The sequence below is a fragment of the Streptomyces sp. NPDC033845 genome, assembly GCF_055576225.1.
The window spans coordinates 564,258-619,963 of sequence record NZ_JBVIRI010000001.1 but is presented as its reverse complement, the minus strand read 5'-3'; the positions used below and the strand labels follow the sequence as shown (position 1 = coordinate 619,963).

Here is a 55,706-nt window from a genome sequence, read left to right as displayed (position 1 = left end):
CCGGCACGGCCGTCCCCTCGGGAGCGGCCCCGGCGCCGCCGTCCGGGCCGGCGCCGCCGTCCGGGCCGGCCGCACCGGACGGGCCGGCGTTCAGCCGGGCCAGGTCGGTGCGCAGCGCCAGCACCTCCGCCCGGAGTTCCCGGATCGCGGCCAGCTGCTCGCGCTCCACCCGGTCGTCGCGTTCGAACCGGGAGATGAACCAGGCCGCGATGTTCGCGGTGACCACACCCAGCAGGGCGATCCCGGACAGCATCAGCCCCACCGCCAGCACCCGGCCCAGGCCGGTGGTCGGCGAGTGGTCCCCGTACCCCACCGTGGTCATCGTGGTGAAGGACCACCACACCGCGTCGCCCAGGTTCTTGATGTTGCCGTCCGGGGCGTCCCGCTCCACGCTCAGCACGGCCAGCGAGCCGAACATCATCAGCCCGACCACCGCACCCGCCACATAGGTGGTCAGCTGGATCTGCGGAGCCATCCGGGCCCGCCGGCCGATCAGCACCAGCGTGGACACCAGCCGCAGCAGCCGCAGCGGCCTGAGCAGCGGCAGCAGCACCGCCGCCAGGTCCAGCCAGTGCGTCCGGACGAACAGCCGCCGGTCACGGGCCAGCCCCAGCCGCACGCAGTAGTCCGCGGCGAAGGCCCCCCACACCGCCCACTCCACCCACAGACAGGCGCGGTGGACGGCGGGACGGGCGTCGGGGGCCACGATCGGCACGGCGTAGGCGGCGGCGAACGCCACGGCGAGCACCAGCAGCACCGGCTGGCCGCGGCGTTCCCAGCGCACCTGGGGGGAGAGTTCCTTCACCCGCGCATCGTACGGAGTACGACGGAGCGGGCCCCGGCCGCGCCGGGACCCGCTCCGTCACCGCGTGGGGAACCGCTACGCGTCGCCGCCCGCCGCACCCGGGTCGGCCGCCGCCACGTCCAGCAGCCGGTACCGGTCGATGGCCTGCTTCAGCGCGGAACGGTCGATCCGGCCCTCCTTGGCGAGCTCGGTGAGCACCGCCAGCACCACCGACTGCGCGTCGATGTGGAAGAACCGGCGGGCCGCGCCCCGGGTGTCGGCGAAGCCGAACCCGTCCGCGCCCAGCGAGGTGTAGGTGCCCGGCACCCAGCGGGAGATCTGGTCGGGCACGGACCGCATCCAGTCCGAGACCGCCACGAACGGGCCCTGGGCCGAGGACAGCTTCCGGGTGACGTACGGCACCCGCTGCTCCTCCTCCGGGTGGAGCAGGTTGTGCTCCTCCACGGCCACGGCCTCCCGGCGCAGCTCGTTCCAGGAGGTCGCCGACCACACGTCCGCCCGGACGTCCCACTCCTCGGCGAGGATCCGCTGGGCCTCCAGGGCCCACGGCACGGCCACGCCGGAGGCCATGATCTGGGCCGGGACGCTGCCCGAGCTCCCCTCGGACACCCGGTGGATGCCCTTGAGGATGCCGTCCACGTCCACGCCGGCGGGCTCCGCCGGGTGCTGGATCGGCTCGTTGTAGACGGTCAGGTAGTAGAAGACGTCCTCACCGGGGCCGCCCTCCTCGGTGGGGCCGTACATCCGCCGCAGACCGTCCTGGACGATGTGCGCGATCTCGTAGCCGTACGCCGGGTCGTAGGCCACGCAGCCCGGGTTGGTGGACGCCAGCAGCTGGGAGTGACCGTCGGCGTGCTGGAGGCCTTCACCCGTCAGGGTGGTCCGGCCGGCGGTGGCGCCGAGGACGAAACCGCGGGACAGCTGGTCCGCCATCTGCCAGAACTGGTCACCCGTTCGCTGGAACCCGAACATCGAGTAGAAGACGTAGACGGGGATCAGCGGCTCGCCGTGCGTGGCGTAGGCCGAGCCGGCGGCGATCAGCGAGGCCGTGCAGCCCGCCTCCGAGATGCCGTCGTGCAGCATCTGGCCGGTCGGCGACTCCTTGTACGCGAGCAGCAGCTCGCGGTCCACCGCCTCGTACTGCTGGCCCAGCGGGTTGTAGATCTTGGCGCTCGGGAAGAAGGCGTCCATGCCGAAGGTGCGGTACTCGTCGGGCGCGATCAGCACGAACCGCTTGCCGATCTCCTTGTCCCGCATCAGGTCCTTCAGGATCCGGACGAAGGCCATGGTGGTGGCGATCGACTGCTGACCGGAGCCCTTCTTGGCGGCCGCGTACGCCGTGTCGCCCGGCAGCTGCAGCGGCTCGGCGCGCACCACCCGGGTCGGCACGTAGCCGCCCAGCGCGCTGCGCCGGTCGTGCATGTACTGGATCTCCTCGGAGTCCCGGCCGGGGTGGTAGTACGGCGGGAGCCCGGAGTCCAGCTGGGCGTCCGTGATCGGGATGTGCAGCCGGTCCCGGAAGCCCTTGAGGTCGTCGACCGTCAGCTTCTTCATCTGGTGGGTCGCGTTGCGGCCCTCGAAGTTCGGGCCCAGCGTCCAGCCCTTGATGGTGTGCGCCAGGATCACCGTCGGCTGGCCCTTGTGGGCCTTGGCCGCCGCATAGGCCGCGTAGATCTTCTTGTGGTCGTGGCCGCCGCGGCCCAGGTGCAGCAGCTGGTCGTCGGTCATGCCCTCGGCCATCGCCCGCAGCCGGTGGTCCCCGCCGAAGAAGTGGTCCCGGATGTAGGAGCCGGTCTCCGTGGCGTACGTCTGGAACTGGCCGTCCGGGGTGGTGTTCATCTTGTTGACCAGGATGCCGTCCCGGTCCTGGGCCAGCAGAGGGTCCCAGGAGCGGTCCCAGATGAGCTTGATGACGTTCCAGCCGGCCCCGCGGAACTGGGACTCCAGCTCCTGGATGATCTTGCCGTTGCCGCGCACCGGGCCGTCGAGCCGCTGGAGGTTGCAGTTGACCACGAAGGTCAGGTTGTCCAGGCCCTCACGGGCGGCCAGGGACAGCTGGCCGAGCGACTCCGGCTCGTCCATCTCGCCGTCGCCGAGATACGCCCAGACGTGTGACTTGGAGGTGTCCGCGATCCCGCGCGCCTCCATGTACCGGTTCATCCGGGCCTGGTAGATCGCACCGATCGGACCGAGGCCCATCGAGACGGTCGGGAACTCCCAGAAGTCCGGCATCAGCCGCGGGTGCGGATAGCTGGACAGGCCGTACGGGGCCTTCGACTTCTCCTGCCGGAACGCGTCGAGCTGCTGCTCGGAGAGCCGGTCCAGGAGGTAGGCGCGGGCGTACACACCGGGGGAGGCATGGCCCTGGAAGAAGATCTGGTCCCCGCCGTCCCCCTCGTCCTTGCCCCGGAAGAAGTGGTTGAAACCCACGTCGTAGAGGGAGGCGGAGGAGGCGAAGGTGGCGATGTGGCCGCCGACCCCGATGCCCGGACGCTGCGCCCGGGAGACCATCACGGCCGCGTTCCAGCGGGTGGCGTTCAGGACCTTCCGCTCGATCTCCTCGTTGCCGGGGAAGAACGGCTCGTCCTTGGTGGCGATGGTGTTGACGTAGTCCGTGCTGCGCATCTCCGGCACGGCCACGCGCTTCTCGCGGGCCCGCTCGATCAGCCGCAGCATCAGGTACCGGGCCCGCTCACGGCCCCGCTCGTCGACGGCCGCGTCCAGGGAGTCGAGCCACTCCCGGGTCTCTTCGGGATCGAAGTCCGGGACCTGGCTCGGCAGGCCGCCAATGATGATCGGGTTGCGATCGGATGCGGAAGCCACGCTGTTCCTTCGCTGTCGGGGGAGTCGTGCCTTGTGTCACACCGCCTCCCATCGTGTACCGCCAGGCCGCAATCGTCACCTTTACCGCTAGGTAACCCCTGGAACTTGGGGAGACTGGTCCTGGTGCGGGGGACACTGGGGGCGATCGCAACCTTACGCCCCAGGCATTCCCCGGGTCCGTAAGGCCGTTCGTCCCTCAAACAGGTAGGAAAGTCCTCATCTTGTGCCGAATACGCTCCAATGGTGTGGGATGAGTCACCAGAGTGCGTCGAGACGGCCGTAATCGTCACCGTTTCGACGGTCTCGACCGCCGGGTACTTGCGCGATCCGCCGAGCCCGTGTGGACTACGCCCAATGCTGCGCGTACGCGCGGCCCGAAAGACATTCACCGAACATGAGCAGGAGGCACCCCGTGAGCGCGACCGCGGACCACGCGGAGAACCTGGCCGCCCGGCTGGGTTTCCAGTCCGAACAGGTGGTCCAGGAGATCGGCTACGACGACGACGTCGATCAGGATTTCCGTGACGTCGTCGAGGAGTTCGTCGAGGAGCTCGTCGACGAGGACTACGACGACGTCGCCGACGCGGTGCTGCTGTGGTTCCGGGAGGACGACGGCGACCTGACGGACACCTTGGTCGACGCCACCGAGCTCGTCGAGGACGACGCCCTGATCCTGCTGGTCACCCCGAAGACCGGCAAGCCCGGCTTCGTCGAGGTCAGCGACATCAGCGAGGCGGCCGAGACCGCGGGCCTCTCGCTGGCCAAGGGTCTCCCCATCGGCAAGGAGTGGACGGCCACCAAGCTGGCCACCCCCAAGGTGGCCAAGTCCAAGCGCTGAGCCGCGCCCCGCACGCATGCGGAACCACGCCCCGCCCCGGAGGATCCGGTCGGCGGGGCGTTGCGTTCCCGCTCCCGCGGGCGGCACCCCTAAGGTGGGGTGCACCCGAACAGCCCAACGCGGGGATGCGGGAACGAAGGGATGCGAGAGATGGCGGTCCAGGTCGGCGAAAAGGCCCCTGACTTCGAGCTCAAGGACAACCACGGCGCCACGGTCCGGCTCTCGGACTTCCGCGGCGAGAAGAACGTGGTCCTGCTCTTCTACCCGTTCGCGTTCACCGGCGTCTGCACCGGGGAGCTCTGCGAGCTCCGCGACCAGCTGCCGCGCTTCCAGAACGACGAGGTCCAGCTCCTCGCCGTGTCCAACGACTCGGTGCCCACCCTGCGCGTCTTCGGCGAGCAGGAGGGCCTGGAGTACCCGCTGCTGTCCGACTTCTGGCCGCACGGCGCGACCTCCCGGGCCTACGGGGTCTTCGACGAGGACAAGGGCTGCGCGGTCCGCGGCACCTTCGTCATCGACAAGGAGGGCGTGGTGCGCTGGAGCGTGGTCAACGGCCTGCCCGACGCCCGCGACCTGAACGACTACGCCAAGGCCCTCGAAGCGCTCTGAGGCGCTTTCCGGCACTTCCGGCACAAAGGGTGCCCCCGACGGGAACCCGTCACTAGGATCCAAGCGTTGATCCGGTAGCAACCGCACGACGGGGCCCCGCCCCACACCAACCCTATGGAGGACCCGTGGGAGTCAGCCTCAGCAAGGGCGGCAACGTCTCGCTGACCAAGGCCGCCCCCAACCTGACGGCGATCATCGTCGGTCTGGGCTGGGACGCTCGCACCACCACCGGCACCGAGTTCGACCTCGACGCCAGCGCGCTGCTCACCAACGACCAGGGCAAGGTCGCCCTGGACGGAAACTTCGTCTTCTTCAACAACCTGAAGAGCCCCGACGGCTCCGTGGAGCACACCGGTGACAACATCACCGGTGAGGGCGAGGGCGACGACGAGCAGATCAAGGTCAACCTGGCCGGTGTGCCCGCCGATGTGCACCGCATCGTCTTCCCGGTCTCGATCTACGACGCCGAGACCCGCCAGCAGAGCTTCGGCCAGGTCCGCAACGCGTTCATCCGCGTGGTGAACCAGGCCGACAACACCGAGCTCGCCCGCTACGACCTCTCCGAGGACGCCTCCACCGAGACCGCCATGGTCTTCGGCGAGCTGTACCGCAACGGGGCGGAGTGGAAGTTCCGCGCCATCGGCCAGGGGTACGCCTCGGGCCTGCGCGGTATCGCCCAGGACTTCGGCGTCAACGTCTGAGCGGCGCCAGCCACCCCTGCTTCACCCGTCCGGCGCCGCGCACCTCACCCGTGCGCGGCGCCGGACGGCGTTGCCACATCACCACCTCGACCGGGGAGGACACATCATGGGCGTCACACTCGCCAAGGGGGGCAATGTCTCCCTCTCCAAGGCCGCACCGAACCTGACCCGGGTGCTGGTGGGCCTCGGCTGGGACGCGCGCTCGACCACGGGGGCGGACTTCGACCTCGACGCCAGCGCGCTGCTGTGCAACGGCGGCCGGGTGCTGGGCGACCAGTACTTCGTCTTCTACAACAACCTGAAGAGCCCCGAGGGGTCGGTGGAGCACACCGGGGACAACCTGACCGGTGAGGGCGACGGCGACGACGAGTCGCTGATCATCGACCTGACCCGGGTGCCGGCCGAGGTCGACAAGATCGTCTTCCCGGTCTCGATCCATGACGCCGACAACCGGGGGCAGACCTTCGGGCAGGTCACCAATGCCTTCATCCGCGTGGTGAACGAGGCGGACGGCCAGGAACTCGCGCGCTACGACCTCTCCGAGGACGCCTCCAGCGAAACCGCGATGATCTTCGGCGAGGTCTACCGGTACGGCGGCGAATGGAAGTTCCGGGCGGTAGGGCAGGGGTACGCGTCGGGCCTTCGGGGCATCGCTCTAGACTTCGGGGTCAACGTTTCGTAAAGCCGTACAAGAGCATGGGGTGCCAGTGGTTCTGAAAACCTTCGGCTGGTCGTTCGCCGTCACGGCGCTCGGCCTCGCCTTCGCCGCCTGGCAGTGGGGGTGGGAGGCGTTCGGGATCGTACTGATCCTGTCGATCCTCGAAATCTCGCTGTCCTTCGACAACGCGGTCGTCAACGCCGGAATCCTGAAGAAGATGAATGCCTTCTGGCAGAAGATCTTCCTCACCATCGGCATCCTCATCGCCGTGTTCGGTATGCGTCTGGTCTTCCCGGTGGCCATCGTCGCGATCAGCGCCAAGGTCGGGCCCATCGAAGCCGTCCAGCTGGCCCTGGACGAGCCCGCCCGGTACGAGGCGCTGGTCACCGACGCCCACCCGGCCATCGCCGCCTTCGGTGGCATGTTCCTTCTGATGATCTTCCTCGACTTCATCTTCGAGGACCGTGACCACAAGTGGCTGGCCTGGCTGGAGCGGCCGCTGGCCAAGCTCGGCAAGGTCGACATGCTGTCGGTCTGCATCGCCCTGATCGCCCTGCTGGTCACCGCGATGACCTTCGCGACCGAGGCGCACACCAGCACCGGCCACGCGGACAAGTCCGGCACCGTGCTGCTGGCCGGGGTCGCCGGTCTGATCACCTATCTGATCGTCGGCGGTCTCTCCGCCTACTTCGAGGACAAACTCGAAGAGGAGGAGGAGCGCGAGCACGAGGAGGAGGAGAAGGCCAAGGCGGCGGGCAAGCCCGTCTCCGCGGTCGGCCTGGCCGGCAAGGCGGCGTTCTTCCTCTTCCTGTACCTGGAAGTCCTGGACGCCTCCTTCTCCTTCGACGGGGTCATCGGCGCGTTCGCCATCACCAACCACATCTTCTGGATGGCCCTCGGCCTCGGTATCGGCGCCATGTACGTCCGGTCCCTCACGGTCTACCTGGTCCGCGAGGGCACCCTGGACGACTACGTCTACCTGGAGCACGGCGCGCACTACGCGATCGGCGCGCTCGCGGTCATCCTGCTGATCACCATCCAGCACGAGATCACCGAGATCATCACCGGCTCCATCGGCATCCTGCTGATCGCCGCCTCGTTCTGGTCCTCGGTTCGCCGCAACAAGCGGCTGGAACTGGAGGAGGCGGCCGGCGCCAAGGCATGAGCCGGCCGCTGATGCGGAACCATTGACAGGGGCGGCCCTCCGGCCGCCCCTGTCGTGGTCTTCCGACCAGTGGGGGGTAGGGCATGGGGTTCTTCGACGGACTCAGGGGCGGCCGGGCCGCGCAGTTCCAGTCGGGCAGTGCCGGGTCGAACGCGATCGAGCTGACCCGGCGGCACCCGTCGGTCTCCCTGACCAAACAGGGCGCGGTCACCGGAAACCTCCGGGTCAACCTGTCCTGGCGGATGCGGACCTCCGACTTCGACAGCGGATCCGGCCGGAACGGGCAGTTCTTCCGCCATCCGTTCAAACTCTTCAAACCCGACATGGTCCAGGCCCACACCCAGGGCATGGTCAACGTCGACCTGGACCTCGGCTGCCTGTACGAGCTGGCCGACGGCAGCCGGGGCGTGGTCCAGCCGCTCGGCGACTTCCTCGGGGACATCAACGATCCGCCGTACGTGAAGCTCAGCGGCGACGACCGCTTCGGCTCCGGCTCCGGCGAGACCCTCTACGTGAACCTGGACCACGCCGAGGAGATCAAACGGCTGCTGGTCTTCGTCTACATCTACGACCAGACCCCGGCCTTCGACCGGACCCACGCCATGGTGACCCTCTACCCGGGCACCGGCCCGCGGATCGAGGTGGCCCTGGACGAGCGGGCCCCCGAGGCCCGCTCCTGCGCGGTGGTCTCCCTGGAGAACGTCAAGGGCGAACTGATCGTCCGGCGCGAGGTGCGCTTCGTCTACGGCTTCCAGGCCGAGCTGGACCGCCTCTACGGCTGGGGCCTCCAGTGGGGCCGGGGCTACAAGACCGCCAAGAAGTAGCCCCGCCGCCGGGGCGGCCGGGGCCGCCCCGGCCCCGGGTGCGCCGCCCGGCTACCGGCGGAGGAACTGGGGGCCCTGCAGCGGCAGCCGGAAGGACGGGTCGCCGCCCGGCCCCGGGACCGGCACGGGGGCCGGGGACACCGGCTGCGGGTAGCCGTACGCGGGCTGTGCGGCCGGCGGGGCCTGGGTGGGGGGCGCCGGCGGCACCGGGGGCGCGGCGGGCGTGCCCGGGCCGGGGGTGGGCGGCCGCATGGCCGTGGTGGCCTCGGCGGCCCCCGGGCCGCCCGCCCCCTCGCCGCCGTCCTCGGCCTGCTCGTCCACCGAGATGCCGTGGTCGGTGGCCAGGCCCACCAGCCCGTTGGAGTAGCCCTCGCCGAGCGCCCGGAACTTCCACCCCTCGCCCCGCCGGTACAGCTCCCCGCAGATCAGCGCGGTCTCGGCGCCGGTCTCGGGCCGCACGTCGAAGTAGGCCAGCGGCTCGGAGCCGCCGGTGCCGGTGGCGTCGTACAGCAGGATGCGCAGATCACGGACCTGCTCGAAGGGCACGTCCTCGGCCGAGGCGACCACCAGGATCCGGTCCACCACCGGGGTGACCGCCGGCAGGTCGGCCTGCACCGCGTCGGTGACCGCCTCGCCGATCTGCTTCTTGCCCAGCCGCCACACCGCGCCCGAGGGGTGCCGGGGCTGGTTGTAGAAGACGAAGTCCTCGTCCGAACGCACCCGGCCGTCCGCGCCCACCAGGAGCGCCGAGGCGTCGACGTCGGGCACCTCCGGGCCGCCGGTCCAGCGCAACACCGCCCGGACCGCCGAGGCGGTCACCGGAATGTTGGAGCCCTTCTGCATCGCGTGCGTCATGCCCGTCATCCTGCCCTCCCGGGGCGGAGCGGGACAATGCGGCCCCCCGTAGCGGCCCGTGGCGACCGCATTTCGGACGGCCCGTCCGCGCCCCGCTTGCCGGGCGGCCGGGGTCCGTGCATGGTGCAGAGGGGTTACCTGGATTTCATGTGCTCGGGGAACTCTGGATTCTCATTCATACGTACTATTACCGGCCATGCCAGTAGGGCCGCCGCCGAAGCAGTACGGGGGAAGCACATGCGTCATTTCGGGCACATACCGCCCGCGGTCCGTCAGGGCCTCTTCCACCGGGAGCCCGGCGAGTTCACCGCGGCCTCCCCGGTGCGCACCCTCGCGGCCGCGCTCGGAGCCACCCTGTACAGCCCGGCCACCCGCCCCCGGCTGGCCGCCGACATCCGCAAACAGGCGGCCCGCGGTGTCGTTTCCATGGTCCTCTGCCTGGAGGATTCCATCGGCGACGCCGAGGTGGAGGGCGGCGAGGAGAACCTGATCCGGCAGTTCGCCGAGCTCGACGCGACCGCCGGCGGCCTGCCGGACACCACCGCCGACGGCGCCGAGCTCCCCCTGCTCTTCATCCGGATCCGCACCCCCGAGCAGATCCCCGACCTGGTGGCCCGGCTCGGCGGGAGCGTCCGGCATCTGGCCGGATTCGTCCTTCCCAAATTCACCGAGGAGCGGGGCCTCGCCTTCCTGGACGCCGTCACCGCCGCCGAGGAGCTCTGCGGGCAGCGGCTCTACGCCATGCCGGTCCTCGAATCCCCGGAGCTGCTCCACCTGGAGACCCGGGTGGAGGCCCTCGCCGGCATCTCCCGCACGGTCAACCTGCACCGGGACCGGGTCCTCGCCCTGCGCCTCGGGGTCACCGACTTCTGCTCCGCCTACGGACTGCGCCGCACCCCCGACATGACCGCCTACGACGTCCAGATCGTGGCCGGGGTCATCGCCGACGTGGTGAACGTGCTGAGCCGGGCCGACGGCACCGGGTTCACCGTCACCGGCCCGGTCTGGGAGTACTTCCGGCACCAGGAGCGCATGTTCAAGCCCCAGCTGCGCCGCAGCCCCTTCCTGGAGGGGCAGGCCGAGGAGCTGCGCACCGCCCTGATCGAGCACGACCTGGACGGCCTGCTCCGCGAGATCGAGCTCGACCGGGCCAACGGACTGCTCGGCAAGACCTGCATCCACCCCTCGCACACCACCCCGGTGCACGCCCTCTCGGTGGTCTCCCACGAGGAGTACAGCGACGCCCAGGACATCCTGCGGCCGGAGCGGGGCGGCGGCGGGGTGCTGCGCTCCGCCTACACGAACAAGATGAACGAGGTGAAGCCCCACCGGGCCTGGGCCGAGCGCACCATGCTGCGCGCCGAGGTGTTCGGGGTGGCGCGGGAGGAGATCGGCTTCGTCGACCTCCTCACCGCCGGGCTCCAGTACTGATGAAGGGCAAGAAGATCGACGAGATCGACACGGTGTGGTCGGGTGCCTGGGTCGCGGAGCGGCTCGGCGTACGGCTGGAGGGCGCGGGCGACCGCCCCGGCGACTGTTCGGGCGACGGATCCGGCGACGGCTCCGCGGGAGAGCTGGCCGGGCTGCTCGGGCTGGCGCTGCGCCGCAACCCCAAGCGGGCCCATCTGCTGGTCTCCCGGGTGCTGGGCAAGCACGTGCCACAGTCCCCGTCGGTGGTCCGGGCCGCCGGGTACGGGCTCGGCGTACGGGTGCGGGAACTGCTCGGCGCGGACGCCGGGCGGGCCGTGGTCCTCGGCTACGCCGAGACCGCCACCGGCCTCGGCCACTGCGTGGCCGACGGCCTCGGGACGGCCCCCTATCTGCACTCCACCCGCCGCCCGGTGCCGGGGGTGACCCCGGCCGGCGGTTTCGAGGAGTCCCACTCCCACGCCACCTCGCACCTGCTGCTGCCCGAGGACCCCGGGCTGCTGGCCGGGACCGGACCGCTGGTCCTGGTGGACGACGAGTTCTCCACCGGCCAGACCGTCCTCAACACCATCCGCGACCTGCACTCCCGCCATCCGCGCGGGCACTACGTGGTGGTCGCCCTGGTCGACATGCGGTCCCCGGCCGACCGGGAGCGGCTGACCGGCTTCGCCGCCGAGCTCGGCGCCCGGGTCGATCTGATCGCCCTGGCCGGCGGCACCGTGCACCTCCCCGAGGGGATCCTGGAACGCGGCCAGGCCCTGGTCGCCGAGTACGAGGCCCGGGCGGCCGCCCGGCGCGACCGGCCACGGGAAGGGGCCGCTGCGGTGTCCGCCGGCCCCGCCGAGCGGATCGCCCTGGACTGGCCCGCCGGAGTCCCCGACGGCGGCCGGCACGGCTTCACCGCCGACCACCGCCGCCGCCTGGACGAGGCCCTGCCCCGGCTGGGCGCACAGCTCGCGGAGGCCCTGGCGGCGGACCCGGGCGGCGCCGGACGGGTGCTCGTGCTCGGCAACGAGGAGCTGATGTACGCGCCGCTGCGGCTGGCCGGCGCCCTGGAGGAGGCCGGCGCGGCCGAGGAGGTCCGGTTCTCCACCACCACCCGCTCGCCGGTGCTGGCCGTGGACGACCCCGGATACGCGATCCGCACCCGGCTGGAGTTCCCGGCCCACGACGCCCCGGCCGACGGCCCGGGCCCCCGCTTCGCCTACAACGTCGCCGGGGCCGGCTTCGACACCGTGGTCGCGGTGGTGGACTCGGCCGGCGACACCCCCGAGCTGCACACCGGCCTGCTGGAGCGGCTGCGCCCGCACACCGGCCGGGTGCTGCTCGCGGTGATCCCCTCGTACGTCCCCCTGCCCGACCCCGTTCCCGACGCGTCCGACCGGCAGGAGCCGACCATGCTGCCCGAGCCGCTGCGCGGCCCCGCCTTCTCCTCCTACGCCCCCGAGGACGTCGGCTGGCTGCTCCAGGACCTGTCCGAGGTACGGCTGGAGGCCCCCACCGAGGAGCGCGAGGAGGCCATCCAGGCCGGCGGCGCGCACTACGCCGAGTCGCTGCCCGTGGAGTACCAGCCCAGCGACCGGTACCAGGAGCTGTACCAGGCCGCGCTGACCGCCTCAGCGAGCCGGATCGCCCGCGCGGTCGGCACCGTCACCGAGACCGTGCTCGCCGAGCGCGGCCCGTCCCCGGTGCTGGTCTCGCTGGCCCGGGCCGGCACCCCGGTCGGGGTGCTGATGCGCCGCTGGGCCCGGTACCGGCACGGGCTGGACCTGCCGCACTACGCGGTGTCCATCGTCCGCGGCCGCGGCATCGACGCCAACGCGCTGCGCTGGCTGGCCGCCCACCACGACCCGGCCGACGTGGTCTTCGTCGACGGCTGGACCGGCAAGGGCGCCATCACCCGGGAACTCCGCGACGCCTTGGCCGCCCACCAGGAGGAGCACGGCGGGACCGCCTTCGACCCGCGGGTCGTGGTCCTCGCCGACCCGGGCGGCTGCGTGGCCACCTACGGCACCCGCGAGGACTTCCTGATCCCCTCCGCCTGCCTCAACTCCACCGTGTCCGGGCTGATATCCCGCACCGTGCTGCGCGCCGACCTGGTCGGACCGCAGGACTTCCACGGCGCCAAGTTCTACCGGGAGCTGGCCGGGGCCGATGTCTCGGTCGCCTTCGTCGACACGGTGGCCGCACGGTTCGCCGAGGTCGCCGAGGCGGTGGACGAGGAAGTGAAGGAACTCCTGGCCGCGGACCGGGCGCCCACCTGGGAGGGCTGGGCGGCGGTGGAACGCATCAGCGAGGAGTACGGCATCCACGACGTCAACCTGGTCAAGCCGGGCGTCGGCGAGACCACCCGGGTGCTGCTGCGCCGGGTGCCGTGGAAGATCCTGGCGCAGCGCGGCGCCGGAGCCGACCTGGACCACGTCCGGCTGCTCGCCGAGCAGCGCGGTGTCCCGGTCGAGGAGGTCGACGGACTGCCGTACACCTGTGTAGGACTCATCCACCCCCGCTTCACTCGCGGCGCCACCGGCGCCGACGGAAAGGCCGTGGCCAGCTCGTGACCGTCCTGATTGCAAGCGATCTCGACCGTACGCTCATCTACTCGGCGGCGGCCCTCGGGCTGACCATGCCGGACCCGGTGGCCCCCCGGCTGCTGTGCGTGGAGATCCACGAGGGGCGGCCGCTGTCGTTCATGACGGAGACCGCGGCCGGGCTGTTCACCGAACTGACCGAGGACCCCTCGGTGGTGTTCGTGCCCACCACCACCCGAACCCGCAAGCAGTACCAGCGGATCTCCTTCCCCGGCCGCCCGGCCGAGTACGCGATCTGCGCCAACGGCGGACAGCTGCTGGTGGACGGGGTCCCGGACCGGGACTGGCGGCGGGCCGTCGACGCCCGGCTGGCCAGCGAATGCGCCCCGCTGGAGGAGGTCCGGGCCCATCTGGCGGCCGTCGCCGACCCGGCATGGTTGCGCAAGTCCCGGGTGGCGGAAGACCTGTTCGCCTATCTGGTGGTGGAACGCGCCCTCGTCCCCGGGGAATGGCTGAAGGCGCTCACCGAGTGGGCGGAGGCCCGCGGCTGGACCGTCTCCCTCCAGGGCCGCAAGATCTACGCGGTGCCGCGGCCGCTCACCAAGAGCGCGGCGATGCGCGAGGTGGCCCGGCGCACCGGCGCCGCCCACACCCTGGCCGCCGGGGACTCGCTGCTCGACGCGGACCTGCTGCTCGCGGCGGACCGGGCCTGGCGGCCCGGGCACGGCGAGCTGGCGGAGGCCGCCTGGACGGCCCCGGCGGTCACGGCACTGGCCGAGGCCGGGGTGCTGGCCGGGGAGCGGATCATCAGGGAGTTCGGCCGGACGGTTGGCACACTGGGCGCATGACCAAGGGCAACAGCACAAGAATCACCGATGAGTTGTACGCCTACATGCTGGCGCAGAACCCGCCGCTGGACGAGGTGCGGCGCAAGCTGATCGCCACCACCTGGGAGCGGTTCCCGGACTGGGCGGACATGCAGTCGGCGGAGGAGCAGGGGCCGCTGCTGGCCTTCCTGGTCCGGCTGACGGGCGCCCGGCACATCGTGGAGGTGGGCACCTTCACCGGCTTCTCCACCCTGTCGATGGCCCAGGCCCTGCCGTCCGGCGGGCAGATCGTGGCCTGCGACTTCTCGGAGAAGTTCACCGAGGTCGCCCGCGAGGCCTGGGCGGCGGCCGGGGTCGCGGACCGCATCGACCTGCGGATCGCCCCGGCCCTGGACACGCTGCGGGCCCTGCCGGCCGAACCGCACGTGGACATGGCGTACCTGGACGCGGACAAGGAGAACCAGATCGCCTACTGGGAGGAGCTGGTTCCCCGGCTCCGCCCGGGCGGCCTGATCGTCACCGACAACACGCTGTTCCACGGCCGGGTGATCGACGAATCGGCGACCGGATCGGTGGCCGGGGTCCGCGCCTTCAACGAGCACGTCCGCCAGGACGAGCGGATGGAGAGCGTCCTGCTGGCCATCTCCGACGGCCTGACCCTCTCCCGCCGCCGCACCGCCACCGGCTGAGGTCAGCCGCAGCCGCCGCCACCGCAGCAGCCGCCCCCGCCGCCCCCGCCACGGGGTGCGGCGGGGGCCGCGGAGGTGCCGCCGACGGCGACGGCGGAGAGCAGCTTGACGGTGTCGGGGTGCCCGGCGGGGCAGTCGGCGGGCGCACCCGACTCGGCCATCGGCCGGTTCAGCTCGAAGGTGTCGTCGCAGGTGCGGCAGCGGTATTCATAGCGAGGCATGCGGGCATGGTAGCCCCGCCTCCCGGATTCCGGAGGCGGTCCTCACGGCCCTGGCCAGCCGGCCGGCGGTGTCCTCGCCGTCCAGCAGCGCGGACAGATAGCCGGCCACGAAGCCGCCGTGGGCGGGGGCGGGGGACGGCGGTGCTTCGCCGTGCACCGGGGGGCCGAACTCCGGGTAGACGGTCGCGGCGGCCGGGCCCCGCTTCACGACGACCTCGCCGATGCCCAGTCCCCGGAGCTCCGCCGCCAACCGCTCGGGACCGGCGCCCGCCTCCGCCCCGCCCTCCGGCAGGCACAGCGGGAGCTCGTCGGCCGAGGCGATCAGCAGGTCCACGGACGGCGCCCACTCCCGCAGGACGGCCGCGGCCTCCTCCCGGCTCCACAGCCCGGGCCGATGGCGGACCTCCAGACAGACCAGCGCCGAGTGCTCACCGGCGAGCCGCAGCGCCAGCGAGGCCGCCGAGCGGGCGGAGCGGGACAGCGCCGGGGTGATCCCGGTCAGATGCAGTACGGCGGGCGGGGCGGCGCTGAACGCCCGCTCCACCTGACAGGCCCGCAGCCGGGACCCGGCGGATCCGGGGAATCGGAGGGATCCGGGGAATCGGGGGGATCCGGGGGTCCTTCGCGTTCCGGGCCGCCGGTGGCGGGCCCGGCGCGGCTCCGGTGCGGGCCGCGGGCCCGGCAGGGCAACGGCGGTCGGGGCGCCCCCCTCGTCACGGGAGGCCCCGGACACGTCCACCCCGGCGGCCCGGAGCGTACGCAGGACCAGCTCGCCGGCCGCGTCCTCGCCGACGGCCCCGGCCCAGCGCACCGGATGCCCGAGCCGGGCCAGCCCGATCGCCACGTCCGACTCGGCACCCGACACGGTGCCCGCGACGGCGTCTGCGACGACGTCCGCGACGCCCCCCGACACGCTGCTGCCCGACACGACGTCCGTCGTGGTCCCCTCCGGCCCGCCGTCCGGCCGGAGCGCGACCACGGTCTCGCCGAACGTGAGCACGGCCCGGCGGCCACGGAACCCGCGCCCCGTACCGTAGGCGGCGCTCATGCGCAGACCGCCCGGAACTCGGCGGCCCGCCTGCGCAGCCCGGCCAGGTCCCCGCCGTCGGCGGCGTCCCCGACCAGCGGGGCGCCCACCCCGACGGCGACGGCCCCGGAGGCCAGGTACTCCGCCGCGGAGGCCGCGTCCACCCCGCCGGCCGGCACGAACGGCAGGCCGGGGAAGGGGCTGCGCAGGGCCCGCAGATAGGCGGGTCCGCCCACCGTGCCGGGGAACAGCTTGAGGGCGGCCGCGCCGGCTTCGCCGGCCGCGATGACCTCGGTCGGGGTGATCACCCCGGCGAGGACCGGCAGGCCCTGCCGTACCGATTCGTCCACTCCTGCGCCCAGCCCGGGGGTGGCCATCAGATTGGCGCCCGCCTCGGCGGCCCGCTGGGCGTCCTCCGCCGTCAGCACCGCACCCGCGCCCAGCCAGGCCGTCGCGCCGAGTTCCCGGCGGGCCCGCCCGATCACCCCGAGGGCATCGGTTCCGCTGAGCGACACCTCGACCAGCGGGACGCCCTCCTCGGCGAGGGTCATCACGGTACGGAAGGACGCCTCCGCGTCCCTGCCGCGCACGATGGCGATCAGCCGCTCCTGCCGCAGCGCTGCGCCGAACTCCATGGGGTTCCTGCTTCCTGATCAGAGGGGTGTCCCTCGGTGAGGCGGCAGGAGGAGGGTTGCGGGGCAACCCCACGATTTCACGATTGCTAATCGAATAGCAATTATCGGGTGGTGGTTCCGGGCTGCCCCGCCCGTGCGCGTGCCCTGGCCCGGGCCCGCTGCTCCCGGGCCCATTCCTCGGGATGGCGGGCCTGCCAGTACGGGTTGTCGTGCGGGAGCGCGCTCCCCACCCGCCCGTACATCCCGAACCACATCAGCATCACGCCCACCACGAAGCTGAAGAGGACGTTCGGGATCCGGAACGCCAGCACATTGAGTCCGGTGTCCAGCAGGGCCAGGTTCACGAACCCGCTGGCGATGAACAGCAGCCCCAGCACGATGTTCAGGGTGGAGGCGAAGTTCCCGCCGATCACCATCCCGGCGAACAGCAGCAGTCCCACGACGATCGACAGCACGCTCAGCGCGCCGTTGGTGTTCAGCCCGAGCACCCGGTCCCCACCGGTGTCGAAGAACCCGATGTTCCCGGTCAGGCCCAGGATCCCGAAGGCGAGCAGCAGCAGACCGGTCAGCCCGGCGCCGACCCGGTACACCTTGCTCAGCCGATGGTCCACGGGCAGGTGCTCGTCCAACCGGGCCCCCACCGGCCGCCGCAACCGCGTTCCCACATGGGCAACCATGCCTCCAGCCTGCGCCGCCCCGGGGCTCGGGACAACTCGGCGACCGGGGCGCGGGCGGGGGCCCTGGCCGAGGCCGTGGCCGGTCCGCTCAGCGGGGCCCGCGGTGGGCACGCATCTCGTTCACCACCCGCCCCACCGCCTCCCGGACCGCCTCGGTCTCCAGCAGGAAGTGCCAGTAGTCCGGATGCCGGGCCTCCAGACCCGCGATCGCCCGGTCCAGCCGGGCCACCGCCTCGTCCAGAGGACGGGCGTGCCGCGGATCGGGGACGCTGCGGCCCTCCATCGCCAGCCGCTGGGCGTCCCGGATCGCGAACCGGGTCCGCGACACCTCCACCTCCGGGTCCCGGGCCACCGCCTCCAGCCGCTCCAGCCGGTCCTGCGCCGCCGACACCGCCCCGTCCACCGAGTCCAGCAGCGCCCGTACCGTCCCGAACAGGGCGGTGGCATCCGCCCAGCGCTGCTCCTCACGCGCCTTCCCCGCCTCCCGCAGCCGCTCCTCGGCCTGCCCCACATCGCGGGCGGCCTGGTCCGGCACCGGCTGGAGATCCTGCCAGCAGGCGGCACTGAACCGCCGCCGCAGCTCGCTCAGCACCGGATCCACCCGCTCCGCCCGGTTGCGCAGCGCCTGCGCCCGGGTCCGCAGGCTCACCAGCCGGCGGTCCATCTCCGCGGCCAGCTCCGGCAGTCGCGCGGCCTCCGCACGTATCCCTTCGGCATCCCGGAGGATCCGGTCGGCCCGCCGCAGGGTTTCCGGTACGCCGTGCTGCCCGGCGCCCTGTGTCAGCTTGGTCAGCTCGGGGCCCAGCGCGGCCAGCCGTGCCGCCAGGTCATCGGCCCGCATCCCGCCCGCCCGCGCCGCGTCCAGCGCGTCACTCGCGGCCAGCAGCGCGGCCCGCGCCCGCTCCCGGGCCGGAGCCACCTGCGCCAGCTGGCTCTCCGCCCGGTCCAGCAGCGGCCGCAGCCCCTCCGCGAACCGCTCCAGCTCCCCCTGGACCCGGACCAGTTCCTCCCGCGCCCGCACCAGCTCCTGCTTCGCCCGCGCGGCGGTCCCGCCGTCCAGGTCGTCCCGGTCCAGATCGTGCGCGTCGACGGCCTGGATATAGGTGTGACTGACCTCGTCGATCCGCCGCCCCAGCGCCCCGAACCCCTCGACGGCCTGCCGTCCGGCCGGACTCCCGTCCGCCGCGGCGATCGCCTCGATGGAGATCCGCAGGTCCCGCTGCGCGGTGTCCAGCTCGTAGAACGCGGCGGCGGCGGCATCCTTCGCCGCCTGCGCCTCCGCCCGCCGGCTCTCGTCCCGCCCACCGAACCACCGCCGGGATGCCGTCGTCACAATCCCTCTCCCGTACGCGTCCGCCGTGCCCCACCTGCCTGGCCCCATTCTCTCGCACCGTTGAGCGTTTGTGTCGGGACCAGGCAGTCCATGTAGGCTGTCCACTCATCCACGGGTGCGTAGCTCAGGGGTAGAGCGCCGCTCTTACAAAGCGGATGTCGGCGGTTCGAAACCGTCCGCGCCCACCACCACGAAGGCCCCCAACCGACCACGGTTGGGGGCCTTCGTGCTCGCTCCCGCCGCCGAGCCGGGGGCCACCGGTTACCGTCGCTTGAATTCGACGGGCCCCGCGTTCATCTCGATGGTGCCGTCCGCGTGGAGGACCGGGCGGCGTTCTGTCATACGGGCGCTGTAGGCCTCGATGTGGTGGATCACCGCTCCGTCAGCCGTGGTGAAGTCCACGAGGGCGATGGCCACCCAATAGCGGGTTTTGGTGTTCTCGAAGAGCGGGACGGTGACGGTGGAACCCCGTCCGTCCGTGATGACGACCTTCGCGCCGAAACTGCGGAATGATCCGATGCCGTTGCTGACCGCGGAGTAGGCGCAGAAGAGGACGTAGCCCTGCTCGTCGGGGCGGACGATGCGCAGTGATTCCCGCCCGGGAACGCGTGAATCGCCGTCGAGGCGGATGTAGGGGCGGTTGCTGACCGAGCCCAAGCGTCTGTAGTAGACGACATCTCCGCCCTTGGCCTTTTTCGCGTGCCCCGGAGTGGTCGACTTCGCAGCCCCTCCGGGCCGCAGCGGTTCTCCCTGTGCCACATGCCTGGATCTGGCGAGGGTGCCGGGCGCGTCCCTTCCGCGCAAGGCCTTCGACGCGGGCACGAACAGGGCGTAGAGATCGAGGTCGGCGCCCTGCCGACGGCGTCGGTCGCTTCCCCCGTCCCACTCCAGGGCGGCGGTGACCACCAACCCGCGGTCGTTCTTGTCCAGGCTCATGGAGACCTGGCTGCCCTTGGCAAGGCTGATCCTGCCAAGTGGGGGCTTGCGCAGGCTCGTCGGACTCACGGGGGCGGCCACGCGTGTGACCGGCTCGGGCGGCGGCACCGCTGCACTGGCGATGTCCGGCATGAAGCCGACCTCTCCCGCGTCGGGCTGGTCCAGCACGGGGGATTCCTGTGGCTCCTCGACCTGAATCCCGAAGTCGGTGGCCAGGCCGGCCAGGCCGTTCGCGTAGCCCTGCCCGATGGCGCGGAGCTTCCACACCGGCCCCCGGCGGTACAGCTCCATCAGGAGCACGGCCCGTTCACCGCCGGTCAGGGGAGGTGGGCGGAAGCGGATGGGATCAGCACCCTGCTGGACGGCGTGCACCGCCGCTTCCTCGACCTCGCGAAAAGTGCGAGTCGCATCGTCGGGATCGCAGCTACCGACGAGAACGACCCGATCGATGTCCGTGGGAAGTGCGCACGGGTCCAACTCGATGCGCTCAGGCACTCCGGCTTCCGCGGCGAAGTGCAGGACGGCGCCGGACTCGGCGGAGGGCTGGTTGTAGAAGACCAGGTCATCGTCGGACCTGACCTTGCCGTCCGCGGTGACCAGCAGCGCACTGAGGTCGACCGGAACACCCACGGTGTGCAGCTCGGCCGTAATGCGCCCTGAGCCCACTTCCCTGTTCTCGCCCTTACGGAGCTCTGCCATGCCGTCCACCCCCGTCGCGGAATCTCCACGTCCGATTCCGGGTACCTTGCCACACGGGATCCGGAGAGTCAGGGGCTTCGCGAAGGTCCCGTTCCGCAGGAGGCCACCATCGAGGGCCCCCGACCGATCCCGGTTGGGGGCCCTCGATGGTGGCGGCGGCGGTGTCGGTGGGCGGGGGCATAGTGGAGGTATGTGCCGGAGCATCAAGACCTTGCGTCCGCCCGCCCTTCCCGAGAAGGCCACGGAGGAGGAGATTCGGGCCGCCGCCTTGCAGTACGTGCGGAAGGTGTCGGGGTTCCACCACCCCGCGGCCCACAACCGGGAGGTGTTCGACGCCGCCGTGGAGGCGGTCGCCGACGCGACTCGGGAGCTGTTGGGGAGCCTTCAGGTGCGGGGGCGGGCGGCCGCCGCCGACTGAGCTGCCTGCGGGCCCGGTGGCCGGTGGCCAGTGGTCAGTGGTTGGTGAGGGTGCGGCGGCGGAGCAGCCAGATCGCGGTGGCCAGGGCGCCTGCGGCCAGGGAGCCGCCCACGGCGATCTCGGCCGGGCTCATGCCGTCGATGCTGCCGCCGGTGCCGCCGCGGGCCGCGCCCGGGGTGACCTGGAGGGACAGGGTGACCCGCTGGCCGCCGCTGCCGCCGCACTCGAAGACGACCTGGTGGACGCCGGCCCGGGCGTCGCCGTAGATGACGGCGGTGCCGAACAGGTTGGTGGCCTGGAGATTGCCCGGGGTGAGCCACAGGTCGCCGAAGGCGGTCGAGGAGGCCTTGCCGGTCTTGATGCCGCTGCCGCAGCCCTGGAGGTCGAGACCGATCCGCCCGCCCGGGGCCACCGTGGTCGCGGACATGGAGGCGGTCGGCGCGGCGAACGCGGGGGCGGGCGCGGCGAGCACGATCAGAGCCGCCGCGGCGACGGCGGGCAGGCGGCGGATGCGGTGTGTGGCGGGCATGGCGGAACTCCTCTGAACCCTGGCGACGCGGCGCGGCCGTCCGGTCGCGCACCGTGCTCAGGACGCTAGGAGCAGGGACCCCGTTCGGCGATCGGGGCCGGGTGAACGGGTGAGTTCGTCGGGCCGTCCGGGGGATCCACCCGGAGTGGCGCCGCCCCATTCGGTGTCCGGGCTACCCGCCGGGTGTCCGCCGGAGCAGGGCGGGCGGATGCGGGCCGACAGGGCAGGACCCTGGCCCTGACGGCTACGGGCCGTGGGGGCGGGCGGGCCTCGGACTAGGGGGTGGTGGGGGTGGGGTGGGGGTGGCGGTGGATTAGGTAGGCGGCTAGGGCGCCGGCGGCGAAGAGGGCTACGAGGGAGACGGCGGTGCCCAGCCAGGTGGTGCCCAGCCATTGGGTGCCGAAGTAGCCGAGGGCCACGCTGTAGCCGGCCCAGGCCATGCCGGCCAGGGCCGACCAGGGCAGGAACTCCTTGACCTTGCGGCGGGTCTTGCCGGCGCCCAGGGAGACCACGGACCGGCCGGCCGGTGCGAAGCGGGCGATGACCACCAGGGCGCCGCCGCCCCGGGCCAGGGCCGTGCCCAGGCGTTCCTGGGCACGGGTCAGACGGCGGGAGCGGGCGATGGCCCGGTCCAGCCGGGCGCCGCCGCGCCAGGCCAGCCGGTAGGCGGCCAGGTCGCCCAGGACCGAAGCGGTGGACGCGATGACCAGCAGTGCCAGGATGTCCGGCACCTGGTCCGGAACGGCCGTGGTGGAACCGGCGGCACCCGCGGCCGCGGCCGCCGCCGCGGCGGTGATCACCAGGACCCCGCTCGGCAGCACCGGCAGGAACACGTCCAGCACCACGGACAGGGCCACGAGGGCGTAGATCCAGGGGCTCGTGGTCAGCGACCCCACAGTCTCGAACACAGCAGGACTCCCCGGTCCGGTTGACGTGCCTCGGCAGAAGCGCCGCGACGTCGCGGGGGAGCGGCAGGGGCGGCTGACAGCCACACAGCGTACGCCGGGAGTGACGGCCGGACGGCGGCGGGGCAGGTGGTGCGTCCGGACATCGGACACACCCCTCCTGACCCGGCCGTTCCGGACGAATTCATTCCGGCGTGGTGAGGGAGCGGTCCAGCACGGTGACCAGCTTCGCGCCCTTCCCGGACCGTCGCGCCTGGTCCAGGCTCACCCGTGCGGTTCGGCCGGAAAGCACCAGCGTCATCAGCTGGTTCCCGAACCAGGGGCCGCCCGTCCGCCGCCAGGCCAGCGGCGGCCGCCCGGTCCGCCCGTGCTTCGCGAACAGCCGCCCCAGCCAGCGGCCCACTCCCGACCAGCCGAGTCGGAACCCCCACTTCACCGTGGTGTGAATCGAGTTGTGGACCGGAGAACATGTCAACTGCAGCACTTGGGAGGTGGTCGGTATCACGGGTTCCGCCACATAGGCGTGGTGCACGTCTCCGGAGAGGACCGCGACCGTGGCGGGCGCCCGAGGGCCGGTCGCCACTTCCTCGATCAGATCGCTGAGCGCCGCGAACGAGGCGGGGAACGCCGCCCAGTGCTCCAGATCGCTGCGCCGCCGCAGGTTCTCCCCGATCCGAGCCCAGCGTTCGCCCCGCTCCCCGCGGCACAGCGCGGCGTTCCAGCCCTCGGCGTCATGGACCAGTGGCGGCAGCAGCCAGGGCAGCGAGGAGCCGATCAGCAGGTGGTCGTACTGGCCGTGCAGGTCAAGGGCGTTCTCCCGCAGCCATTGTTGTTCGGACGGGTCGAGCATGGCCCGCCCGCCCTCGGCGAGCACCCGGGCCGCCCGGGTGTCCACCATCAGCAGCCGGACCCGGCCGAAGTCCCGCCGGTAACTCCAGCGCACCGCGCCCGGATCGGCGTCGGCGGCCGCGGCGAACGCCCGCAGCGGGTCCGTCCCGTCCGGGGTTTCCCGGACGGCCCGGAACAGTTCGTCGGCGGCCAGCTCGGCCGGGGAGAGATTGCCCAGGTGCTGGTACACCCAGTACGACATCAGTCCGCTGAGCACCCGCTCCTGCCACCAGGGCGTGGCCCGCATCTCGGCCAGCCAGGCGGCGCTGGTGTTCCAGTCGTCGATCACGTCGTGGTCGTCGAAGATCTGGAGGCTGGGGACCGTGGACAGCAGCCAGCGGATCTCCGGGTCGAGCCAGGACTCGTAGTAGAGCCGGGTGTACTCCTCGTAGTCCGCGACCTGGGCCCCGGGGGGTTCGCGGAGGTCCCGGCGGGCCGCGAGCCACCGCTTGGTGTCCCGGGACAGCCGGTCCGCGTACACCTGGTCGCCGAGGAGCAGCAGCAGATCGGGCCGGACCGCCTCCGGTTCGGCGGCCAGCCGGGCGGCGAGGGTGTCCAGGGCGTCCGGTCCGTGCGGTCCCCGGGAGTCGGCGGGCGGCGCCGCCTGACGGCAGGACCCGAACGAGACCCGCAGCTCCTGACCCGGCCGGCCCGGACCGGCCGGGACCGGGGTGCTGATGGTGCTCGGCGGGAACCGGCTCTCCGGCAGCGGCCACACCGGGACCTCGTCGAGCAGCACCTCATAGGACGTGGTGCTGCCCGGGGTCAGGCCGGTGACCGGCACCAGGGCGTAGTGATGGCCCGCTATCTGGAACGTGCGCGCGCTGCCGCCCGACCCGTCGGCGCACTGCACCCGCGCCGTGCACGGCCGGTCGGCCTCCACCCACACCGTGGCGGTGTCGCCGGTGTTCCGGTCGATGTGTCGCAGCAGTGGTCCCAGACGCAGCACCGGCATGCAACTCCCCCTCCTCAGTCGCCCCTTGATCCCAAGGATCACGTTACGGCTCGGAGGGGGAGTGTGGCTTCCCCTGCGCGGGGGAGAGATCCTCCCCCGAGCGGGGGGAATCCCGTCCCCCCGTGTGGGGGAGACCCGTCCTCCCGTGTGGGGGAGACCCGTCCTCCCGTGCGGGGGAGCGCGCGGGAGGACGGGGCGGGGTTCAGCAGCCGTTCAGGACGTTCAGCAGGGCGGTCTTCTCGGCCGAGTCGATGGTCAGGCCCCAGTACTGCTTCACGTGGACCCAGCTGCGCGCGTACGTACAGCGGTAGGCGGTGCGGGAGGGCAGCCATTCGGCCGGGTCGAGGTCGCCCTTGGCCTGGTTGACGTTGTCGGTGACGGCGATGAGCTGCGGCCGGGTGAGGTCGTTGGCGAACTGCTGGCGCTTGCTGGTGGTCCAGGAGTTGGCGCCCGAGCGCCAGGCCTCGGAGAGCGCGACCACGTGGTCGATGTCGAGGTCGGAGGCGGCGGTCCAGGTGGCGCCGTCGTACTCGGAGTACCAACTGCCGCTGACCGAGGCGCAGGCGGAGTCGGTGACCACGTTCACGCCGTCGCGCTTGAGGACGTGCTCGCGGGTGTTGCAGCTGCCGGAGACGGTGCTCCAGTGGGGGAACAGGTCGCGGCTGTAGCCGCTGGAGGAACCTTCCGCCTGGGGGGTGACCGTGGCCAGGTAGGAGCGGGCCGCGGCGGCGCTGATCGGGGCCGGCGGGGCGGCCTGGGCGGCCGGGGCGGTGATCAGGGCCGTGACGCCGAGGGCGGCAACTGAGGCGAGCACGCCAGCGCGACGCGCGTAGACCTTGGAGCTGAGGGTCATGGGGAACTCCCTGGTGCGGGGGGTGGGCGGCCGTGCGGCCCCGGTGGGGCCCGGCCATGCTGTCGGCGCCAGGTGTCATGAGGGTGGGCGCCAGATGACAGCGTGGCGACATGGGCACGTCACATCAAGGCATGCAACTGGCTCTACTCAAATGGAAGTTGAGATTCCGGTGGGACGGGTGTCCGGAGATTCCGGGAGGGAGCGGGGCGAGAGGGTCGAAAGACCGTTCCGGGGGTGGCCGGGCGTCCGGTACGCTGGAAGCGCAGAAGGGGAGTAGCTCTTCGCCGGACCGTCGACATACTGCTGGGTCACTCCAGCCGGCGCCCGGAGGCAGGCCGCGTCAGCGGCAGGCCAGCGAGACCTTCGGCCGCAGAGTCCTTGTTACGTACAGGACGCTGTCGAGCCGAAGCGACCCCTGGAACACCAGGTCTCTCGGAACGGCGGCATCCTGCCCGACCGATTGAGGTTTCACCCCGTGATCAGCTTCAGCATCCTGGCGATCGCCTTCGGCGTCGTCTTCCTCGCGGAGCTCCCCGACAAGACGGCCCTCGCCGGCCTGATGCTCGGCACCCGCTACCGCGCCTCGTACGTGTTCGTCGGCGTCGCCGCCGCCTTCGCCGTGCACGTCGGACTGGCGATCGCCGCGGGCAGCGTCCTCACCCTGCTGCCGCAGCGGCTCGTGCAGGCCGTGGTCGGCGTGCTGTTCCTGGCCGGTGCCGCGATGCTGCTGCTCAAGAAGGACGGCGGCGAGGACGAGGTCAAGCCGCCCGCCGACCAGTCCTTCTGGAAGGTCTCGGGCGCCGGCTTCATGCTGATCCTGGTCGCCGAGTTCGGAGACCTGACCCAGATCATGACCGCCAACCTGGCGGCACGCTACGACGACCCCGTCTCGGTGGGCCTGGGCGCGGTCCTGGCGCTCTGGGCGGTGGCCGGCATCGGGATCCTGGGCGGGCGCACCCTGATGAAGTACGTGCCGCTGCGGCTGATTACGAAGATCGCGGCGGCCGTGATGGCGGCGCTGGCCGTCTTCTCGCTGTACGAGGCCATTGCGGGCTGAGCCGTGGGGTGAGTGCGGGCGCGGGGTGGCCGGGCCGCCCCGCCCGGGCCCCCTGCCCGGGCCCCCTGCCCGGGCCGCCCGGCCACGGCGCTGGGCGCGCTCGCCGCGTCCGCTTGCCCTGCCGCCATGCCCGGCGCACCTCGTTCACCAGGCGTGCCGCGGCACCCGGCGCACCGCGTTCATCTGCCGGGCCGCCGCGCCCGCCGTACCTGCGTACGCGGCGCACCGCCGTGCCTGGCGTACCGCCGTACCCGGCGTGCCTGGCGTACCGCCGTACCCGGCGTGCCTGGCTTGCTCGGAGTGGCCGGGTTGTCGGTGGGGCGTGGACCGGCTCGGCGGTGGTCGCTGTGGGTTAGGCGGGGGTGTGGAGGGTCAGGCGGATCGAGCCGTCGGGGGTCGGGGTCACCCGGACCGTGGTGAGGTCGGGGACGTGGGCGGTGGGGGAGTGTTCGCCGGCCCTCGGGCCTACGCCGATCACTCGCATGCCCGCCGCGCGGCCTGCGGTGATGCCGGCGGCCGAGTCCTCGAACACGATGCAGTCGGCCGGGTCGACGCCCAGCTCGGCCGCGCCCTTCAGGAAGCCCTCCGGGTGCGGCTTGCTCGCCGACACCAACTCCGCCGTCACGCGCACCCGCGGCATCGGCAGGGCGGAGGCGGACATCCGGGCGGTGGCCAGGGCCTCGTCGGCGGAGGTCACCAGGGCGTGCGGGAGGTCGCTCAGGGCCGCCATGAACGCGGGGGCGCCCTCGACCGGCACCACGCCGTCCGTGTCGGCGGTCTCCCGGGCGAGCATCACCGCGTTGTCCGCGTGGTTGAGCTCCATCGGGCGCTCGGGCAGCAGGATGGCCATCGTGGCGTAGCCCTGGCGGCCGTGGACCACCTTGAGGGCCTCCTGCGGGTCCAGGCCGTGGGACTCGGCCCACTCGCGCCAGCAGCGCTCCACCACGGCGTCCGAGTTCACGATGGTGCCGTCCATGTCCAGGAGCAGCGCCTTGGCGGTGAGGACGACGGGTGCGGGAGTGGTGGTGGCCGACATCGGCGGGGCTCCAGAGGCGCGGGAAAAGAGAACAAGTGGCTCCGCACGCCGGTCAGGGGGTGCGGGCGGAGCCACTTTGTTTCTTCACGATACAAAATCGGAGGGGTGGAGCGCCAGCGGAGGCGGTGTGATGTCCGTCGGGGCGGCCACCGGGCGGGCCGTGGAGGCTCAGCCGTAGTAGCTGATGACCTCGTCCAGCTTGCGGCGGGTCGCCGGGCCGTACACGCCGCGGGGGTCCTCCGTGACCCCCATCGCCAGCTGGAAGTCGCGAACCGACTGCTCGGTGTGCCGGTCGTAGCGGCCGGTGATCCGGTGCCAGTACATGCCGGCCCGGTCCAGCCGCTCCTGGAGCTCCTCCACGGCCGGGCCGGAATCGCCGCGCCGCAGGGTCTGCGGGGTCGGAGGCGGGGGTGGGGTCGGCTTCGTCGAGCGGGTGGGTGTGGGGGTGGGTGTGGGGGGAGGGGTGGTGCGGGTCGTGGTCGGGGTCGGGGTCGGCTGGGTGGAGGTGGTGGGTGTTGCGTCGGAGGACGGTGAGGCCATGGGGGACGTGGATGCCGAGGGCTGGTCGGATGCTGTGGGGGAGGGTGATCGGGGGCCGGTCCGCTCGGGGTGCGGGTCGGTGGCCGTGGCGGAGGGGGTGGCCGGGGCCAGACTGATCGCCGGGGCCGACAGGACGGGGTCGGGCAGCGCCCGGTCCCCGTTGTCGTCCCCGTCGGGGCCCGCGCCCAGGAGGAGGGTGCCGCCGCCGATCACGAGGACTGCGGCCGCGCCGGCCAGAAGGGGGAGCAGGCGGCGGGCGCCGGGGGCCTTGGGGGTGTGTGCGGAGTTCCTGGCCCCGGGGCCATCGGATGTGCCGGGGGTCGGTCGTACGGCGGCCAGTTGGACGGTCGCGTCGGACAGCGCTCCGGACGGACGGACCCCGGCCGTGCCCGACTGCCAGGGCTGTCCCACCTCCCCGGGCCATGGGCCGGGCGCGCCCATGCCAGTGGCTGCGCCCGTGCCCGTGTTCGTGCCCGCGCCCGTGTTCGTGGTGCCGGGCTGGTTGTCGGCCCCGATCCGGCCGGTGGGGATTCCCGGCCACGGGCCGGTGGGCGTACCGTGCCGGGCTCCGCCGGCTGAGCCCGGCACGGGGGCGGGTACGGGGTGCGGTGACGGGATCGGCGCCAACTGAATGGTGTCGTCGGAGAGCGGCCCGGCGGCCGTACGGGCCCCCGGCGCCACTGCCGCCCGTCCCGGGCCCGGTCCCGGCGAGGACGCCTGTCCCGGTCCCGGCGTGGACGCCGGGCCGGACGTCGGCCCGAGCGCGGGCCCGGATGCCGGCCCGGTCGCGGGTCCGGGCGTCGGCCCAAGCGCCGGACCGGATGTCGGCCCGAGCGCCGGGCCGGATGCCTGTCCCGGTCCCGGCGGACGCCTGTCCCCGTCGCGGCGCGCGGGCGCCGATCCCGGTCCCGGCGTGGACCCCGGGCCGGACGTCGGTCCGAGCACAGGCCCGGACGTCGGCCCTAGCACAGGCCCGGACGTCGGCCCGAACGCCGCACCGGGCGCCGGCCCGAACGCCGGCCCGAACGCCGCACCGGACGCCGGACCGGACGCCGCACCGGTCGCGGGTCCGGGCGTCGGCCCAAGCGCCGGACCGGATGCCGGACCCGAGGCCGACCCGGGTGACGCCCCGGGGGTCGCCTCCGGGCCCGTCGGCCGGCCCGGATCCGGGGCCAGCGTGAGGTATGGGCGGATGCGGAGGGGGCTGAAGGGGGTGGGGGTGGGGCAGGGGTCACCCGGATGGGCTATGGCTTCGCAGTCTGGGCAGCGTTCGGTGCTCATCGGGTCCCCTCCCTGGCAACTGCGGGTGATTATCCAGGCCGTGCCGGCGGCCCTCGGGGGCGCCCACCCCTCCCGACAGGCCGTAACCGGGCGCACCGCTCAGGATGGGGGGATGGACCGGCCCCTAGGAGGAGTCCATGGCTCAGGAAGCGACCAAGCCGGCCGTGGGACCCGGCCCCGGCGCGGAGCACGCGTCACGCGGGGTCCTCGTCTCGATCGGGGCCCTGTTGCTGGGGCTGTTGATCGCCTCGCTCGACCAGACCATCGTCTCCACGGCGCTGCCCACGATCGTCAGCGAGCTGGGCGGCATGGACCACCTCTCCTGGGTGGTGACCGCCTACATGCTGGCCTCGACCGCGGCCACCCCGCTGTGGGGCAAGCTCGGTGACCAGTACGGCCGCAAGCGGCTCTACCAGGCGGCCATCGTCATCTTCCTGATCGGGTCCGCGCTCTGCGGACTGGCCCAGAACATGCCCCAGCTGATCGGCTACCGGGCCCTCCAGGGGCTGGGCGGCGGCGGTCTGATGGTGCTGTCCATGGCGATCGTGGGGGACATCGTGCCGCCGCGGGAGCGCGGCAAGTACCAGGGCCTGTTCGGTGCCGTGTTCGGGGCGACCAGTGTGCTGGGGCCGCTGCTCGGCGGGCTGTTCGTGGACCATCTGTCCTGGCGCTGGGTCTTCTACATCAACCTGCCCATCGGTGTGGTCGCCCTGGCGGTCATCGCGACCGCCCTGCACATCCCGGCGCGCTCCGAGAAGCACACGATCGACTACCTCGGCACCTTCCTGATCGCCTCGGTGGCCACCTGCCTGGTGCTGGTCGCCTCGCTCGGCGGGACCTGGGGCTGGGGGTCGGCGCGGATCGTCGGGCTGGCCGTACTGGGCGCGGTGCTGCTCGTCGCGTTCGTGATGGTGGAGCGGAAGGCCGCCGAACCGGTGCTGCCGCTCAAGCTGTTCCGGATCCGGACCTTCACCCTCTGCTCGCTGATCAGCTTCGTGGTCGGCTTCGCGATGTTCGGCGCCATGGTCTATCTGCCGACCTTCCTCCAGGTCGTCCAGGGAGTGTCGCCGACCATGTCCGGGGTGCACATGCTGCCCATGGTGCTCGGTCTGCTGATCTCCTCCACCGTCTCCGGGCAGATCGTGTCCCGGACCGGCCGCTGGAAGGTCTTCCCGATCCTCGGCACCGCCGTCACCGCCGTCGGCCTGCTCCTGCTGCACCAGCTCCACCGCACCAGCTCCACCTGGGAGATGAGCGTCTACTTCTTCGTCTTCGGCACCGGTCTGGGCCTGGTGATGCAGGTGCTGGTGCTGGTGGTGCAGAACGCCGTCAGCTACGCGGACCTGGGGGTGGCCACCTCCGGGGCCACCTTCTTCCGCTCCATCGGCGCCTCCTTCGGTGTCGCCGTCTTCGGGACCGTCTTCACCAACCTCCTCGACGACCGGCTCACCTCCGCCCTCGCGGGGTTCCCGCTGCCGCCGGGCGCGGACGCCGGCCGGCTGGAGGCGGATCCCCGGGCCGTCGCGGAGCTTCCCGCCGCCCTCCGGGACCGGGTCCTCGACGCGTACTCCGACTCGATCACCGACGTGTTCCTCTACGCGGTGCCGATCGTGCTGGTCGCCTTCGTCGTCGCCTGGTTCCTGAAGGAGGACAAGCTGCGCGCCTCGGTGACGGCCCCCGACGTGACCGAGACCCTGGCCTCCAACCCGGTCGAGCGCACCTCCCGGGAGGAGGTGGCCCGGGCGCTGTCGGTGCTCGGCACCCTCCAGGGCCGCAAGCACGTCTACGAGAAGATCATCGCGAAGGCGGGCTACGACCTGCTGCCCGCGGCCGGCTGGATGCTGCTCCGCATCGCCAAGTACGGCTCGGTGGAGCCGGCCGTGCTGGCCGAGCGCACCGCGGTGCCGCTGCGGGCCGTCACCGACGCCTCCCGGCAGATCGAGGAACGGGGGCTGGCCGTGCGCGACGGCCTCCCGCTGGTCCTGACCCCGGCCGGGACCGAGGTGGCCCGGCGGCTGTCCGACGCGCGCCAGGAGTCCCTCGCGGAGCTGCTGGGCGACTGGTGGGGGCCGGACCGGCCGACCGACCTGGTCAAACTGGTCGAGGAGATCAACCGGGAGCTGTGCGGCTCGGACGCGGAGGAGCCTTACGACACCCTGCCCCGGCGGGACCACGCGGCCCCCTGAGGGGCCGGGTGGACCAGGGGCGGTCGGGGCCGGTCGGGGTCGGTCAGGACTCCTTCGGGGAGGCCTGCTGGACCACCTCGAAGGACCACAGGGTGGATCCCGAGGCGGCCGGCGCCGGCCGCTCACCGGCACCCGCACCGGCGCCGTGCGCCGCACCGCCCGCACCCGAGCCGCTACCCGAGCCGCCGCCCTGGTGGGCGGCCTTCATCGGGCCCTCCATCCAGGCCTGGAAGGCGGCCTCGTCCCGCCACCGGGTGTAGACCAGGTACTGGTCCGTGCCCTCGACCGGCCGGAGCAGCTCGAACCACTCGAAACCGTCCGAGTTCTCCACCGAGCCGGCCCGCGAGGCGAACCGCTTCTCCAGGATCTCCCGCTGCTCCGCCGGGACCGTCAACGCGTTGATCTTCACGATGCTCATGCGGCCATCCTAGGGACGCCCGCCCCGGGGGAAGGGCGAGGGGACGGACGCGCCCGGGATATCGTCGACCCGGGCAAGTCGACGCGACGGCCCGGCGAAGACGAGGTTGCGGGCGACAGGACGACAGCACGGCACGGCGGGAGGCCGGCAGGGCGTGGCTAATGCGGCGGAGCACAGGAACGCGAACGGTCATGCCGGGGTCATAGGCCGTGGCGGTGCGGGCGGGCCGGGCGGCCCGGCCGGCGGAGGCGGTCGGCTCGGAGCCGCGCGGGTCCTGCTGTGGGGCCTGGCCGCCGTGCTGGCCGTCCGGCAGGCGGCGTCGGTGCTCCGGGTGCCGCCCGCAGAGTGGCTCACGAGTGTCAGACCGCCCGCCCTGACGGGCTCGCTCTACGAGGCGGTCCCCGGTGGGAGCGGTTCCGGATCGGGTGCCTTCACCGGCAGTCCCTTCGCCGGGATGCTCCTGAAGCCGCTGGCCGGCCTGGGCGACCAGTCCTTGGAGATCGCCTGGACCTTGGTGACCCTGCTGCTGGTGGCGGCGGTCGGCCTGGTGGCCGCGCGCGGGCTGCCCGATCCGGTGCCCCGTCGGACGGCGCTGCTGGCCGCGCCGGTGCTGGTCGCCCTGATGATGGTCTCGCTGCCGGTCCGGGAGGCGGCCTTCCCCGGGCAGACCGCCGTGCTCCCGGTGCTGCTGGTGCTGTTCGCCCTGTTCCGGGTGGACGGCGAGCGGGCGGCCGGGTTCCTGGTCGGTCTCGCCGCGGCCCTGCAGCCCGCGCTGCTGCTGTTCGCCCCGCTGCTGTGGGTGACCGGCCGCCGGTCCACGGCCAAGGCCACCGCGGTTGCCTTCGGCGGCGCCTCGCTGCTCGCCCTCGCCGTGCTGCCCCGCGACTCCTGGGCGTACTGGGCGCACCATCTGGCCGGTACCGGGCTGGGCGGCAGCCCGGACGATCCGGCCAACCAGTCCCTGCACGGCGCCCTGTTGCGGCTGGGCCTGACCGGTCCGGCCGAGATCGGCCTGTATCTGCTGCTGGCGGCCGGGGTCGGCTGGTTCGGCATGCGGCGGGCCGTCCGCTACGCGCGGGACGGGCAGTTGCTGCTGGCGGTGGCCGTCACCGGCTGTGTGGCGGTCGCGGTGTCCCCGGCCGGCTGGCGCCACCAACTGCTGTGGGTGCTGCTCGCGGTGGCCGGGAAGGTCGGGCGGCGGGCCGCCGACCGGCCGGTGTGGCCGGTGGCCGTGGTACTGGTGATGACCCTGCCCAGCTCGGTGCTGCTGCCGAACATGGCCCCGCTGGCCCCGGTCCGGGACAACGTGCTGCTGCTGGCCGCGCTGGCGGCGGCCTGCTGGGTGCCGTTCCTGCCGCGCAGTTCCCCGTACTGGCGGGAGCCGGTCCCCACCTCCTACGGGCGGCCCGCCGCGTCCCGCTGGGCGCGGATCCCGCTGCTGCCGTTCTGGCGGCGGGTGCTCAGCCGTCCCAACCTGCTGCTGGAGCTGCTGCTGATCCGGGTCGGGTACTCGATCTACTCGCACATCCGGGCGGCCGCGCCGACCAACCGGCCGCTGGCCGAGGGGAACGCGCGGGAGGTCCTCGCCGTCGAGCGGGCCCTGGGCATCGACATCGAGTACGCGGTGAACCACCTGGTGACCGGATCCGGTCTGCCGGAGGCCTTCTTCAACTTCTACTACACCTCCTTCCACTTCGTGGTGCCGCTGAGCATCCTGGCGGTGCTGTACTGGCGGCGGCCCGCCGACTACCGCTGGGCCCGGGCCTCGCTGGGGCTGGCCACGGTGCTGGCGCTGCTCGGCTTCTGGCTGTTCCCGCTGGCGCCGCCGCGCCTGATGCCCGGTCTCGGCTTCGTCGACACCGTGCACGGCCCGCAGGATCTGGCCGATCCGCAGTACGGGGCGATGACCGCGATCTCCAACCAGTACGCGGCGATGCCCTCGCTGCACTTCGGCTGGTCGCTGTGGTGCGGGATCGTGGTGGTGGTCCTGGCGCCCAGGGGCTGGCAGAAGCTGCTGGGCGCGCTGCACCCGCTGATCACGGTGTGCGCCATCGTGGCCACCGCCAACCACTGGGTGCTGGACGCGGTGGGCGGGGCGCTGGTGGTGGGCGCCGGGTTCGGGCTGGTGCACCTGCTGGCGGGGCCGCGCCGGCTGCGGTTGCGGGTGCCGGGGCCACGGGCCGTGGCCGGGCAGGAGGCCATGGCCCCGGCCCGGACCTGAGGTCATGGCCCCGGCCCGGACCTGAGTTCCGGAGCGGGGCCCGGGGGTTCGTTCCCCGGGGCCCCGGCGGCGGTCGCGTGGGGCCGTGAACGGCAGGGGCGGGGCGTGGGAGTGGTGGCCCCTGCCGTCCCGGACGTCCAGATCAGCCGTGGGTGACCTGGAGTTCCTTGATGCCGTTGAGCCAGGCCGCGCGCAGCCGCCGCGGGCCGTCGCCGGTCAGCCGGAGGTCGGGGAGGGCGTCCGCCAGCGCGTTGAAGATGAGGTCGATCTCCAGCACGGCGAGGGACTTGCCCAGGCAGAAGTGCGGGCCGCCGCCGCCGAATCCCAGGTGGGGGTTGGGGTCCCGGGTGATGTCGAAGACGTCCGGGTTCTCGAAGACCTCGGGGTCGTGGTTGGCGGAGGAGTAGAACATCCCCACCCGGTCGCCCGCCTTGATCTTCTGCCCGCCCAGTTCGGTGTCCTGGGTGGCGGTCCGCTGGAAGGAGACCACCGGGGTGGCCCAGCGGACGATCTCCTCGGCGGCGGTGGACGGCCGGTCCCGCTTGTAGAGCTCCCACTGCTCGGGGTGGGTGAGGAAGGCGTGCATGCCGTGGCTGATCGCGTTGCGGGTGGTCTCGTTGCCGGCGACCGCGAGGAGCAGCACGAAGAAGCCGAACTCGTCCGATCCCAGGTTGCCCTCGCCCTCGGCGGCGACGAGCTGGGTGACGATGTCCTTGGCCGGGCACTCCTTGCGTTCGGCCGCCAGGTTCATGGCGTAGCCGATGAGTTCCATCGCCGCCTCGGAGCCGACCTCCTCGGTGATGGCGTACTCCGGGTCGTCGTAGGCGACCATCTTGTTCGACCAGTCGAAGATCTTGGCCCGGTCCTTCTGCGGGACGCCGATCAGCTCGGCGATGGCCTGCAGGGGGAGTTCGCAGGCGATCCGGGTGACGAAGTCGAAACTGCCGTCCCCCGCCTCGGCCTTGGCCTCGTCGACGATCTGCCGGGCCCGGTCGCGCAGGGCCTGTTCCAGACCGCGGATGGAGCGCGGGGTGAACCCGCGCTGCACGATCTGGCGGACCCGGGTGTGCTCCGGCGGGTCCATGTTCAGCATGATCAGGCGCTGGGCGTCGATCTGTTCACGCTGGATGTGCTCGTTGAAGCGGATGATCGCGGTGTTGGTGGTGGAGGAGAAGAGCTCCGGGTGCGTGGAGACGTATTTGACGTCCGCGTGCCGGGTGACGGCCCAGTAGCCCTCGTCGTCGAATCCGGTGATGCCGCGTCGCTGGGGACACCACCACACCGGGGCGGTCTGCCGCAGCCGCGCGAACTCCGGGAACGGGACGCGGGCCTGGAGGAGATCGGGGTCCGTGGCATCGAAGCCGTCGGGCAGCGCGGGGCAGGTCATCGGGCGACTCCAAGTCTGACGGACCATCAGAAGGTGTCCTGAAGGTAATAACGAGTTCTAGAAGTGACAAGGGTCGACGCGCCATCTGTTGGCCGCGCCGAGGGTGCGCCGGGGCTGGTCGGGGGCATGTCTACCGCCACCGTGCGCGACGGAACCGCGACCGGGCGTGTGGAATCCGTGCAAGTCGCGTGCAAGACCCTTGCGTGCCGGGGCTCCTGGCCACTAAGACTGCGGAGAGAACTAGAACGCGTACTAGTTAAGCGCCGAGTTCAGGTCGGAGCGGGACGCCGGGACGGCCCGCCGCCGGATGTGCAGGAGAGGACGAGCTCATGGCCGCGGAACCCGTCATCGTCGAAGCCGTACGGACCCCCATCGGCAAGCGCGGCGGCGCGCTCGCCAACCTCCATCCCGCCTACCTGCTGGGCGAGACCTACCGCGAACTGCTGGCCCGTACGGGCATCCGCCCCGACTGCGTGGAGCAGATCGTCGGCGGCACCGTCACCCATGCCGGCGAGCAGTCCATGAACCCGGCCCGCAACGCCTGGCTGGCCATGGGCCTGCCCTACGAGACCGCGGCGACCACCGTGGACTGCCAGTGCGGCTCCAGCCAGCAGGCCAACCACATGGTCGCGAACATGATCTCCAGCGGGGTCATGGACATCGGCATCGCCTGCGGGGTCGAGGCGATGAGCCGGGTCCCGCTCGGCTCCGGCTCCAAGCACGGCCCGGGCAAGCCCTTCCCGGACGAGTGGAACGTCGACCTGCCCAACCAGTTCGAGGCCGCCGAGCGGATCGCCCGCAACCGCGGGCTGACCCGCGCCGACGTGGACGGGCTCGGGGTCCTCTCCCAGGAGCGGGCCGCCGTCGCCTGGGCCGAGGAGCGGTTCAAGCGGGAGACCTTCGCCGTGCAGGTCCCGACCACCGAGGAGGAGCAGGCGGCGGGCCAGGGCATGTGGCGGCTGGTCGACCGGGACGAGGGCCTGCGGGACACCTCGCCGGAGGCGCTGGCCCGGCTGAAGCCGGTCATGCCGACCGCCGTCCACACCGCCGGGAATTCCTCCCAGATATCCGACGGGGCCGCCGCCGTGATGTGGGCCTCGCGCAAGATGGCCCGGGCGCTCAAACTCCGGCCGCGGGCCCGGATCGTCGCCCAGACCCTGGTCGGCGCGGACCCGCACTACCACCTCGACGGGCCGATCGACGCGACCCGGGCGGTGCTGGGCAAGGCCGGGATGTCCCTCAAGGACATCGACCTGGTCGAGATCAACGAGGCCTTCGCCTCCGTGGTGCTCAGCTGGGCCAAGGTCTTCGACCAGGACCTGGAGAAGGTCAACGTGAACGGCGGTGCCATCGCGCTGGGCCACCCGGTCGGCGCCACCGGCGCCCGGCTGATCACCACCGCCCTGCACGAACTGGAGCGCCGCGACAAGGAGTTCGCCCTGATCACCATGTGTGCCGGCGGGGGCCTCGCCACCGGCACCATCATCCAGCGCCTGTAGGCGCTCCCGCGCCCGTGGGCGCCGTAGACCCTGTGGGATGGGATGCGGAAGGCCCCGGTGGCCGGACCTGGGGAGGTCGGCCACCGGGGCCCTCGTGTGCGCGGGTGCCGGGCCGAAGGGCCTAGTACCAGTGGTTGGCCTGCCAGAAGTTCCAGGCGCCGACCGGGGAGCCGTAGCGGGAGTTCATGTAGTCCAGGCCCCACTTGATCTGGGTGGCCGGGTTGGTCTTCCAGTCGGAACCGGCCGAGGCCATCTTTGAGGCCGGCAGGGCCTGGACCAGGCCGTAGGCGCCCGAGGAGGAGTTGGTCGCCCGGTAGTTCCAGCCGCTCTCGTGCGACACGATCTTGCTGAACGCCGCGAACTGGGCCGGGTCCTTGATCATCTGCTGGGCGATCGCCTGGGCGCTGGTCGGCGCGGCCTGGGCGGGCGCGGCGGCGAGCAGGGAACCGGCGGCGACGAGGCCGACAGCGGTACCGGCCAGAGTCTTCTTCGAAGCGGCGATGCGGCGGATGACGGAGGAGGACACGGGGAACCTTCCATGGGCGACGGGGACGGTCGCGGGCACGCCGGGGACGGGTCGGGGACACGTCGAAGGCATGCGTGAGCCACTCACGCGGTGGAGAGGGGTTCGTACGTCGGGCGGGGGCGGGTGATCCGCTCCTGCCGTCTCGGCGACATCTCCAGTTAGCCAGGCCGCCGAGCCCCTGGCAACGCCCCCTGTTACTAGTGGCGGTCGCAGGCCGGGTGCAAGGTCCCGGCCCCGACCCGGCCGATGTCCGTGCAGGTGGGAGCGGGTGCGGTCGGGGATAAGGAACCTGTCGGGGGACTACTAGTCCCGCTCGTATGTGACCAGGGTCCTGTGTGCCGGCTCACCACCGGGAGCCCTTTTTGTGACGGTGCGTAGCGGACTATCGCCGGTTTTCGTGCGGGTTCCGGGGCGGTTCGGGGACCGGATCGAAGGTGACGGCGGCGTCGAACGACGCTTTCCGGGTCGCCCGGCGCAGCGCCTTCAGCAGGGTGCCGCCCAGGGTCAGGGTGAGCACCACGGTCAGCGCCGCCCGGCCCAGGTCCCAGCCGACCGAGGTGGCCAGGCAGTAGGCCAGGAAGCGGGCCAGGTTCGCGGGCACCGGGTCGCCGGGATGGAAGGACACCCCCTCGCCCATGCCCTGGAGGATCACCCACCCCTGGAGGTTCATCACCGTGCCGTACGCGAACGAGCCCAGGAAGCCGTACGCGGCCAGCATCCACAGCTCGGCCCGGCCGCGGAGCCGGTCCGGAGCGGGCAGCAGGCCCGCGCCGAGCGCGAACCAGCCCAGGGCGAGCATCTGGAACGGCATCCACGGACCGACCCCGCCGGTCAGCAGCGCCGAGGCGAACATGGTGACGGCGCCCAGCACGAACCCGAAGCCCGGGCCCAGCACCCGGGCGCTGAGCACCATCAGGAAGAACATCGGCTCCAGGCCGGCCGTGCCCGCGCCCAGCGGGCGCAGGGCCGCCCCGACGGCCGCGAGTACCCCCAGCATGGCCACGGCCTTGGCGTCCATGCCGTTGTCGGCGATGGTCGCGACGACCACGGCGACCAGCAGCGGCAGCAGTGCGGCGAACAGCCAGGGGGCGTCCTGGGAGTGCGCCAGACCGGACTGCCGGTCGGCGAGCAGGGGCCAGCCGAAGGCGGCGATCCCGATCAGGGTGAGCAGGACCAGCGCGGCGGCGGCCCGGGGGCCGATCCGGACCGGGCGGGCGGCGGGCCCGCCGTTCCCGGACTCCGCCTTCCTCGTCGTCCCCGTCACGGGGCGGGCTCCCCGGGGGTGGCGGGGCCGCTGCGGTAGCTGCGGCCGGGGCGGGGCGGGGACGGCGGGGCGGGCTCGGACGGCGGGCCGGTGCGGCCCAGGGCCGCGGCGACCTGGGGGACGGTCAGCCACGGGGCCGGGGCGAGGATCTTGGCCACCTGGGGGGCGAAGGCCGGTGAGGACACCACCACCTCGGCGGTGGGCCCGTCCGCGACCACCTCCCCGCCGGCCAGGATCACCACCCGGTGAGCCAGCTCGGCCGCCAGCTCCACGTCGTGGGTGGCCAGCACGATGGCGTGGCCCTCGGCCGCCAGGCCGCGCAGTACCTCGATCAGCCGGGCCTTCGCCGCGTAGTCCAGACCGCGGGTGGGCTCGTCCAGCAGCAGCAGGGCGGGACGCCCGGTCAGCACCAGGGCGAGGGCCAGGGCCAGCCGCTGCCCCTCGGAGAGGTCCCGCGGATGGGTGTCGTCCGGTACGTCCGGCAGCAGCTCGGACACCAGGGCCCGGCAGCTGCCGGGCGCCGCGCCCGCGTCCGCGTCGGCGGCCGCGCACTCGGCGCCGACCGTGTCCGCGTACAGCAGGTCCCGGGGCTCCTGGGGGACCAGGCCGACCCGCCGGACCATCTCGGCGGGCGCGGTCCGGTGCGGGACGGCACCGCCCACGGTCAGCGAGCCGGAGGCCGGCTCCAGCATCCCGACCAGGGTGGCGAGCAGGGTGGACTTGCCGGCGCCGTTGCGGCCCATGAGGGCGACCGTCTCGCCGGGGCGGACGGTCAGCGAGATGTTCCGGAGGGTTTCGGCGCGGCCTCGGCGGACGCTGAGGCCGGAGGTGCGGACGGCGGCCGAACGGTCGCTTCCGGTGCCCGTGCCCGTGCCCGTGTCGGTGCCTGTGCCGGTGTCGGTGCCCGTGCTCGTGCCGGTGTCGGGCGGTGGGGTGGTGGGAGCGGTGCGACGGAGGCGGCCGAACAGGCCGGGGCTGCGGCGCCCGCGCGGGGCCGACCGGTCCGCCCGGTCCGGGCCGGGAGCGGTGGCGTCGGGCGCCGGGTGCGGGGCGGGCGGGGGCGGCGGGGCCGCGGGGAGCCGGCCGAGCAGTTCGGGGGCCGAGCGGCGGGCGTCGCGGACCGAGAGGGGGAGGGGGGTCCAGCCGGCCAGCCGGCCGAGGGCCACGACCGGCGGGTGGACGGGGGAGACGGCCATGATCTCGGCGGGGGTGCCCAGCACGGGGGCGGCGCCGGGTCCGGGGAGGAGCAGCACCCGGTCCGCGTACTGGACCACGCGCTCCAGCCGGTGCTCGGCCATCAGGACGGTGGTGCCGAGGTCGTGCACCAGGCGCTGGAGCACGGCCAGGACCTCCTCCGCGGCCGCCGGGTCCAGGGCGGAGGTCGGTTCGTCCAGGACCAGGACCCGGGGGTGCGGGGTGAGGACCGATCCGATCGCGACCCGCTGCTGCTGGCCGCCGGAGAGGGTGGCGATCGGGCGGTCGCGGAGCTCGTTCAGACCGAGCAGGTCCAGGGTCTCCTCCACCCGGCGCCGCATCACGGCGGGCGGCAGACCCAGCGACTCCATGCCGTACGCCAGCTCGTCCTCCACCACGTCCGTGACGAAGTGGGCCAGGGGGTCCTGGCCGACGGTGCCGACCACGTCCGCGAGCTCCCGCGGCTTGTGGGTGCGGGTGTCGCGGCCGGCCACCGTGACCCGGCCGCCCAGGTGCCCGCCGGTGAAGTGCGGGACCAGCCCGGAGACCGCGCCCAGCAGGGTGGACTTGCCGACTCCCGAGGGGCCCACGAGCAGGGTCAGTTCCCCCTCCGGGACGGTCAGGTCCACCGCGCGGAGGGTGGGTGCGGCGGCGTCCTCGTAGGTGACGGACATCTGCTCGAAGCGGATCATCGTCCGGACGCCTCCTTCGGCGGTGCGGGCGGTACGTGCGGTACGTGCTGTGCGTGCGGTACGTGCTGTGGGGGCGGTACGGAGAGGGTGGGCGGTACGGGGGCCACCACGGCCGGGAGCAGGCCGATCAGGACGGCCGCGGCCGGCCAGAGCGGCAGACCGGGGGCGAGCAGCGGGACCACGCCGGGGCGCAGGCCCTCGGGGTCCACCGAGGCGGCGTGGATCATCAGGGCGGCGACGGCCGCGCCCGAGCCGGCGACCAGCCAGGCGCGGACCCCCCAGCGGTCGGGCCGGTAGCGGGTGCGCAGGCTGCGCCGTCCGCCGAGGCGCAGCCCGGCCAGGGCGAGGGCCAGCCCGATGAGGAGGACGGGGAGGCCGTAGCGGGCGCCTTCGGCGGCCAGCAGTCCGTAGGTGCCGGCGCACATGCCGAGCAGACCGCCGAGGGTGAGGGCGTTGGTGGTGTGCCGGACGGCGTCCGGGACGCTGGCGGTCCGGCCGTAGCCGCGGGCGTCCATGGAGGCGGCCACCGCCACGGACCGTTCCAGGGCGCCTTCGAGCACCGGCAGACCGATCTGGAGCACGGCCAGGACCCCGCCGGTGGGGCGGCCCCGGAGCCGGCGGGCGGTGCGGAGCCGGACCACGTCCGCGACCATGTTCGGCGCGAAGGTCATGGCGACGACCACGGCGACCCCCGCCTCGTAGAGGGCGGCCGGCAGGGACTTCAGCAGCCGGGCCGGGTTGGCGAGGGCGTTGGCCGCGCCCACGCAGATGAGGAGGGTGGCGAGCTTGGCGCCGTCGTAGAAGGCGAAGACCAGTTGTTCGGCGGTGACCCGGCCGCCGAACCGGATGCCCTGGGCCCAGGCGGGGAGCGGGATCTCGGGGAGGGTGAAGAGGAGGTGGGTGCCGGGGATGGCGGAGCCGAGGACCACGGAGAAGAGCAGCCGCAGGGCGATCACGAACAGGCCCAGCTTGACGAAGGCCCCGTAGGAGCGGGCCCAGGGGGCGTCGGTGCGGCGGGCGGCCACCACGTAGCCGGCGACGCCGACGATCAGGCCGAGGAGCAGCGGGTTGGTGGTGCGGGAGGCGGCGGTGGCCAGCCCGAGGGCCCACAGCCACCAGGCACCGGCGTGCAGGGCGTTGCCCCGGGTCGCCTCCGGCGCCCGCATCCGCCGCCCGAGACGCGCCGCGAATCCCGCGGCGGTGCGCGCGGCCGGCGGCTCCGGCGTGCGTGCGGCGCCGTCGCCGGTGCGGTACGCCCGGCGGGCGGGGCGGGGGGCGGCCGTCCCGTCGCCGAGGGTCCGCCCCGGCCGGGCCGGTCGCGCGCCTACGGGCCGGGCCCCGGCCGGGTGCGGAGGTTCGGGTTCGCCGGGGTCGGGCCGCGCCGGTTCGCTCGCGCGGCCGGCCGGGCCCTCCGGGCCGGCCACCGGGTGTCCGGTGGCTTCCGGACCGGCCGAGGAGCCGGCTGAGCGGGTGGGTTCGGCGGGGCCGACCGGCCGGCCGGGCCGGACCGGTTCGCTCCCGGGTCCGGTGAGGCCCTCCGGGCCGGCCGCATGGCGTCCGGTGGCTCCCGAATCGGCCGGGAAGACGTCCGCGGAGCGGGCCGGGCGGGGCGGTCCGGCCGGGCCCTCCGGGTCGGCCGCCGGGTCGGCCGCATGGCGGTCGGTGGCTCCCGGGCCGGCCGGGGATGCGTTCGCGCGGCCGGTCGGGCGGGGCGATCCGGTGGGGCCCTGCGCGCCGGTCGACGCGGCGGCTCCCGGACCGGCCGGGGAGCCGCCCGGGGAGCCCGACGGGCGGGGTGGTTCGGTGGGGCGGTTCATCGGGGGCGTCGGCGGCGGGACTGCCAGAGGGCGGCGCCGGCCAGGGCGAGGACGGCGGCGATGCCGGCCAGCAGTCCGGCCGAGGGGCCGGCGCCGGAGCCTTCGGAGCCGTCGGTCCCGGCCGCCCGGTCGGGGGCGGCGGAGTCGGCGGGCCCGGTGGCGGGGGTGTCACCGGTGGTCTTCGACACCTGGTCCCCGCAGCCCTGGCGGGGGTAGCCGGAGATCGCGCAGAGCAGGGCAGCGCTGTTGTAGCGCAGCGGCTTCGCCACCGCCGCCAGGGCCTCGGCGGAGCTGGCCGCCGGGTCCAGTACGGCACAGGCCGTGCGCGGGGCGGTCTGCGGCGGCCGCTCGCCCGAGGGGGCGTCCGCCGGGACGCCGAAGTCGACCACCAGGGCGATCCGCTTCCGGCCGGGCACCGCCGGGGTGGATCCGCAGATCGCGGTGAAGTCGGCGGGGCTCCGCGGCTTCGCCGCCTCGCTGGAGGCGTCCTCGCTCACCGCGAAGCGGAACCCCTGGACCTCGCCGTCCGCCGGGCGGGCCAGCGAGGGCCCGAGGGTGGCGTACTTCCAGCCGCCGCCCGCTGCCCCGTCCCAGAAGGACCAGTACCGGTAGCCGGCCGCGGCCGCCGGGGAGGCGGCGAGCAGCGGGAGGACCGCGAGGAGCGGGACGAGCAGCGCGAGCAGCAGGGCCCCGGTGCGTCCGGTCACGCCCGTTCCCGGGGCGCGCCCGGGCCCGGCCACCGGGTGGTTCACAGCTGCTGCTTCTTGCGGCGGCCGCTGAGCATGATGCCGATGCCGGCGCCGGCGGCGGCGCCGGCGCCGATCATCCACCAGACCGAGGAAGAGGAGGACTCCTCCTTCTCCTTCTTCTCGGTGGAGCCGGTGGCGGAGCTCGGCGAGGGCTGGGCGGTGGCGGCGGCCGGGGCGGGGCCCTGGGCGTTCAGGGCGGCGACCAGGTCGGTGCCGCCGAAGGCCTTGGGGTCGGCGCCGCCGGCGTGGGCGGCCAGGATCAGCTGGGCGTAGGCGCCCGGACCGGCCGTCTTGGCCCAGTCGGCGGCGTTCTTCTCCAGCCAGGCCAGCGGCTTGGCGGCGGCGGTCCGGTGGCCGTCCGCGGCGAGCGCGAGGACCGCGTCCGCGGTGTTGCCGAAGTCGGGCTGGTCGGTGGCGCCGGGCATGGCCGACATCAGGTGGTCGCCGGTGGCGGCCAGCTTGGCGCTCAGGTATCCGGCGCCGCCCGCGGCGGACTGTGCCGGGTCCTTGGCGGCGCCGGTCTCGCAGGTGACCGCCTTGGGGTCGACCGGCCGGTCGGCGGCGGGCGGGGCGACGACCAGGCCCTTGCCGAGGACGCCCAGGACGGCGGCCGCGGTGGCGTCCGGGTTGGCGGGCAGCTTGCCGGCCTTGTCGGGCTGGGAGGCGAAGGCGCCCAGGTCCTCCGGCTTGGAGACGCCCGGCTGCGGGCAGCTGAGCTGGAGGCCGCGCAGCGCGTCGTAGCCGGTCTTGCCGGTCTTGGAGCGGATCGCGTCGGGGCGTTCGCCGGCCGCGGTGAGCGCGCCCAGGACGATGCCGGTGGAGTTGGCGTCGGTGCCGAAGTCCATGCTGCCGCCGGGGCTGTAGCTCCAGCCGCCGTTCTCGTTCTGCACGGACTTCAGCCAGCCGGTGGCCTTCTTCACCTGGTCCTGGTGGCCGCCGAGGGCGATCAGGGCCTGGACGGCGGCCGCGGTGGCGTTGGTGTCCAGGGCGGTGGCCGGCTCGCAGGCCTTGGCCGGGTCCGGGCGGAAGGAGGCGAAGGCGCCGTTGGCGCACTGCTGGCCGGTCAGCCAGGACACGGCCTGCGGGGCCGGGCGGACCCCGGCGGTGTGCTGGGCGAGGAAGGCGAGGGACTGCCGGAACACCCCGTCGTAGGTGGGGTCGCCGGTGCCGTACAGGCCGGCCGGGACCGTCGGGGACGGGGTGGGTGAGGGCGCGGCGGAGGCGGTGGGAGCGGCGACCGCGCAGAGCACGGCGGAGGCGGCGAGCGCGGCGGCGCTGCGGCGGACGTTCATGACGGGGCGGGGTGCCTCTCCTGCTGGGGAGCGGGAGGCAGGCGCGCGCGGGCGCCGGGCTCCGGCTCCGTATGACCTCGACGGTGCCGGTCACCGGGTCCGGTACGGGGCATTCCGGCTTCCCGCCGCCCGGAGGATCCGGTCGGCGGGTCACGGCTGCGGGTCAGTGCCGGATTCGCACCGGCTTCCCCCCGTACGGGACTGTTGACGACCTGCCCACTGTACCGGCCCGGACTCCGCTGCTCCGGATGGCCGTCAGAGAGCCCGGTAGGTGACCGGCTCGGAGCCCGGGACGGCCTCCGCGCGGCCGAGTTTCACCAGTCGGCGCAGATGGGCCTCGGCCTCCGAGACGGCGATGTTGCGGGAGCCGTAGGGGATCTGCTCCCAGGGTCGGTTCCAGTCCATCCGCTCGGCCAGCGCCCAGGGGGTGAGGGGGGCGGCGGCCAGCAGCCGGTGCAGTCCGGTGAGCCGTTCCTCGTGGTGGGCCAGGAGCTCGCGGACCCGGGCCGGGGCGTCGGTGAAGGAGTGCTGGTGGGCGGGCAGCACCTCGGCGGGGGCGAGCCGGCCGATCCGCTCCAGGGAGTCGAGGTAGTCGCCGAGCGGGTCGGTGGCCCGGGTGATGCCGTTCTCGTCGGGGGCCTCGTAGAGGCCGATGTGCGGGGTGATGCCGGGCAGCAGGTGGTCGCCGGAGAAGAGCCGTCCGTTGCCGGGGAGGTTCGCCGGGTGCTCCTCCTCCAGGTGCAGGCAGACGTGGCCGGGGGTGTGGCCGGGGGTCCAGACGGCGCGGAGCCGGCGGCCGGCCAGCGGGAGCAGTTCGCCGGGGACGATCTCGCGGTCGGGGACGGCCGCGTGCAGTCCGGGCAGGGTCCGGTTCCGGCCGGAGCGCCGGGCGGCCCGGAGCGGGGCGATGTGGTCCTCGGGGGCGCCGGCCAGGGCGAGCTTCTCGCTCATGTAGTCGTACCAGACGCCGGGTTCGGCGGAGCGGGTGCGGAGCACGATCTCGGTGTCGGCGGCGTGCATGGCGATCCAGCAGCCGGAGGCCTCGCGGACCCGTCCGGAGAGGCCGTGGTGGTCGGGGTGGTGGTGGGTGATGACCACCCCGTGGACGTCGGCGGGGGCGAGGCCGAGGGCGGCGAGCCCGGCGGCCAGGGCGTCCCAGGAGTCGGGGTCGTCCCAGCCGGTGTCGACGAGCACCGGGCCCCGGTCGGTGTCGAGGACGTGGACCAGGGTGTGGCCGAGGGGGTTGTCGGGGATGGGGACCTTCAGGGCGTGGACCCCGCCGCCGTGGTCCGTCACCGTCGCCTGTGTCATCGGATTCCCCGTTCGCCGTGGTGCGTGTCCCCAGCGGACCGCTTCCGCTGCCGCAGCCGCTGTCGAGAACTTGTTGCAGTTGTTAGTAGTAGCCCAAGTCGACCAACTTCCGCAGCTGTTGACACCGCATTGGAGTGTCCGTCGCACTTATGTCCTGGACCTCGACTCCTTGAACTAGAACTGGTATCAGTTCTTCAGTTCTCGCATCGTCAGGGTGGTCGCGCACAGCCGCAGGAGGCATCAGCCATGACCGAGCTCGTGGAACACGGAAAACTGTTCATCGGCGGGGAGTGGGCGGATCCGCTGGGCGGCGGGACCATCGAGGTCGTCTCCCCGCACACCGAGGAGGTCATCGGCCGGGTCCCGCACGCCTCCCGGGAGGACGTGGACCGCGCGGTGGCCGCCGCCCGCAGGGCCTTCGACGAGGGGCCGTGGCCCCGGCTGTCGCTGGAGGAGCGGATCGAGGTGGTCGGGCGGATCAAGGACGCCATCGCCGTCCGGCACGAGGAGATCGCCCGCTCCATCAGCTCCCAGAACGGCTCCCCCTACTCGTGGAGCATCCTCGCCCAGGCCCTCGGCCCGATGATGATCTACGACGCGGCCATCGGCGTCGCCCGCGGCTTCCGCTACGAGGAGCACCGGGCCGGGGCGCTCGGGCCGATCCTGGTCCGCCGCGAGCCGGTCGGCGTGGTCGCGGCCGTCATCCCCTGGAACGTCCCGCAGTTCGTGGCGGCGGCCAAGCTGGCGCCCGCGCTGCTCAGCGGCTGCACGGTGATCCTCAAGCCGTCCCCCGAGTCCCCCCTCGACTCCTTCATCCTCGCCGACATCGCCCGCGAGGCCGGACTGCCCGAAGGGGTGCTGTCCATCCTCCCGGCCGACCGGGAGGTCAGCGAGTACCTGGTCGGCCACCCCGGTGTGGACAAGGTGGCGTTCACCGGCTCGGTCGCCGCCGGCAAGCGCGTGATGGAGGTCGCCGCCCGCAACCTCACCCGGGTCACCCTGGAACTCGGCGGCAAGTCGGCGGCCGTGGTGCTGCCCGACGCCGACCTGGCCACCACCGTCCCCGGCCTCGTCCAGTCCGGCTGGATGAACAACGGCCAGGCCTGCGTGGCCCAGACCCGGATCCTCGCCCCGCGCAGCCGCTACGACGAGGTGGCCGAGGCCCTGGTGGCGGCGGTCCGCGCCCAGGTGGTCGGCGACCCGCTCGACCCGGCCACCCAGATCGGACCGCTGGTCGCCCGCCGCCAGCAGCGCCGCTCCCTCGACTACATCGGCATCGGCCAGGAGGAGGGCGCCAAGGTCCTCACCGGCGGCGGGGTGCCGGCCGGACTGGAACGCGGCTGGTACGTGGAGCCCACCCTGTTCGGGGACGTGGACAACTCCATGAGGATCGCCCGCGAGGAGATCTTCGGCCCGGTGGTCTGCCTGCTGCCCTACGGGGACGAGGAGGAGGCGGCGCGGATCGCCAACGACTCCGACTTCGGGCTCAGCGGCAGCGTCTGGACCGCCGACGTGGAGCACGGCATCGACTTCGCCCGCCGGGTGCGCACCGGCACGTACAACGTGAACACCTTCAGCCTGGACATGCTGGGCCCCTTCGGCGGCTACAAGAACAGCGGACTGGGGCGGGAGTTCGGGCCGGAGGGCCTCGGCGAGTACCTGGAGCACAAGATGATCCACCTGCCCGCCGGCTACCAGGCCCCGGGAGCGGAGGGCTGATGGGCGACCGCTGGCACGTGGAGGTCGACCGGGGGGTCTGCATCGGCTCCGGGATGTGCGTGAACCACGCCCCGGCCGGGTTCACCCTGGACACGGCCCGGCAGTCCCATCCGGCGGTGCCCGAGACGGACGCCAGCGAAGGGGTGCTGGCGGCGGCCGAGGGATGCCCGGTGGAGGCCATCACCATCACCCTGCTGGAGTCCGGGGAAGCGGTGTTCCCGCCCGAGGAGTAGCGGACGGACCCCCGCCGGTCCGCCGGCCGCCGGGCCCGCCCCCGTCCCGGAGCGGCCGCCCGCCGGTCCGGGACGGGGGCTTTGTCCGGCGGGATCCGGACGATTAACCGGCGGGCGGCCTCGGCGGGGCCGTCAGGTCGATCAGCCGGCAGACCGTCTCGATGTCGATCTTCACCTGGGCGATCGAGGCGCGGCCCGAGAGCCAGGTGATCAGCGCCGAGTGCCAGGTGTGCTCGATCACCCGGACCGCCGAGAGCTGTTCGGCGGTCGGCGGGGCCTCCAGCCCCATCGAGTCCAGGATGATCGCCGTGGTCAGCCGCGAGACGGTGTCCACCTCGGGACTCACGCTGCGGTCGGCGAAGGTCAGCGCCCGGACCATGGCGTCCGCCAGGTGCGGCTCGCGCTGGAGCGCCCGGAAGGCCCGCATCAGGGTCTCGGCGACCCGGGCGGCCGGGTCGTCGCCGGCCGGCGGCCGCTTCCGCAGGGTGCTGTGCATGTGCTGGAGCTGGTCCTGCATGGTGGCCACCAGCAGGTGCACCTTGGAGGGGAAGTAACGGTAGAGCGTGCCGAGGGCCACGCTGGAGGACTCCGCGACCTCGCGCATCTGGACCGCGTCGAACCCGCCCCGGCTGGCGAGTTGGGCGCTCGCGTGCAGGATCCGGCGGCGGCGGGCCTCCTGGCGCTCCGTCAGGGGCGGGGACGCCGGTGCGGCGACGGCCTTGGATTCCGCTGTCATATGTCCCGTTCCAAGATGTTCCGAGAAGGTTCTTTCGCCGTGTTCGAGGCTTTCGGAAGCCAGCATGGCAGGCACCCGGGCCGTGGCGCGAATCACCTGCTCCGGCTCTCGCGGTGTGGTTTCCGACCGGTAGATTCAGTCTTCTTGACGGATCAAGATCTGAAACTTGTTCTACATTATCCGAGCGATTACGCTCCGGCGGAAGTGCAGTGAGAAGGGGGCCGGGAGTGACCGCTGAGGCCATGGTGACGAGCCCTCTCGCGGGGGGAGCCGCCGACGGCGAGCGCCCGTTGCGGATCGCACTCCTCACCTACAAAGGGAACCCGTTCTGCGGTGGCCAGGGCGTCTACGTCCGGCACCTCTCCCGGGAGCTGGCCCGCCTGGGGCACCGGGTCGAGGTGATCGGGGCGCAGCCCTACCCCGTCCTCGACGAGCTCGCCACCGCCGACGGCACGGACGGCGCCGCCGCCGGGCCCGTCCTCACCGAACTGCCCAGCCTGGACCTCTACCGGCAGCCCGACCCGTTCCGTACCCCCGGGCGGTCCGAGTACCGGGACTGGATCGACCTCCTGGAGGTCGCCACCATGTGGACCGGCGGCTTCCCCGAGCCGCTGACCTTCTCGCTGCGGGCCCGCCGCCATCTGGCCGCCCGGCTCGGCGAGTTCGACGTGGTCCACGACAACCAGACCCTCGGCTACGGCCTGTTGGGCCGGATCGGCGCCCCGCTGGTCACCACCATCCACCACCCCATCACCGTGGACCGGCGGCTGGACCTGGCCGCCGCCGGGAACCGCAGGAAGCGGCTGTCGGTCCGCCGCTGGTACGGCTTCACCCGGATGCAGAAGCGGGTGGCCCGCCGGCTGCCGTCGGTGCTGACCGTCTCCGGCTCCTCCCGCCAGGAGATCATCGAGGACCTCGGGGTCCGGGAGGACCGGATCCACGTGGTCCACATCGGGGCCGACACCGACCTGTGGTCCCCCGACCCGTCGGTGGCCGAGACACCCGGCCGGATCGTCACCACCTCCAGCGCCGACGTCCCGCTCAAGGGCCTCGTCCACCTCGTCGAGGCCCTCGCCAAGCTCCGCACCGAACGCCCCGACGCCCACCTCGTGGTGGTCGGCAAGCGGGCCGAACGCGGACCGGTGGCCCGCGCCATCGAGAAGTACGGCCTCCAGGACGCGGTCCGGTTCGTCAAGGGCATCACCGACGCCGAACTGGTCGACCTGGTGCGCGGCGCCCAGGTCGCCTGCGTCCCCTCGCTCTACGAGGGCTTCTCGCTCCCCGCCGCCGAGGCCATGGCCACCGGCACCCCGCTGGTCGCCACCACCGGCGGCGCCATCCCCGAGGTCACCGGACCCGACGGGGAGACCTGCCTGGCGGTCCCGCCCGGGGACCCCGGTGCCCTCGCCGGCGCCCTGGCCCGGCTGCTCGGCGACGAGGAACTGCGGACCCGGCTCGGTGCGGCCGGCCGGGACCGCGTGCTGTCCAGGTTCACCTGGGCCAAGGCCGCCGAGGGCACCGTCGCCCACTACCGGGCCGCGATCGCCGAGGCCGCCGGTGCCACCGGGACCACCCGGACCCGGTGATCCGCACACCGTGACGCCCCACCCTCACCACCCCCTCGACCGCGAAGGCAGGCCCTCGTGCTGACCGTCGATTTCTCCCGGTTCCCGCTCGCCGCCGGCGACCGGGTCCTCGATCTGGGCTGCGGCGCAGGCCGGCACGCCTTCGAGTGCTACCGGCGCGGCGCCCAGGTCGTCGCCCTCGACCGCAACGGCGAGGAGATCCGCGAGGTCGCCAAGTGGTTCGCCGCGATGAAGGAGGCCGGCGAGGCCCCCGCGGGCGCCACCGCCACCGCCATGGAGGGCGACGCGCTGGCCCTGCCCTTCCCCGACGAGTCCTTCGACGTGGTCATCATCTCCGAGGTGATGGAGCACATCCCCGACGACAAGGGGGTCCTCGCCGAGATGGTCCGGGTCCTCAAGCCGGGCGGCCGGATCGCCATCACCGTGCCCCGCTACGGCCCCGAGAAGATCTGCTGGGCGCTCTCCGACGCCTACCACGAGGTCGAGGGCGGCCACATCCGCATCTACAAGGCGGAGGAGCTGCTCGGCAAGATGGAGTCGGCCGGCCTCAAGCCCTACGGCACCCACCACGCGCACGGCCTGCACTCCCCGTACTGGTGGCTCAAGTGCGCCTTCGGCGTGGACAACGACAAGGCCCTCCCGGTCCGCGCCTACCACAAGCTGCTGGTCTGGGACATCATGAAGAAGCCCCTCGCCACCCGGCTCGCCGAGCAGGCCCTCAACCCCGTCATCGGCAAGAGCTTCGTCGCCTACGCCACCAAGCCCCACCTGCCCGTGGGCGCGGCCCAGTGAGCGCTTCCGGCGGTGCCACCGGCCGAGCGGAACACCTGGTCCTGCCCGGGGTGCTGACGGCCGAGGAGGCCGCCGCCACGGTCGCCGGGATCCTCGCCGTCCAGCGGGCCGACGGGGCCATCCCCTGGTTCCGCGGCCACCACCTCGACCCGTGGGACCACACCGAGGCCGCCATGGCCCTGGACGCGGCCGGCGAGCACGAGGCCGCCGCCCGCGCCTACGCCTGGCTGGCCCGCCACCAGAACCCGGACGGCTCCTGGTACGCCGCCTACGCCGACCGCGAGGACGGCGTGGACACCGCCGCCCCGCAGGACGCCGGCAAGGAGTCGAACTTCACCGCCTACATAGCCGTCGGCGTCTGGCACCACTACCTCGCCACCGGCGACGACACCTTCCTCGACGTGATGTGGCCGACCGTCACGGCCGCCGTCGGGTTCGTCCTCGGCCTCCAGCAGCCGGGCGGCGAGATCGGCTGGAAGCGGGAGCCGGACGGCACCGCCGTCCCCGGGGCCCTCCTCACCGGATCCTCCTCCGTCCACCAGGCACTGCGCTGCGCGCTGGCCGTGGCCGAGCACCGGGAGGAACCGCAGCCGGACTGGGAACTGGCCGCCGGAGCCCTCGCGCACGCGGTCCGCAGCCACCCCGAGCGGTTCCTGGACAAGAACCACTACTCGATGGACTGGTACTACCCGGTCCTCGGCGGGGCCCTCACCGGGACCGCCGCCAAGGCCCGCATCGAGGAGCGCTGGGAGGAGTTCGTCGTCCCGGACCTGGGCGTGCGCTGCGTGCTCCCCAATCCGTGGGTGACCGGCGGCGAGAGCTGCGAACTGGCCCTGGCCCTCTGGGCGATGGGGGAGTCCGACCGGGCCCTGGAGATCCTCCGCTCGATCACCCACCTGCGCGCCGAGGACGGCATGTACTGGACCGGCTACGTCTTCGACGACCGGGCCGTGTGGCCGGTGGAGCGCACCACCTGGACGGCCGCCTCGCTGCTCCTCGCCGTGGCCGCGCTCGGCGGCGACCCGGCCACCGTGGCCGTCTTCGGCGGGACCGAACTGCCGCCCGGACTCGACCCGGCCTGCTGCGCCTGACCGGGGCGCACGCGCCGTACGGACCGTACGGCGCGTGCGCCGCGTGCCGGACCCGCCGTCAGCGGCGGGCCAGGGCGCGCGCCACCCCGTGGCCGATCAGCAGGTAGACCACGGCGGCGAGGCCGTAGCCGAAGACCACCCGCGCCCACTCGGCGTCGAAGGTGAACAGGTCGTGGGACCATCCGGCGAGCCAGGTGGCCGCGTCGCGGAACCATTCGACCAGCTCGTTCGCCCGGTTGGCGTCGAGCAGGTACATCAGGATCCAGATGACGATGATCGCGGCGAGCACGTCGGCGACCAGCACCACCAGACGGGCCGCTCCGTTGCTTCCGCTGCTGCCACTGCTGCGTCTGTAAGCCATGACCCGCGTGTTGCCGGGAACGCCCATTCGAAACCCGGGCGGTGGCACCCCGGCGGCGGGGATCCCGGCGCCGGGACCCGGACGGCCGCTCCCGGGTCGCGGGCCCGCCGGACCCGGGTGAGGCTGCGGGGAGTACAGCCCACCCCGGAGGTCCGTCGTGCCCGTGCTCCCCACCGCCCGCTTCCGCCGCTCCCTGGTGGCGCTGCTCCTGTCCTGTGCGCTGCTGGCGGGAGCCACCGCCTGTGGCGGCAGCGACGACGAGGCCTCGTCCGGGGCCAGCCCCAGCAGCTCCGCCGAACAGCAGAAGTTCGCCAAGACCCGGTTCGTGGCGAACGCCGGACTGGCTGCGGGCGCGACCTACCAGTGGATCGTCAAGCCCTACCGCGAGGGCAAGTTCAAGCAGGGCGCGGACGGCCGCACCTTCGCGCTGGTCAAGGCCGGTCTGGCCGGGGCCTTCACCTACAACCGGCTGAAGGCGGCGGTGGGCAACGCCCAGGGCGACCCGCTGCTGTCCAAGGCGGTGGCCCCGCTGACCGCCGGGATCGACTCCCTGAAGGACCTCGGCACCAAGCTCCGCAAGGGCGAGGCCGGGGACGCGGACATCGGCAACTTCGAGAGCGTCATCAACAGCGTGAAGGAAGCGGGCAAGAGCGCGGGCGCCGAGGTCAAGGACCAGGTGCCGTCCACCTCGCAGCTCGGCGGCTGACCCGGCACCCCTCCCGGGATCAGGAGTTGAGCTCGGCCAGGACCCGCAGCGTCTGCGGGTCCGGGGCCGTCACCAGCAGGTCGGTGACCGGGCCCTTGCGCCACAGCTCCAGCCGCTCCGCGATCCGCTCCCTCGGTCCGACCAGCGAGATCTCGTCGGCGAAGGAGTCGGGGACGGCGAGCACCGCCTCCTGGCGGCGCCCGGCCAGGAACAGCTCCTGGATCCGCCGGGCCTCCTCCTCGTAGCCCATCCGGCCCATCAGGTCGGCGTGGAAGTTGCGGGCGGCGTGGCCCATCCCGCCGATGTAGAAGCCCAGCATGGCCTTCACCGGCAGCAGCCCCTCGGCCACGTCCGCGCAGACCTTGGCCCGGGCCATCGGCGCCACCATGAAGCCCTCCCGGAGGTCGGCGAGGGAGGCCTGGTAGGCGTCGGTGCGGGTGGGGGACCAGTAGAGCGGCAGCCAGCCGTCCGCGATCCGGGTGGTCTGGGCGATGTTCTTGGGGCCCTCGGCGCCCAGCAGCAGCGGCAGGTCGGCCCGCAGCGGGTGGGTGATCGGCTTCAGCGGCTTGCCGATTCCGGTGCCGTCGGATCCGGTGTACGGGTGCCGGTGGAAGCGGCCGTCGAGAGCGACGGGGGCCTCCCGGCGCAGCACCTGGCGGATCACGTCCACGTACTCGCGAGTGGCGGTGAGCGGGCTCGACGGGAAGGGCCGGCCGTACCAGCCCTCGACCACCTGGGGGCCGGACAGTCCCAGGCCCAGCATCATCCGGCCACCGGAGAGGTGGTCCAGGGTGAGGGCCTGCATGGCGGTGGCGGTGGGGGTGCGGGCGGCCATCTGCGCGATGGCGGTGCCCAGCCGGATTCGCGAGGTGTGGGCGGCGATCCAGGTGAGCGGGGTGAAGGCGTCGGACCCCCAGGCCTCGGCGGTCCACACCGAGTCGTAGCCGAGCCGCTCGGCCTCCACGGCCAGGTCGAGATGGGCCGGGTCGGGGCCGCGACCCCAGTAGCCGAGTGCCAGTCCCAGGCGCATGTGGATCCCCTCCGCCGAGCCGTCCGAGCCCATTTGACGATGCGTCAGGTGACTGTAGGGCAACGGCCCCTCGCCGGGAAGTGGCAAGGGGCCGTCGGGGCGTGCGGTGCGCGGGTCAGCCGCGCTGGATGCCCGAGGTGTCGTTCAGCACACCGCGGCGGCCGTCCTGGGTCTGCGCGATCAGCGCGTGCGGACCGCGCTGGTCCACCGCCAGGTACCAGGTGCCGGGGGCCAGTTCGGCGATCGGGGCGGGCGAACCGTCCTCCCCGAACAGCGGGCGGGCCACCGGAACGGCGAACCAGAAGGGGGTGAAGTCCGCTGCCGGGGCGGCCTGCTGCTCCTGGTGCGGTGCAGGGGTGTCCTGCGGACCGGGAGCCGGCGCGGGGGTGTCCTGGCCGCCGTAGGGGGGTACGGGCTGCGGGGTCGCGCCGTACGGCTGCTGGCCGCCGGGGTAGCCGTAGCCGGCACCGGGCTGACCGGGCTGGCCCGGCTGCTGGAACTGGCCGGGCTGGCCGCCGTACGGCGGGACGCCGGCCGGGGCCGGGGCCGCCGCGGGCAGCAGCGGACCGGCGAGCGCGGGCACCTTCTGCCCGGCGATCGCGAAGCCGGCCAGCGCCAGCGACGCCAGGAAGGAGAGGATCGCACCGGCGCCGAGGTCGACCCGGTCCGGAGCGACGATCATCGCCCAGAGGGCCGACCAGGCGGAGGCCACGGCGAGCACCGTGCCCCAGCCGGCCAGCGGAACGCCCAGCAGCTTCCTGCCCTCGGGCAGGAAACGGCCGGCCACGAGCAGCCCCGCGGCGACGAAGCCGAGCAGGAAGACCGTCGGCAGCGCCAGGCCGTAGGCGTCGGTGTCCCAGGCGCTGGGCAGGTCGAGGCCTTCGGCGGAGTAGTAATCGAGGAACGAGGCGATGAACAGCAGGACCGCTGCTCCGATCACCACGCCATCACCTCTGGTGAGGGAGCGGATGTTCACTTGGTAGGTGTCCTTATCGGTCTCGGTCGCGGGCGGGGACCATCGTACGGATGTTTCCCGGGCCCGAGCGGGTCGGGGCACACCGGTGCCCCGACTGCCTACCCGCCGAGGAACCCGACGATGCCGTCCGCGATGCCCTGGGCCGCCCGCTGCCGCCATTCGGGATTCGTCAGCAGCGCGGCGTCCTTGGCGTCACGCATATTGCCGCATTCGACGAACACCTTGGGGCGGGTCGAGAGATTGAGGCCGCCGAGATCGTCCCGGACCACCAGACCGGTGCCGCCGCCCACGTAGTTGGACGGGGCCATCGAGGTGTTCCGGACGTAGTTGCCGACGATCCGCTCGCCGAGCTCCCGGGAGGGGCCGACGATCGGCGCGGTGTCCGCGGACCCGCCCTTGACCCGGGCCGGGAGGATCACGTGGAAGCCCCGGTTCCCGGCCGAGGAGCCGTCGGCGTGCACGGAGACCACGGCGTCGGCCTTGGACTCGTTGCCGATCCGGGCCCGTTCGTCGATGCAGGGGCCGAAGGGGCGCTCCGCGGTGTGGGTGAAGACCACCCTGATGCCGCGGGCCTCCAGGGCGGTCCGCAGCCTGCGGGAGACGTCGAGGGTGAACTCCGCCTCCTTGTAGCCGGAGTTGGTGGTGGTGCCGGTGGTGTCGCACTCCTTGCGGGTGGTGCCGATGTCCACCTTCTGGTTGATCTCCCGGGAGTGCCCGAAGTTGCCCGGGTTGTGGCCGGGGTCGATCACCACGGTCCGGCCGGTCAGCGGGCCCTTGGCGGGGGCGGCGGCCCCGGGGCTCGCGCCGGTGCCCGCCGAGGGGCTCGTGCCGGGGGTGCCGGCCGGGCTCGCGGCCGGGCCCGGGGTCGCGGTGCCGGCGGGGCCGCCGGTGCCGGTGGGGGTGCCGGTCGCGGTCCGGCCCCCGTTGGCCTTGGCGTCACCGGGGGCGGTGCCGGGCTGCGGCGGGGCCCCGGCGGTGTGGCCGCCGGCGCCCCGCCCGTCGTCGGAGGACACCTGGACGAGCACCCAGCCCGCGAGGCAGAGGGGCGCGAGGACGGCCGCGGCCACGGCGAGCGTGGACCGGCGGGTGAACCACGGGCGGTCGGGGTCGACCGAGCCGGCGGATTCCGGGAGCGGGGGTCTGTCGTCGTACGGCACGCCGCGATGCTAGACGGCCGTGC

50 protein-coding genes, 1 tRNA gene and 1 riboswitch (1 of these 52 only partly in view) are annotated in these 55,706 nt (G+C 73.1%); of the genes, 22 read left to right on the top strand and 29 right to left on the bottom strand.

The window, feature by feature from the left end:
• Together ACZ50K_RS02860 and aceE are read right to left on the bottom strand one after the other, a co-directional pair.
• A protein-coding gene (locus ACZ50K_RS02860; protein ID WP_468896686.1) for a potassium channel family protein crosses the window boundary here: on the bottom strand, positions 1–805 show its 5' portion. It extends 35 nt beyond the left edge of the window; the window shows 805 of its 840 coding nt (coding positions 1–805); its start codon is at positions 803–805; its stop codon lies off the left edge, out of view.
• Between the two features lie 75 nt (positions 806–880).
• Positions 881–3,628 carry a pyruvate dehydrogenase (acetyl-transferring), homodimeric type gene (gene aceE / locus ACZ50K_RS02855; protein ID WP_468896684.1) on the bottom strand — a complete coding sequence of 916 codons (2,748 nt, stop codon included), beginning with the start codon at positions 3,626–3,628 and terminating at the stop codon, positions 881–883.
• Between the two features lie 412 nt (positions 3,629–4,040).
• Between aceE and ACZ50K_RS02850 the strand changes: the two genes are divergently transcribed.
• The 6 genes from ACZ50K_RS02850 (at position 4,041) to ACZ50K_RS02825 (ending at position 8,423) form a co-directional block, all read left to right on the top strand.
• On the top strand, positions 4,041–4,466 hold the full coding sequence (locus tag ACZ50K_RS02850; protein WP_468896681.1) for a DUF3052 domain-containing protein: 426 nt from the start codon (positions 4,041–4,043) through the stop codon (positions 4,464–4,466).
• Between the two features lie 150 nt (positions 4,467–4,616).
• On the top strand, positions 4,617–5,075 hold the full coding sequence (locus ACZ50K_RS02845; RefSeq protein WP_468897191.1) for a peroxiredoxin: 459 nt from the start codon (positions 4,617–4,619) through the stop codon (positions 5,073–5,075).
• A 125-nt stretch (positions 5,076–5,200) separates the two neighbouring features.
• Entirely contained in the window at positions 5,201–5,776 is a 576-nt protein-coding gene (locus ACZ50K_RS02840) for a TerD family protein (protein ID WP_468896679.1), read from the top strand.
• Between the two features lie 106 nt (positions 5,777–5,882).
• On the top strand, positions 5,883–6,458 hold the full coding sequence (locus ACZ50K_RS02835; RefSeq protein ID WP_468896676.1) for a TerD family protein: 576 nt from the start codon (positions 5,883–5,885) through the stop codon (positions 6,456–6,458).
• 25 nt (positions 6,459–6,483) lie between these two features.
• Positions 6,484–7,599, top strand: a complete 1,116-nt coding sequence (locus tag ACZ50K_RS02830; protein ID WP_468897189.1) for a DUF475 domain-containing protein — start codon at positions 6,484–6,486, stop codon at positions 7,597–7,599.
• A gap of 83 nt (positions 7,600–7,682) precedes the next feature.
• Positions 7,683–8,423: a TerD family protein gene (locus ACZ50K_RS02825; RefSeq protein WP_468896673.1), complete on the top strand. Its 741-nt coding sequence runs from the start codon at positions 7,683–7,685 to the stop codon at positions 8,421–8,423.
• A 51-nt stretch (positions 8,424–8,474) separates the two neighbouring features.
• Here the strand turns inward: ACZ50K_RS02825 and ACZ50K_RS02820 are convergent, their stop codons facing one another.
• On the bottom strand, positions 8,475–9,278 hold the full coding sequence (locus tag ACZ50K_RS02820) for a TerD family protein (protein ID WP_468896670.1): 804 nt from the start codon (positions 9,276–9,278) through the stop codon (positions 8,475–8,477).
• Between the two features lie 237 nt (positions 9,279–9,515).
• Between ACZ50K_RS02820 and ACZ50K_RS02815 the strand changes: the two genes are divergently transcribed.
• From ACZ50K_RS02815 to ACZ50K_RS02800, 4 genes are read left to right on the top strand one after another with little or no spacing between them, the layout of a single operon-like run.
• The gene (locus ACZ50K_RS02815) at positions 9,516–10,709 is read left to right on the top strand and encodes an HpcH/HpaI aldolase/citrate lyase family protein (RefSeq protein WP_468896667.1); all 1,194 of its coding nucleotides are present in this window, start codon (positions 9,516–9,518) and stop codon (positions 10,707–10,709) included.
• Complete coding sequence (locus tag ACZ50K_RS02810) at positions 10,709–13,264, top strand: phosphoribosyltransferase (protein WP_468896664.1); 2,556 nt, start codon at positions 10,709–10,711, stop codon at positions 13,262–13,264. Before ACZ50K_RS02815 ends, ACZ50K_RS02810 begins: the two co-directional genes overlap by 1 nt.
• Positions 13,261–14,082 (top strand): HAD family hydrolase, encoded by an 822-nt coding sequence (locus ACZ50K_RS02805; RefSeq protein WP_468896662.1) that lies wholly within the window; start codon positions 13,261–13,263, stop codon positions 14,080–14,082. Before ACZ50K_RS02810 ends, ACZ50K_RS02805 begins: the two co-directional genes overlap by 4 nt.
• Positions 14,079–14,750: an O-methyltransferase gene (locus ACZ50K_RS02800; protein ID WP_468896659.1), complete on the top strand. Its 672-nt coding sequence runs from the start codon at positions 14,079–14,081 to the stop codon at positions 14,748–14,750. Before ACZ50K_RS02805 ends, ACZ50K_RS02800 begins: the two co-directional genes overlap by 4 nt.
• 2 nt (positions 14,751–14,752) lie before the next feature.
• On the opposite strand, the gene ACZ50K_RS02795 is transcribed toward ACZ50K_RS02800, so the two are convergent.
• From ACZ50K_RS02795 to ACZ50K_RS02775, 5 genes are all read right to left on the bottom strand, one after another.
• Positions 14,753–14,971: an FmdB family zinc ribbon protein gene (locus tag ACZ50K_RS02795; RefSeq protein WP_468896656.1), complete on the bottom strand. Its 219-nt coding sequence runs from the start codon at positions 14,969–14,971 to the stop codon at positions 14,753–14,755.
• Complete coding sequence (locus tag ACZ50K_RS02790; protein ID WP_468896653.1) at positions 14,958–16,019, bottom strand: sugar kinase; 1,062 nt, start codon at positions 16,017–16,019, stop codon at positions 14,958–14,960. Before ACZ50K_RS02790 ends, ACZ50K_RS02795 begins: the two co-directional genes overlap by 14 nt.
• Positions 16,016–16,633 (bottom strand): bifunctional 4-hydroxy-2-oxoglutarate aldolase/2-dehydro-3-deoxy-phosphogluconate aldolase, encoded by a 618-nt coding sequence (locus tag ACZ50K_RS02785; protein ID WP_468896650.1) that lies wholly within the window; start codon positions 16,631–16,633, stop codon positions 16,016–16,018. Before ACZ50K_RS02785 ends, ACZ50K_RS02790 begins: the two co-directional genes overlap by 4 nt.
• 101 nt (positions 16,634–16,734) lie before the next feature.
• The gene (locus ACZ50K_RS02780) at positions 16,735–17,310 is read right to left on the bottom strand and encodes a DUF4383 domain-containing protein (protein WP_468896647.1); all 576 of its coding nucleotides are present in this window, start codon (positions 17,308–17,310) and stop codon (positions 16,735–16,737) included.
• An 88-nt stretch (positions 17,311–17,398) separates the two neighbouring features.
• Complete coding sequence (locus ACZ50K_RS02775; protein ID WP_468896644.1) at positions 17,399–18,691, bottom strand: hypothetical protein; 1,293 nt, start codon at positions 18,689–18,691, stop codon at positions 17,399–17,401.
• 65 nt (positions 18,692–18,756) lie between these two features.
• On the opposite strand from ACZ50K_RS02775, the gene ACZ50K_RS02770 reads away from it, so the two are divergent.
• Positions 18,757–18,831: transfer RNA gene (locus tag ACZ50K_RS02770), tRNA-Val, on the top strand.
• A gap of 73 nt (positions 18,832–18,904) precedes the next feature.
• On the opposite strand, the gene ACZ50K_RS02765 is transcribed toward ACZ50K_RS02770, so the two are convergent.
• Positions 18,905–20,278 (bottom strand): TerD family protein, encoded by a 1,374-nt coding sequence (locus tag ACZ50K_RS02765; protein ID WP_468896641.1) that lies wholly within the window; start codon positions 20,276–20,278, stop codon positions 18,905–18,907.
• Positions 20,279–20,468: 190 nt separating this feature from the next.
• On the opposite strand from ACZ50K_RS02765, the gene ACZ50K_RS02760 reads away from it, so the two are divergent.
• Positions 20,469–20,696, top strand: coding sequence for a DUF2277 domain-containing protein (locus ACZ50K_RS02760; protein ID WP_468896638.1), 228 nt, complete (start codon positions 20,469–20,471; stop codon positions 20,694–20,696).
• Between the two features lie 34 nt (positions 20,697–20,730).
• Here ACZ50K_RS02760 and ACZ50K_RS02755 read toward each other — a convergent pair whose 3' ends face one another.
• The 4 genes from ACZ50K_RS02755 to ACZ50K_RS02740 all read right to left on the bottom strand — a co-directional run bounded on the left by ACZ50K_RS02755 (position 20,731) and on the right by ACZ50K_RS02740 (position 24,826).
• Complete coding sequence (locus ACZ50K_RS02755) at positions 20,731–21,225, bottom strand: hypothetical protein (protein ID WP_468896636.1); 495 nt, start codon at positions 21,223–21,225, stop codon at positions 20,731–20,733.
• Positions 21,226–21,500: 275 nt separating this feature from the next.
• Complete coding sequence (locus ACZ50K_RS02750) at positions 21,501–22,133, bottom strand: DedA family protein (protein ID WP_468896634.1); 633 nt, start codon at positions 22,131–22,133, stop codon at positions 21,501–21,503.
• 181 nt (positions 22,134–22,314) lie between these two features.
• Entirely contained in the window at positions 22,315–23,973 is a 1,659-nt protein-coding gene (locus tag ACZ50K_RS02745; protein ID WP_468896632.1) for an alkaline phosphatase D family protein, read from the bottom strand.
• 202 nt (positions 23,974–24,175) lie between these two features.
• Positions 24,176–24,826 (bottom strand): HNH endonuclease family protein, encoded by a 651-nt coding sequence (locus ACZ50K_RS02740; protein WP_468896629.1) that lies wholly within the window; start codon positions 24,824–24,826, stop codon positions 24,176–24,178.
• A gap of 475 nt (positions 24,827–25,301) precedes the next feature.
• Between ACZ50K_RS02740 and ACZ50K_RS02735 the strand changes: the two genes are divergently transcribed.
• Entirely contained in the window at positions 25,302–25,883 is a 582-nt protein-coding gene (locus ACZ50K_RS02735) for a TMEM165/GDT1 family protein (RefSeq protein ID WP_468896626.1), read from the top strand.
• A gap of 352 nt (positions 25,884–26,235) precedes the next feature.
• On the opposite strand, the gene ACZ50K_RS02730 is transcribed toward ACZ50K_RS02735, so the two are convergent.
• The gene (locus ACZ50K_RS02730) at positions 26,236–26,919 is read right to left on the bottom strand and encodes an HAD-IA family hydrolase (RefSeq protein ID WP_468896623.1); all 684 of its coding nucleotides are present in this window, start codon (positions 26,917–26,919) and stop codon (positions 26,236–26,238) included.
• 168 nt (positions 26,920–27,087) lie between these two features.
• Positions 27,088–27,870 carry a peptidoglycan-binding domain-containing protein gene (locus ACZ50K_RS02725; RefSeq protein ID WP_468896621.1) on the bottom strand — a complete coding sequence of 261 codons (783 nt, stop codon included), beginning with the start codon at positions 27,868–27,870 and terminating at the stop codon, positions 27,088–27,090.
• Positions 27,871–28,877: 1,007 nt separating this feature from the next.
• Between ACZ50K_RS02725 and ACZ50K_RS02720 the strand changes: the two genes are divergently transcribed.
• On the top strand, positions 28,878–30,926 hold the full coding sequence (locus ACZ50K_RS02720) for an MDR family MFS transporter (RefSeq protein ID WP_468896618.1): 2,049 nt from the start codon (positions 28,878–28,880) through the stop codon (positions 30,924–30,926).
• Between the two features lie 43 nt (positions 30,927–30,969).
• Here the strand turns inward: ACZ50K_RS02720 and ACZ50K_RS02715 are convergent, their stop codons facing one another.
• A complete protein-coding gene (locus ACZ50K_RS02715) occupies positions 30,970–31,344 on the bottom strand; it encodes an antibiotic biosynthesis monooxygenase family protein (RefSeq protein WP_468896615.1) in 375 nt (124 codons plus the stop codon).
• Positions 31,345–31,618: 274 nt separating this feature from the next.
• Here ACZ50K_RS02715 and ACZ50K_RS02710 point away from each other — a divergent pair, with 274 nt between their 5' ends.
• Positions 31,619–33,565 (top strand): bifunctional glycosyltransferase 87/phosphatase PAP2 family protein, encoded by a 1,947-nt coding sequence (locus tag ACZ50K_RS02710; protein ID WP_468897187.1) that lies wholly within the window; start codon positions 31,619–31,621, stop codon positions 33,563–33,565.
• 142 nt (positions 33,566–33,707) lie between these two features.
• Here ACZ50K_RS02710 and ACZ50K_RS02705 read toward each other — a convergent pair whose 3' ends face one another.
• Complete coding sequence (locus ACZ50K_RS02705; RefSeq protein ID WP_468896612.1) at positions 33,708–34,952, bottom strand: cytochrome P450; 1,245 nt, start codon at positions 34,950–34,952, stop codon at positions 33,708–33,710.
• A 329-nt stretch (positions 34,953–35,281) separates the two neighbouring features.
• On the opposite strand from ACZ50K_RS02705, the gene ACZ50K_RS02700 reads away from it, so the two are divergent.
• Positions 35,282–36,451 carry a steroid 3-ketoacyl-CoA thiolase gene (locus tag ACZ50K_RS02700; RefSeq protein ID WP_468896609.1) on the top strand — a complete coding sequence of 390 codons (1,170 nt, stop codon included), beginning with the start codon at positions 35,282–35,284 and terminating at the stop codon, positions 36,449–36,451.
• A 121-nt stretch (positions 36,452–36,572) separates the two neighbouring features.
• On the opposite strand, the gene ACZ50K_RS02695 is transcribed toward ACZ50K_RS02700, so the two are convergent.
• The 7 genes from ACZ50K_RS02695 to ACZ50K_RS02665 form a co-directional block, all read right to left on the bottom strand.
• Positions 36,573–36,977, bottom strand: a complete 405-nt coding sequence (locus ACZ50K_RS02695; protein ID WP_468896606.1) for an aggregation-promoting factor C-terminal-like domain-containing protein — start codon at positions 36,975–36,977, stop codon at positions 36,573–36,575.
• Positions 36,978–37,359: 382 nt separating this feature from the next.
• Positions 37,360–38,241 carry an ECF transporter S component gene (locus ACZ50K_RS02690; protein WP_468896603.1) on the bottom strand — a complete coding sequence of 294 codons (882 nt, stop codon included), beginning with the start codon at positions 38,239–38,241 and terminating at the stop codon, positions 37,360–37,362.
• A complete protein-coding gene (locus tag ACZ50K_RS02685; protein WP_468896600.1) occupies positions 38,238–40,127 on the bottom strand; it encodes an ABC transporter ATP-binding protein in 1,890 nt (629 codons plus the stop codon). The genes ACZ50K_RS02690 and ACZ50K_RS02685 overlap by 4 nt, the downstream gene beginning before the upstream one ends.
• A complete protein-coding gene (locus tag ACZ50K_RS02680; protein ID WP_468897185.1) occupies positions 40,124–41,293 on the bottom strand; it encodes an energy-coupling factor transporter transmembrane component T in 1,170 nt (389 codons plus the stop codon). Before ACZ50K_RS02680 ends, ACZ50K_RS02685 begins: the two co-directional genes overlap by 4 nt.
• Before the next feature lie 647 nt (positions 41,294–41,940).
• On the bottom strand, positions 41,941–42,651 hold the full coding sequence (locus tag ACZ50K_RS02675; protein WP_468896597.1) for an SCO2322 family protein: 711 nt from the start codon (positions 42,649–42,651) through the stop codon (positions 41,941–41,943).
• 41 nt (positions 42,652–42,692) lie between these two features.
• Entirely contained in the window at positions 42,693–43,985 is a 1,293-nt protein-coding gene (locus tag ACZ50K_RS02670) for a prenyltransferase/squalene oxidase repeat-containing protein (RefSeq protein WP_468896594.1), read from the bottom strand.
• A 107-nt stretch (positions 43,986–44,092) separates the two neighbouring features.
• A riboswitch (cobalamin riboswitch) is annotated at positions 44,093–44,176 on the bottom strand.
• Between the two features lie 64 nt (positions 44,177–44,240).
• Positions 44,241–45,296 (bottom strand): MBL fold metallo-hydrolase, encoded by a 1,056-nt coding sequence (locus ACZ50K_RS02665; protein ID WP_468896591.1) that lies wholly within the window; start codon positions 45,294–45,296, stop codon positions 44,241–44,243.
• 246 nt (positions 45,297–45,542) lie between these two features.
• Here ACZ50K_RS02665 and ACZ50K_RS02660 point away from each other — a divergent pair, with 246 nt between their 5' ends.
• On the top strand, positions 45,543–47,015 hold the full coding sequence (locus tag ACZ50K_RS02660) for an aldehyde dehydrogenase (RefSeq protein WP_468896588.1): 1,473 nt from the start codon (positions 45,543–45,545) through the stop codon (positions 47,013–47,015).
• The gene (locus ACZ50K_RS02655) at positions 47,015–47,248 is read left to right on the top strand and encodes a ferredoxin (RefSeq protein WP_468896585.1); all 234 of its coding nucleotides are present in this window, start codon (positions 47,015–47,017) and stop codon (positions 47,246–47,248) included. The genes ACZ50K_RS02660 and ACZ50K_RS02655 overlap by 1 nt, the downstream gene beginning before the upstream one ends.
• A 103-nt stretch (positions 47,249–47,351) precedes the next feature.
• Here the strand turns inward: ACZ50K_RS02655 and ACZ50K_RS02650 are convergent, their stop codons facing one another.
• Complete coding sequence (locus ACZ50K_RS02650; RefSeq protein ID WP_468896582.1) at positions 47,352–47,984, bottom strand: TetR family transcriptional regulator; 633 nt, start codon at positions 47,982–47,984, stop codon at positions 47,352–47,354.
• Positions 47,985–48,211: 227 nt separating this feature from the next.
• Between ACZ50K_RS02650 and ACZ50K_RS02645 the strand changes: the two genes are divergently transcribed.
• The 3 genes from ACZ50K_RS02645 to ACZ50K_RS02635 are packed head-to-tail and all read left to right on the top strand — an operon-like array spanning position 48,212 to position 51,453.
• Positions 48,212–49,570: a glycosyltransferase family 4 protein gene (locus ACZ50K_RS02645; protein ID WP_468896580.1), complete on the top strand. Its 1,359-nt coding sequence runs from the start codon at positions 48,212–48,214 to the stop codon at positions 49,568–49,570.
• A 57-nt stretch (positions 49,571–49,627) separates the two neighbouring features.
• Entirely contained in the window at positions 49,628–50,362 is a 735-nt protein-coding gene (locus ACZ50K_RS02640) for a class I SAM-dependent methyltransferase (protein ID WP_468896577.1), read from the top strand.
• Complete coding sequence (locus tag ACZ50K_RS02635; RefSeq protein ID WP_468896574.1) at positions 50,359–51,453, top strand: prenyltransferase; 1,095 nt, start codon at positions 50,359–50,361, stop codon at positions 51,451–51,453. The genes ACZ50K_RS02640 and ACZ50K_RS02635 overlap by 4 nt, the downstream gene beginning before the upstream one ends.
• A 58-nt stretch (positions 51,454–51,511) precedes the next feature.
• Here ACZ50K_RS02635 and ACZ50K_RS02630 read toward each other — a convergent pair whose 3' ends face one another.
• The gene (locus tag ACZ50K_RS02630; RefSeq protein WP_468896568.1) at positions 51,512–51,814 is read right to left on the bottom strand and encodes a hypothetical protein; all 303 of its coding nucleotides are present in this window, start codon (positions 51,812–51,814) and stop codon (positions 51,512–51,514) included.
• Between the two features lie 163 nt (positions 51,815–51,977).
• Here ACZ50K_RS02630 and ACZ50K_RS02625 point away from each other — a divergent pair, with 163 nt between their 5' ends.
• The gene (locus tag ACZ50K_RS02625) at positions 51,978–52,520 is read left to right on the top strand and encodes a hypothetical protein (protein WP_468897183.1); all 543 of its coding nucleotides are present in this window, start codon (positions 51,978–51,980) and stop codon (positions 52,518–52,520) included.
• Positions 52,521–52,539: 19 nt separating this feature from the next.
• On the opposite strand, the gene ACZ50K_RS02620 is transcribed toward ACZ50K_RS02625, so the two are convergent.
• From ACZ50K_RS02620 to ACZ50K_RS02610, 3 genes are all read right to left on the bottom strand, one after another.
• Positions 52,540–53,550, bottom strand: coding sequence for an LLM class F420-dependent oxidoreductase (locus ACZ50K_RS02620; protein WP_468896565.1), 1,011 nt, complete (start codon positions 53,548–53,550; stop codon positions 52,540–52,542).
• 115 nt (positions 53,551–53,665) lie between these two features.
• Positions 53,666–54,526: a DUF5336 domain-containing protein gene (locus ACZ50K_RS02615; protein ID WP_468896562.1), complete on the bottom strand. Its 861-nt coding sequence runs from the start codon at positions 54,524–54,526 to the stop codon at positions 53,666–53,668.
• 98 nt (positions 54,527–54,624) lie between these two features.
• Positions 54,625–55,683 carry an N-acetylmuramoyl-L-alanine amidase gene (locus ACZ50K_RS02610; protein WP_468896559.1) on the bottom strand — a complete coding sequence of 353 codons (1,059 nt, stop codon included), beginning with the start codon at positions 55,681–55,683 and terminating at the stop codon, positions 54,625–54,627.
• Positions 55,684–55,706: the final 23 nt, after the last annotated feature.

Bases quoted from the DNA above. Each gene is read 5' to 3' on its own strand.
- ACZ50K_RS02845 (WP_468897191.1), top strand. From the start codon at position 4,617: ATGGCGGTCCAGGTCGGCGAAAAGGCCCCTGACTTCGAGCTCAAGGAC.
- ACZ50K_RS02835 (WP_468896676.1), top strand. From the start codon at position 5,883: ATGGGCGTCACACTCGCCAAGGGGGGCAATGTCTCCCTCTCCAAGGCC.
- ACZ50K_RS02825 (WP_468896673.1), top strand. From the start codon at position 7,683: ATGGGGTTCTTCGACGGACTCAGGGGCGGCCGGGCCGCGCAGTTCCAG.
- ACZ50K_RS02820 (WP_468896670.1), bottom strand. From the start codon at position 9,278: ATGACGCACGCGATGCAGAAGGGCTCCAACATTCCGGTGACCGCCTCG.
- ACZ50K_RS02815 (WP_468896667.1), top strand. From the start codon at position 9,516: ATGCGTCATTTCGGGCACATACCGCCCGCGGTCCGTCAGGGCCTCTTC.
- ACZ50K_RS02810 (WP_468896664.1), top strand. From the start codon at position 10,709: ATGAAGGGCAAGAAGATCGACGAGATCGACACGGTGTGGTCGGGTGCC.
- ACZ50K_RS02800 (WP_468896659.1), top strand. From the start codon at position 14,079: ATGACCAAGGGCAACAGCACAAGAATCACCGATGAGTTGTACGCCTAC.
- ACZ50K_RS02795 (WP_468896656.1), bottom strand. From the start codon at position 14,971: ATGCCTCGCTATGAATACCGCTGCCGCACCTGCGACGACACCTTCGAG.
- ACZ50K_RS02790 (WP_468896653.1), bottom strand. From the start codon at position 16,019: ATGAGCGCCGCCTACGGTACGGGGCGCGGGTTCCGTGGCCGCCGGGCC.
- ACZ50K_RS02785 (WP_468896650.1), bottom strand. From the start codon at position 16,633: ATGGAGTTCGGCGCAGCGCTGCGGCAGGAGCGGCTGATCGCCATCGTG.
- ACZ50K_RS02780 (WP_468896647.1), bottom strand. From the start codon at position 17,310: ATGGTTGCCCATGTGGGAACGCGGTTGCGGCGGCCGGTGGGGGCCCGG.
- ACZ50K_RS02775 (WP_468896644.1), bottom strand. From the start codon at position 18,691: ATGGGGCCAGGCAGGTGGGGCACGGCGGACGCGTACGGGAGAGGGATT.
- ACZ50K_RS02765 (WP_468896641.1), bottom strand. From the start codon at position 20,278: ATGGCAGAGCTCCGTAAGGGCGAGAACAGGGAAGTGGGCTCAGGGCGC.
- ACZ50K_RS02760 (WP_468896638.1), top strand. From the start codon at position 20,469: ATGTGCCGGAGCATCAAGACCTTGCGTCCGCCCGCCCTTCCCGAGAAG.
- ACZ50K_RS02755 (WP_468896636.1), bottom strand. From the start codon at position 21,225: ATGCCCGCCACACACCGCATCCGCCGCCTGCCCGCCGTCGCCGCGGCG.
- ACZ50K_RS02745 (WP_468896632.1), bottom strand. From the start codon at position 23,973: ATGCCGGTGCTGCGTCTGGGACCACTGCTGCGACACATCGACCGGAAC.
- ACZ50K_RS02740 (WP_468896629.1), bottom strand. From the start codon at position 24,826: ATGACCCTCAGCTCCAAGGTCTACGCGCGTCGCGCTGGCGTGCTCGCC.
- ACZ50K_RS02730 (WP_468896623.1), bottom strand. From the start codon at position 26,919: ATGTCGGCCACCACCACTCCCGCACCCGTCGTCCTCACCGCCAAGGCG.
- ACZ50K_RS02720 (WP_468896618.1), top strand. From the start codon at position 28,878: ATGGCTCAGGAAGCGACCAAGCCGGCCGTGGGACCCGGCCCCGGCGCG.
- ACZ50K_RS02715 (WP_468896615.1), bottom strand. From the start codon at position 31,344: ATGAGCATCGTGAAGATCAACGCGTTGACGGTCCCGGCGGAGCAGCGG.
- ACZ50K_RS02705 (WP_468896612.1), bottom strand. From the start codon at position 34,952: ATGACCTGCCCCGCGCTGCCCGACGGCTTCGATGCCACGGACCCCGAT.
- ACZ50K_RS02700 (WP_468896609.1), top strand. From the start codon at position 35,282: ATGGCCGCGGAACCCGTCATCGTCGAAGCCGTACGGACCCCCATCGGC.
- ACZ50K_RS02685 (WP_468896600.1), bottom strand. From the start codon at position 40,127: ATGATCCGCTTCGAGCAGATGTCCGTCACCTACGAGGACGCCGCCGCA.
- ACZ50K_RS02680 (WP_468897185.1), bottom strand. From the start codon at position 41,293: ATGCGGGCGCCGGAGGCGACCCGGGGCAACGCCCTGCACGCCGGTGCC.
- ACZ50K_RS02670 (WP_468896594.1), bottom strand. From the start codon at position 43,985: ATGAACGTCCGCCGCAGCGCCGCCGCGCTCGCCGCCTCCGCCGTGCTC.
- ACZ50K_RS02665 (WP_468896591.1), bottom strand. From the start codon at position 45,296: ATGACACAGGCGACGGTGACGGACCACGGCGGCGGGGTCCACGCCCTG.
- ACZ50K_RS02660 (WP_468896588.1), top strand. From the start codon at position 45,543: ATGACCGAGCTCGTGGAACACGGAAAACTGTTCATCGGCGGGGAGTGG.
- ACZ50K_RS02655 (WP_468896585.1), top strand. From the start codon at position 47,015: ATGGGCGACCGCTGGCACGTGGAGGTCGACCGGGGGGTCTGCATCGGC.
- ACZ50K_RS02650 (WP_468896582.1), bottom strand. From the start codon at position 47,984: ATGACAGCGGAATCCAAGGCCGTCGCCGCACCGGCGTCCCCGCCCCTG.
- ACZ50K_RS02630 (WP_468896568.1), bottom strand. From the start codon at position 51,814: ATGGCTTACAGACGCAGCAGTGGCAGCAGCGGAAGCAACGGAGCGGCC.
- ACZ50K_RS02620 (WP_468896565.1), bottom strand. From the start codon at position 53,550: ATGCGCCTGGGACTGGCACTCGGCTACTGGGGTCGCGGCCCCGACCCG.